The organism is Pseudomonas sp. Pmew2 (assembly GCF_058129885.1).
Genome location: NZ_CM176702.1, coordinates 230686 through 287626, shown reverse-complemented (window position 1 = coordinate 287626; position 56941 = coordinate 230686). Strand labels below are relative to the sequence as shown.

At 58.2% G+C, this 56941-nt stretch carries 50 protein-coding genes, 2 tRNA genes and 8 pseudogenes (2 of these 60 running past the window's edge); 37 read left to right on the top strand and 23 right to left on the bottom strand.

Features of this window, described 5'->3' with window-relative positions; all coding sequences use genetic code 11:
* The 4 genes from AC4ANK_RS01355 to AC4ANK_RS01340 form a co-directional block, all read left to right on the top strand.
* Positions 1-1985, top strand: partial view of an AsmA family protein gene (locus tag AC4ANK_RS01355; protein ID WP_460384000.1) — the 3' portion only. 241 nt of this gene lie to the left of the window's left edge; the window shows 1985 of its 2226 coding nt (coding positions 242-2226); its start codon lies off the left edge, out of view; its stop codon occupies positions 1983-1985.
* Positions 1986-2081: 96 nt separating this feature from the next.
* Positions 2082-3149, top strand: coding sequence for an A/G-specific adenine glycosylase (gene mutY, locus AC4ANK_RS01350; RefSeq protein ID WP_002555776.1), 1068 nt, complete (start codon positions 2082-2084; stop codon positions 3147-3149).
* The gene (locus AC4ANK_RS01345; protein ID WP_002555777.1) at positions 3146-3418 is read left to right on the top strand and encodes an oxidative damage protection protein; all 273 of its coding nucleotides are present in this window, start codon (positions 3146-3148) and stop codon (positions 3416-3418) included. The genes mutY and AC4ANK_RS01345 overlap by 4 nt, the downstream gene beginning before the upstream one ends.
* 101 nt (positions 3419-3519) lie before the next feature.
* Positions 3520-3595 (top strand) — tRNA-Phe (locus AC4ANK_RS01340).
* A 90-nt stretch (positions 3596-3685) separates the two neighbouring features.
* On the opposite strand, the pseudogene AC4ANK_RS01335 reads toward AC4ANK_RS01340, so the two are convergent.
* Both AC4ANK_RS01335 and AC4ANK_RS01330 read right to left on the bottom strand, forming a co-directional pair.
* A pseudogene (locus AC4ANK_RS01335) lies at positions 3686-3852 on the bottom strand (ribbon-helix-helix domain-containing protein); the annotation flags it as partial.
* A 120-nt stretch (positions 3853-3972) separates the two neighbouring features.
* A pseudogene (locus AC4ANK_RS01330) lies at positions 3973-5166 on the bottom strand (IS256-like element ISPsy17 family transposase); the annotation flags it as partial.
* Positions 5167-5503: 337 nt separating this feature from the next.
* Here AC4ANK_RS01330 and AC4ANK_RS01325 point away from each other — a divergent pair.
* From AC4ANK_RS01325 to AC4ANK_RS01315, 3 genes are all read left to right on the top strand, one after another.
* On the top strand, positions 5504-5782 hold the full coding sequence (locus AC4ANK_RS01325; RefSeq protein WP_002555778.1) for a hypothetical protein: 279 nt from the start codon (positions 5504-5506) through the stop codon (positions 5780-5782).
* Positions 5783-6094: 312 nt separating this feature from the next.
* Entirely contained in the window at positions 6095-7441 is a 1347-nt protein-coding gene (locus AC4ANK_RS01320) for a methyl-accepting chemotaxis protein (protein ID WP_002555779.1), read from the top strand.
* A gap of 141 nt (positions 7442-7582) precedes the next feature.
* Positions 7583-8068 (top strand): hypothetical protein, encoded by a 486-nt coding sequence (locus AC4ANK_RS01315; RefSeq protein ID WP_002555780.1) that lies wholly within the window; start codon positions 7583-7585, stop codon positions 8066-8068.
* Between the two features lie 47 nt (positions 8069-8115).
* On the opposite strand, the gene gabP is transcribed toward AC4ANK_RS01315, so the two are convergent.
* On the bottom strand, positions 8116-9507 hold the full coding sequence (gene gabP, locus AC4ANK_RS01310; RefSeq protein WP_460383996.1) for a GABA permease: 1392 nt from the start codon (positions 9505-9507) through the stop codon (positions 8116-8118).
* A gap of 525 nt (positions 9508-10032) precedes the next feature.
* On the opposite strand from gabP, the gene AC4ANK_RS01305 reads away from it, so the two are divergent.
* From AC4ANK_RS01305 to AC4ANK_RS01285, 5 genes are all read left to right on the top strand, one after another.
* Positions 10033-10806, top strand: coding sequence for an ABC transporter ATP-binding protein (locus AC4ANK_RS01305; RefSeq protein WP_002555782.1), 774 nt, complete (start codon positions 10033-10035; stop codon positions 10804-10806).
* Positions 10807-10819: 13 nt separating this feature from the next.
* Entirely contained in the window at positions 10820-11584 is a 765-nt protein-coding gene (locus tag AC4ANK_RS01300) for an ABC transporter substrate-binding protein (RefSeq protein WP_002555783.1), read from the top strand.
* 66 nt (positions 11585-11650) lie between these two features.
* Positions 11651-12346, top strand: coding sequence for an ABC transporter permease (locus AC4ANK_RS01295; protein WP_005730198.1), 696 nt, complete (start codon positions 11651-11653; stop codon positions 12344-12346).
* Entirely contained in the window at positions 12343-13032 is a 690-nt protein-coding gene (locus AC4ANK_RS01290; protein ID WP_002555785.1) for an ABC transporter permease, read from the top strand. The genes AC4ANK_RS01295 and AC4ANK_RS01290 overlap by 4 nt, the downstream gene beginning before the upstream one ends.
* A gap of 1 nt (position 13033) precedes the next feature.
* A complete protein-coding gene (locus AC4ANK_RS01285) occupies positions 13034-14305 on the top strand; it encodes a methyltransferase (RefSeq protein ID WP_460383992.1) in 1272 nt (423 codons plus the stop codon).
* 295 nt (positions 14306-14600) lie between these two features.
* Here the strand turns inward: AC4ANK_RS01285 and AC4ANK_RS01280 are convergent, their stop codons facing one another.
* From AC4ANK_RS01280 to AC4ANK_RS01270, 3 genes are all read right to left on the bottom strand, one after another.
* Positions 14601-14924, bottom strand: a complete 324-nt coding sequence (locus tag AC4ANK_RS01280) for a DUF6124 family protein (protein WP_002555787.1) — start codon at positions 14922-14924, stop codon at positions 14601-14603.
* A gap of 432 nt (positions 14925-15356) precedes the next feature.
* On the bottom strand, positions 15357-16370 hold the full coding sequence (locus AC4ANK_RS01275; RefSeq protein WP_002555788.1) for a J domain-containing protein: 1014 nt from the start codon (positions 16368-16370) through the stop codon (positions 15357-15359).
* Positions 16371-16780: 410 nt separating this feature from the next.
* Positions 16781-17020 (bottom strand): hypothetical protein, encoded by a 240-nt coding sequence (locus AC4ANK_RS01270; protein ID WP_080718878.1) that lies wholly within the window; start codon positions 17018-17020, stop codon positions 16781-16783.
* A 107-nt stretch (positions 17021-17127) separates the two neighbouring features.
* Between AC4ANK_RS01270 and AC4ANK_RS01265 the strand changes: the two genes are divergently transcribed.
* From AC4ANK_RS01265 to AC4ANK_RS01250, 4 genes are all read left to right on the top strand, one after another.
* A tRNA-Thr gene (locus AC4ANK_RS01265) sits at positions 17128-17203 on the top strand.
* A gap of 797 nt (positions 17204-18000) precedes the next feature.
* A complete protein-coding gene (istA, locus tag AC4ANK_RS01260; protein ID WP_460383989.1) occupies positions 18001-19515 on the top strand; it encodes an IS21 family transposase in 1515 nt (504 codons plus the stop codon).
* A 20-nt stretch (positions 19516-19535) separates the two neighbouring features.
* Positions 19536-20291, top strand: coding sequence for an IS21-like element ISPsy14 family helper ATPase IstB (gene istB, locus AC4ANK_RS01255; RefSeq protein WP_002552598.1), 756 nt, complete (start codon positions 19536-19538; stop codon positions 20289-20291).
* 87 nt (positions 20292-20378) lie between these two features.
* Positions 20379-20771: a hypothetical protein gene (locus AC4ANK_RS01250; protein ID WP_031599052.1), complete on the top strand. Its 393-nt coding sequence runs from the start codon at positions 20379-20381 to the stop codon at positions 20769-20771.
* A gap of 1198 nt (positions 20772-21969) precedes the next feature.
* Here the strand turns inward: AC4ANK_RS01250 and AC4ANK_RS01245 are convergent.
* On the bottom strand, positions 21970-22335 hold the full coding sequence (locus AC4ANK_RS01245) for a hypothetical protein (RefSeq protein ID WP_460383987.1): 366 nt from the start codon (positions 22333-22335) through the stop codon (positions 21970-21972).
* 63 nt (positions 22336-22398) lie between these two features.
* On the opposite strand from AC4ANK_RS01245, the gene AC4ANK_RS01240 reads away from it, so the two are divergent.
* The 3 genes and pseudogenes from AC4ANK_RS01240 to AC4ANK_RS01230 all read left to right on the top strand — a co-directional run.
* Positions 22399-23148 (top strand): IS5 family transposase, encoded by a 750-nt coding sequence (locus tag AC4ANK_RS01240; protein WP_460382697.1) that lies wholly within the window; start codon positions 22399-22401, stop codon positions 23146-23148.
* Positions 23149-23176: 28 nt separating this feature from the next.
* Positions 23177-23446 (top strand): hypothetical protein, encoded by a 270-nt coding sequence (locus AC4ANK_RS01235; RefSeq protein WP_031598389.1) that lies wholly within the window; start codon positions 23177-23179, stop codon positions 23444-23446.
* A 111-nt stretch (positions 23447-23557) separates the two neighbouring features.
* Positions 23558-24040: pseudogene (locus AC4ANK_RS01230) on the top strand (AbiV family abortive infection protein); the annotation flags it as partial.
* Between the two features lie 201 nt (positions 24041-24241).
* Here the strand turns inward: AC4ANK_RS01230 and AC4ANK_RS01225 are convergent.
* Positions 24242-24991: an IS5 family transposase gene (locus tag AC4ANK_RS01225; protein WP_460382697.1), complete on the bottom strand. Its 750-nt coding sequence runs from the start codon at positions 24989-24991 to the stop codon at positions 24242-24244.
* A gap of 90 nt (positions 24992-25081) precedes the next feature.
* Positions 25082-25237 (bottom strand): annotated as a pseudogene (locus AC4ANK_RS01220) (type III effector); the annotation flags it as partial.
* Positions 25238-25710: 473 nt separating this feature from the next.
* On the opposite strand from AC4ANK_RS01220, the gene AC4ANK_RS01215 reads away from it, so the two are divergent.
* Complete coding sequence (locus AC4ANK_RS01215; RefSeq protein ID WP_005746664.1) at positions 25711-26133, top strand: DUF1493 family protein; 423 nt, start codon at positions 25711-25713, stop codon at positions 26131-26133.
* A gap of 319 nt (positions 26134-26452) precedes the next feature.
* On the opposite strand, the gene AC4ANK_RS01210 is transcribed toward AC4ANK_RS01215, so the two are convergent.
* Positions 26453-27433: an IS5 family transposase gene (locus tag AC4ANK_RS01210; RefSeq protein WP_044424202.1), complete on the bottom strand. Its 981-nt coding sequence runs from the start codon at positions 27431-27433 to the stop codon at positions 26453-26455.
* 176 nt (positions 27434-27609) lie between these two features.
* Between AC4ANK_RS01210 and AC4ANK_RS01205 the strand changes: the two genes are divergently transcribed.
* Positions 27610-28347, top strand: a complete 738-nt coding sequence (locus AC4ANK_RS01205) for a hypothetical protein (RefSeq protein WP_002551446.1) — start codon at positions 27610-27612, stop codon at positions 28345-28347.
* 10 nt (positions 28348-28357) lie between these two features.
* Here the strand turns inward: AC4ANK_RS01205 and AC4ANK_RS01200 are convergent.
* The 5 genes and pseudogenes from AC4ANK_RS01200 to AC4ANK_RS01180 form a co-directional block, all read right to left on the bottom strand.
* Positions 28358-28467, bottom strand: a pseudogene (locus tag AC4ANK_RS01200) (GNAT family N-acetyltransferase); the annotation flags it as partial.
* A 112-nt stretch (positions 28468-28579) separates the two neighbouring features.
* On the bottom strand, positions 28580-28870 hold the full coding sequence (locus tag AC4ANK_RS01195; RefSeq protein ID WP_002551445.1) for a type II toxin-antitoxin system RelE family toxin: 291 nt from the start codon (positions 28868-28870) through the stop codon (positions 28580-28582).
* Positions 28860-29099 (bottom strand): type II toxin-antitoxin system RelB/DinJ family antitoxin, encoded by a 240-nt coding sequence (locus AC4ANK_RS01190; protein ID WP_002551444.1) that lies wholly within the window; start codon positions 29097-29099, stop codon positions 28860-28862. The genes AC4ANK_RS01195 and AC4ANK_RS01190 overlap by 11 nt, the downstream gene beginning before the upstream one ends.
* 163 nt (positions 29100-29262) lie before the next feature.
* Positions 29263-29736: a GNAT family N-acetyltransferase gene (locus AC4ANK_RS01185; protein ID WP_460383983.1), complete on the bottom strand. Its 474-nt coding sequence runs from the start codon at positions 29734-29736 to the stop codon at positions 29263-29265.
* Between the two features lie 101 nt (positions 29737-29837).
* A pseudogene (locus AC4ANK_RS01180) lies at positions 29838-30387 on the bottom strand (GNAT family N-acetyltransferase).
* 159 nt (positions 30388-30546) lie between these two features.
* Here AC4ANK_RS01180 and AC4ANK_RS01175 point away from each other — a divergent pair.
* Entirely contained in the window at positions 30547-31041 is a 495-nt protein-coding gene (locus AC4ANK_RS01175; RefSeq protein WP_004667254.1) for a hypothetical protein, read from the top strand.
* 33 nt (positions 31042-31074) lie between these two features.
* Here the strand turns inward: AC4ANK_RS01175 and AC4ANK_RS01170 are convergent, their stop codons facing one another.
* The 5 genes from AC4ANK_RS01170 to AC4ANK_RS01150 form a co-directional block, all read right to left on the bottom strand.
* Positions 31075-32349 (bottom strand): OprD family porin, encoded by a 1275-nt coding sequence (locus AC4ANK_RS01170; protein ID WP_002551441.1) that lies wholly within the window; start codon positions 32347-32349, stop codon positions 31075-31077.
* Positions 32350-32563: 214 nt separating this feature from the next.
* Entirely contained in the window at positions 32564-32797 is a 234-nt protein-coding gene (locus AC4ANK_RS01165) for a hypothetical protein (RefSeq protein WP_002551440.1), read from the bottom strand.
* A gap of 222 nt (positions 32798-33019) precedes the next feature.
* A complete protein-coding gene (gene aguA / locus AC4ANK_RS01160; protein ID WP_460383980.1) occupies positions 33020-34123 on the bottom strand; it encodes an agmatine deiminase in 1104 nt (367 codons plus the stop codon).
* Between the two features lie 5 nt (positions 34124-34128).
* Positions 34129-35007, bottom strand: a complete 879-nt coding sequence (gene aguB / locus AC4ANK_RS01155) for an N-carbamoylputrescine amidase (RefSeq protein WP_004654103.1) — start codon at positions 35005-35007, stop codon at positions 34129-34131.
* A gap of 480 nt (positions 35008-35487) precedes the next feature.
* On the bottom strand, positions 35488-38400 hold the full coding sequence (locus AC4ANK_RS01150; RefSeq protein ID WP_002551438.1) for an aminotransferase: 2913 nt from the start codon (positions 38398-38400) through the stop codon (positions 35488-35490).
* Between the two features lie 240 nt (positions 38401-38640).
* On the opposite strand from AC4ANK_RS01150, the gene rfbB reads away from it, so the two are divergent.
* The 5 genes and pseudogenes from rfbB to AC4ANK_RS01125 all read left to right on the top strand — a co-directional run bounded on the left by rfbB (position 38641) and on the right by AC4ANK_RS01125 (position 44171).
* Positions 38641-39723: a dTDP-glucose 4,6-dehydratase gene (gene rfbB, locus AC4ANK_RS01145; RefSeq protein WP_002551437.1), complete on the top strand. Its 1083-nt coding sequence runs from the start codon at positions 38641-38643 to the stop codon at positions 39721-39723.
* Between the two features lie 80 nt (positions 39724-39803).
* Positions 39804-40349 (top strand): dTDP-4-dehydrorhamnose 3,5-epimerase, encoded by a 546-nt coding sequence (rfbC, locus tag AC4ANK_RS01140; RefSeq protein ID WP_002551436.1) that lies wholly within the window; start codon positions 39804-39806, stop codon positions 40347-40349.
* A 164-nt stretch (positions 40350-40513) separates the two neighbouring features.
* A complete protein-coding gene (locus AC4ANK_RS01135; RefSeq protein ID WP_002551435.1) occupies positions 40514-42331 on the top strand; it encodes a sensor histidine kinase in 1818 nt (605 codons plus the stop codon).
* Positions 42328-43713, top strand: a complete 1386-nt coding sequence (locus AC4ANK_RS01130) for a sigma-54-dependent transcriptional regulator (protein ID WP_460383976.1) — start codon at positions 42328-42330, stop codon at positions 43711-43713. The genes AC4ANK_RS01135 and AC4ANK_RS01130 overlap by 4 nt, the downstream gene beginning before the upstream one ends.
* Positions 43700-44171: pseudogene (locus AC4ANK_RS01125) on the top strand (YiiD C-terminal domain-containing protein). The gene AC4ANK_RS01130 and the pseudogene AC4ANK_RS01125 overlap by 14 nt, the downstream one beginning before the upstream one ends.
* 613 nt (positions 44172-44784) lie before the next feature.
* Here the strand turns inward: AC4ANK_RS01125 and cysQ are convergent.
* Positions 44785-45627 carry a 3'(2'),5'-bisphosphate nucleotidase CysQ gene (gene cysQ / locus AC4ANK_RS01120; RefSeq protein WP_002551433.1) on the bottom strand — a complete coding sequence of 281 codons (843 nt, stop codon included), beginning with the start codon at positions 45625-45627 and terminating at the stop codon, positions 44785-44787.
* Entirely contained in the window at positions 45624-46190 is a 567-nt protein-coding gene (nudE, locus tag AC4ANK_RS01115) for an ADP compounds hydrolase NudE (RefSeq protein WP_002551432.1), read from the bottom strand. The genes cysQ and nudE overlap by 4 nt, the downstream gene beginning before the upstream one ends.
* A gap of 96 nt (positions 46191-46286) precedes the next feature.
* Between nudE and yrfG the strand changes: the two genes are divergently transcribed.
* The 5 genes from yrfG (at position 46287) to AC4ANK_RS01090 (ending at position 51831) form a co-directional block, all read left to right on the top strand.
* Entirely contained in the window at positions 46287-46964 is a 678-nt protein-coding gene (gene yrfG / locus AC4ANK_RS01110) for a GMP/IMP nucleotidase (protein ID WP_002551431.1), read from the top strand.
* Between the two features lie 41 nt (positions 46965-47005).
* Complete coding sequence (locus AC4ANK_RS01105) at positions 47006-47887, top strand: LysR family transcriptional regulator (protein ID WP_002551430.1); 882 nt, start codon at positions 47006-47008, stop codon at positions 47885-47887.
* Positions 47888-47990: 103 nt separating this feature from the next.
* Positions 47991-48827, top strand: a complete 837-nt coding sequence (gene fdhD, locus AC4ANK_RS01100; protein WP_002551429.1) for a formate dehydrogenase accessory sulfurtransferase FdhD — start codon at positions 47991-47993, stop codon at positions 48825-48827.
* Entirely contained in the window at positions 48824-51160 is a 2337-nt protein-coding gene (locus tag AC4ANK_RS01095) for an FdhF/YdeP family oxidoreductase (RefSeq protein ID WP_031598301.1), read from the top strand. The genes fdhD and AC4ANK_RS01095 overlap by 4 nt, the downstream gene beginning before the upstream one ends.
* A 209-nt stretch (positions 51161-51369) precedes the next feature.
* Entirely contained in the window at positions 51370-51831 is a 462-nt protein-coding gene (locus AC4ANK_RS01090; protein WP_002551428.1) for a glycine zipper domain-containing protein, read from the top strand.
* Between the two features lie 58 nt (positions 51832-51889).
* Here the strand turns inward: AC4ANK_RS01090 and AC4ANK_RS01085 are convergent.
* Positions 51890-53818 (bottom strand): annotated as a pseudogene (locus AC4ANK_RS01085) (RecQ family ATP-dependent DNA helicase).
* 175 nt (positions 53819-53993) lie between these two features.
* On the opposite strand from AC4ANK_RS01085, the gene AC4ANK_RS01080 reads away from it, so the two are divergent.
* The 5 genes from AC4ANK_RS01080 to tssB all read left to right on the top strand — a co-directional run.
* On the top strand, positions 53994-54812 hold the full coding sequence (locus AC4ANK_RS01080; RefSeq protein WP_002551427.1) for a hypothetical protein: 819 nt from the start codon (positions 53994-53996) through the stop codon (positions 54810-54812).
* Positions 54813-54976: 164 nt separating this feature from the next.
* Entirely contained in the window at positions 54977-55288 is a 312-nt protein-coding gene (locus AC4ANK_RS01075) for a hypothetical protein (protein ID WP_160329126.1), read from the top strand.
* Positions 55289-55312: 24 nt separating this feature from the next.
* Complete coding sequence (locus tag AC4ANK_RS01070) at positions 55313-55492, top strand: hypothetical protein (protein WP_135000809.1); 180 nt, start codon at positions 55313-55315, stop codon at positions 55490-55492.
* A 484-nt stretch (positions 55493-55976) separates the two neighbouring features.
* Entirely contained in the window at positions 55977-56726 is a 750-nt protein-coding gene (locus tag AC4ANK_RS01065) for a hypothetical protein (RefSeq protein WP_002551426.1), read from the top strand.
* Between the two features lie 68 nt (positions 56727-56794).
* On the top strand, positions 56795-56941 hold the beginning of the coding sequence (gene tssB, locus AC4ANK_RS01060) for a type VI secretion system contractile sheath small subunit (RefSeq protein ID WP_002551425.1). Its footprint extends 387 nt past the window's final position; 147 of the gene's 534 nt are visible here — the first part of the coding sequence; it begins with the start codon at positions 56795-56797; its stop codon lies beyond the right edge, outside the window.

The window sequence follows — 56941 nt, the reverse complement described above, 5'->3', positions numbered from 1 at the left end:
ATCAGCCGTTTGCCGATGTGCAGATGCTCGGCCTGTCCGTACGTGTCCTGCCGCTGCTTCGTCGTCAGGTGCAGATGAGTGACATCCGCGTCGAAGGCCTTAACCTGGCCCTGCACCGTGACGAAAACGGTCATGGCAACTGGGAGGACATCGGCAAGCCCGCTGTCGCAACCACCGCAGCGCCTGGCGAACCAACCCCTGCGCCTGCCCCGGACGCGCCCAAGGCCGATCGCCCTTCCCAGCCCATCCGGCTGGATATCGACAGCCTGACTGTCAACAACGCCCGCGTGGATTACAGTGATGCCCGCAAAGGCCGAACCTTCACGGCCGAGAGCATTCAACTGAGCACCGGACCAATTCGTGAAGCATCCAACATCCCGATCAAACTGACGGCGTTCCTGAGCACCAACCAGCCCGTCGTGCGCGCCAAGACCGAACTGGTCGGCGAACTGCGCATGGACCGCGTACTCAAGCGCTATCAATTCGAAGACATGCGCTTGTCCGGCGAAGTCGCAGGCGAGCCGCTGCAGGGCAAGACCGTCACTTTCTCGGCGCAGGGCCAGCTGCTGGTAGACCTTGCCGCCAATATCGCCGAATGGAACAGCCTCAAAGTGTCAGCCAACCAGTTGCGTGCACTGGGCGAACTGCGTGCCCGTGATCTGGATAAAACGCCACAGATCAGCGGCGGCCTGTCCATCGCCCAGCTCGACCTGCGCACCTTCTTCGAAAACATCGGCCAGCCATTGCCCGCCATGTCCGAGGGCGCGCTGAGCAAGGTTGAAATGGTCACACGCCTCGCCGGCACGCCCACCAGCCTTGCGCTGGAAAACCTCAATCTGAAAGTCGACGACAGCACCTTCACCGGTCGCATCGCCGTGGACGACTTCGCCAAACAGGCGCTGCGTGTCCAGCTCAAGGGCGATACCTTCGACGCCGACCGCTATCGTCCAGCTGAGAGCGAAGAAAGCAAAGGTGCCAAGGCCGCGCGCAAATCCGAGGTTCAGTCCGGTGAAGCCGCCGCTGCTGCGGGCGACTCACCGCTGCCCGAACAACCGACCAAGGCCGCCTGGAGCACTGCCAGGCTGCTGCCGCTGGAGCGCTTGCGTACGCTGGATGTCGAGGCTGACCTGAGCTTCGGCAAACTGACCCTGAACAAACTGCCCATCGACAACGCAGCGTTCAAGACCCAAGCCAACGGTGGTCTTATCAAGGTCGATACGCTGAGTGGCGACCTGTACAACGGCAACTTCGAGGTCAAGGGCAATCTGGACGCGCGTCCGGACACGCCTGTGGCCACGGTACAGACGCGCATTGCCAAAGTACCGGTCGAACGCATTCTGGAAAGCCAGGGCCAGACGCCGCCAGTGCGTGGCCTGCTGAACCTAGACAGCAGCCTGACCGGCACAGGCAACAGCGAAAAAGCCCTGATCGACAGCCTGAACGGCACCGCCAGCTTTGCACTCAATAACGGCGTACTGGTCAATGCCAACCTGGAGCAGCAGCTGTGCAAGGGTATTTCGATCCTCAACCGCAAGACGCTTAGCGGCGAACCGCGCGCCAAGGACACTCCTTTCCAGCAGCTCAACGGCAATCTGGTGATACGCAACGGCGTGGCCAGCAACCCGGACCTCAAGGTTCGTACGCCGGGCATGGCCGTCAACGGTAACGGCGACGTCGATCTGCGCGTACTGGGCATGAATTACCGCGTCGGCATCATCGTCGAAGGCGACAAGAGCGACATGCCGGACCCAGCGTGCGAGATCAATCCGCGCTTTGTCGGCATCGAGTGGCCGGTGCAGTGCCGCGGCCCGCTGGAACTGGGTGCCAAAGCCTGCCGCCTGGACAAGGAAGGCGTGGGCCAGATCGCTGCCAGGCTGGCAGGCGACCGGATCAGCGAGAAGCTTGAGGACAAGCTGAATGAAAAACTCGGTGACAAGGTCAGCCCCGAACTCAAGGACGCCCTCAAGGGATTGTTCAAACGCTAGAGCAATGTGAACAGCTCAGGAGCGCCCTCGCGGCGCTCCACTGGCGCACCTTTTCCTATCCCGACTCATATCCCGACGACGAGAGCCCTTCAGGCCATGCAACCCGAACAATTCTCCAGCGCCGTGCTGGACTGGTACGACCGTCATGGCCGACATGACCTGCCCTGGCAACAAGACATCACGCCGTATCGGGTCTGGGTATCGGAAATCATGCTGCAGCAGACCCAGGTCAGCACCGTTCTGAATTACTTCGACCGCTTCATGGAGGCCCTGCCGACCGTCCAGGCGCTGGCTGAGGCACCGGAAGACGAAGTGCTGCACCTATGGACCGGGCTGGGCTACTACACCCGCGCCCGCAACTTGCAGAAGACCGCAAAAATCGTGGTTGCCGATCACGATGGCGAGTTTCCCCGTGACGTCGAAAAACTCATCCTGCTGCCCGGTATCGGTCTATCCACCGCAGGCGCAATCGCCAGCCTGAGTATGGGTCTTCGCGCGCCGATCCTCGACGGCAACGTCAAACGCGTGCTGGCGCGCTTTACCGCGCAAGAGGGCTACCCGGGCGAACCCAAGGTGGCCAAACAGCTGTGGGCTACAGCCGAACGCTTCACACCGCACAGCCGGGTCAACAACTATACCCAGGCCATGATGGACCTCGGTGCCACGCTCTGTACCCGCAGCAAACCCAGCTGCCTGCTCTGCCCGCTGGAACGCAGTTGCGAGGCGCACATGCTCGGCCTGGAAACCCGCTACCCCATCCCCAAACCACGCAAGACCGTGCCGCAGAAACGCACGCTCATGCCGATGCTCGCCAACGAAGACGGCGCGATTCTGCTTTATCGTCGCCCTTCCAGCGGCTTGTGGGGCGGCCTGTGGAGCCTTCCGGAACTGGATGACTTCGATGACCTGCAGCACCTGGCCACGCAACATGCACTGCAATTGGGCGAGCACCATGAACTGCCGGGGCTGATCCACACTTTCAGCCACTTCCAGTTGAGCATCGAACCCTGGCTGGTCAAGGTCCAGGAGTCCGCCGATCACGTGGCCGAGGCCGACTGGCTCTGGTATAACCTCGCCACCCCGCCACGCCTGGGCCTTGCTGCCCCGGTGAAAAAGCTGCTCAAACGCGCAGCCGACGTATTGAACGCAGGAGAGTCGTCATGACCCGCACCGTAATGTGCCGCAAGTACAAAGAAGAACTACCCGGCCTGGAACGCGCCCCTTATCCGGGAGCCAAGGGCGAAGACATCTTCAACCACGTCTCGCAAAAAGCCTGGGCCGACTGGCAGAAACACCAGACCCTGCTGATCAACGAGCGCCGCCTGAATATGATGAACGCCGAAGACCGGAAATTCCTCCAGACCGAGATGGACAAGTTTCTCTCGGGCGAAGAATACGCCCAGGCCGAAGGCTACGTTCCCCCCGAAAAATAAAGCGTTTCACGCAGTGAAGGTCGTAAGCGTCGGTAATAATTCAAATTTTTTAAAAAACACGCTTGACGACCTCCTGAAAAACACGTCTAATGCGCCCCGTTGCCCAGATAGCTCAGTCGGTAGAGCAGGGGATTGAAAATCCCCGTGTCGGCGGTTCGATTCCGTCTCTGGGCACCACCTTCCGTTTTCAGGTGATGCCAAGCACACCTGAAAACACACAAGAAGCCCGCCTCGTGCGGGCTTTTTGTTGTCTGGGCGAAACGATACTCAGCCATTCGCCTTCAACATTCTCCGTTTGAATTCATCTACGCTGAATGGACGAGGCGCCCCGCTGGACTCGCCTTCATCAGCGCAAGCCGGGTGGCTTCGATGTCTGCGCTCCGGGCCTGTTCGCGACGAATCAAGTCGCGAATATGTTGGCTGTCGCGGGAGTATCAGTTTTTTTGTGTTCGGGCTGGTTAGGGCCTGCCGTCAGGCAGGCCCTTGTTTTACCAGCTCGGTCTGGTAAATCGGTCTCCGTACAGGATCGCAAATTGATTCATTGCCACTTTTCAGTCGTGTGCCGCATGACCCCAGTTGGCGGTGATGTTGCGCAACCCAAGCCATATCAGTTTCGTCGCGGCCTCATCGGTCGGGAAGTGCCCTCGAGTCTTGATGATCTTGCGTAACTGGGCATTGATGCTCTCGATGGCATTGGTCGTGTAAACCACTTTGCGGATGCCCGCCGGGAAAACAAAAAACGGTATAACCCGATCCCAGGCGCGACGCCATGCAGCAACCACAGTCGGATACTGCTTGCCCCAGGGGCCCGCTTCAAAGGCGTTAAGCTCTTGCTCAGCCACATCTGCATTGATCGCCTGGTAGATCGGCTTGAGTGCTTTGGCCAGTGCCCGACGTTTATCCCAAGCGGCATAGTCCAAGCTGTTGCGGATCAGATGCACGATGCAGGTTTGCAGCGTCGTGGCAGGAAAAACCGCCCCCAACGCCTCCGGTATTCCTTTGAGGCCATCCGTGACGGCGATCAGAACATCTTCAACGCCACGAGTCTTGAGGTCGTTGAACACCTTCATCCAAAACTTGGCACCCTCGGTGCTCTCGATCCATATACCCACAATGTCGCGCGTGCCATCAGGTAATACCCCCAGCGCCAGATAAATAGCCTTGTTGCACACTAACCCCTCGTCCCGGATTTTGACCCGTAACGCATCGAAGAAGATCACCGGATACATCGGTTCCAAGGGTCGTTGCTGCCAAGCGCTCACCTCTTCCATGACCGCATCGGTGACTGAGCTGATGAAGTCATGGGACACGTCAGTTCCATACTGCTCAGACAGAAAAGCGCGGATCTCACGCACCGTCATGCCCCGGGCGTACATGGCAATTATCTTGTCGTCGAAGCCTGTAAAACGGCGTTCGTGCTTGGGAATCAGGATCGGGGCGAAGCTACCATCGCGGTCTCTGGGGATATCCAGGCGAAGCGGCCCGTCGTCGGTCAGAACCGTCTTGCTGCTTTTGCCATTACGCTGATTGGTCGACTCCTCAGGGCGCTCCGCGCCCTGAGGGCAACCAAGGTGGTGACCCAGCTCGGCGCCTAGCGCACGCTCGATCAGAGCCTTCTTGAACGCCATGGACGCGTCTTGAATGGCTTCGGCGCTCATCGGGCCTTTAACAAACTGCTCGATCAGCTCTTGGGGAATCGAGGGCAACTCCCTCGCTGTTGCATTGGCGGACTTCTTTTTGGTCGGCATACATGCACCTCTAGCTACATGTTATGCCCGAACACAAAATTTCTGACAGTCTCGCTGTCGCTGGTGTACGTGCCCACTTCAGTCTGCGCGCTTATTAAAGCGCCCTTTTGATCGGTCATCCGTACGGTCTCCATACTTGAACTCCAAAATCGTTTATCGACTGCGAGAGGCCTTCGCCTGGAAGAGGCATGCTCACACATGCGTTACGCAGCGCGGAAGCCCAGTGCTTCGAGCAAATCAAGACCAGCCATCCAGAGCCCTGCCACCCCCATCCCGTTGAACTAATTTTCCCTCCCCACCATCGAAGCCATACATTTGCTTCCACAAGGAAAATTACGTGCTCAAGTTTACTGCCTCCGCCCTCATCATCGCCGCCACTCTGGGTCTGGCTGCCTGCGACAGCAAATCCGAACAGAAAGCACAGAACGCTCAGGCTCATCAGGAGAAATCCCAGGAGAAGATGGAGTCTGCCCAGGACAAAGTGAACGAGGCTGCCAAAGAGAACACCGAAGCGGCCAAGGACAAAGCTGCGTCCAAGGAAGCGGCTGCCGAAGAATCGAAGACCTTCGTGCCGACGTCCGAAGTGACCAACACCATCCAGCCGGAAAAAAAGTGAATACAGTGAATACTCTTCACAAAGTTTTCACAGCGGCCGCGTCATTGTAGAGCTGCTCCCAAGTGTGAATCCTTAAGCCCGCGCCCCCATCGCGGGCTTTTCTTTGTCCTGAATTTGACGGGCAGAGCGCTTTTCCAGATATCTGCGTACCTATAGTCAGCGTATTTCTTTTTGACAAAAAACTGCACTTTTTTGACGCCAGAAAATCTCTTCATTTATCCAGTCGATTGTTGCGATGACCCGTTCATGTCGCAGCTTTTCGAGCCGATACTCTAATCACAGCAAGTCCACAAACACACCAAGGGGCAGGTTATGTTCGGAAACAAGAACAAAGCTGAACTGACAGCCATGAAGGCCGAGGTAGATGGACTCAAAGGACTGACAAGCGCACTGGAAAAATCAATGGCGGTGGTCGAGCTGGGTCTCGACGGCAAGATCCTTCGTGCCAACGATAACTTCATTGCAACGATGGGCTACCGGGCCGATGAGCTGGCCAGCAAGACGCACCGCGACTTTTGCGAGCCGGAGATGCTCCGCAGCCGTGAATACGCGGACCTGTGGGCGTCTCTGAAGGCTGGCAAGTTCATCTCCGGCACCTTCAAGCGCATCGACAAGAATGGCAGTAGCGTCTGGCTGGAGGCAAGCTACAACCCGGTGACCGATACGCAGGGCAAAGTCTTCAAGGTGGTCAAATATGCTCTGGACGTCACTAAACGCGTAATGCTCGAAAACGAGACCAACAGCAAGCTGGCAGCAGTAGACCGGGCCATGGCTGTTTGCGAATTCGAGCCCAATGGCAATGTGATAACCGCCAACAGTAACTTCCTGAACGTCATGGGTTACGCACTGAACGAGATCAAAGGTAAACACCACAGATCGTTCTGCGAACCGGCACTGACCAACAGCCCGGAATATACCGAATTCTGGCGCAAGTTGAATCAGGGCGAGTTCATTGGCGATCAGTTCAAACGCCTCGGCAAACATGGCCGGGTTGTCTGGCTGGAAGCAACGTATAACCCGGTTTTTGATGTCGACGGCAAGCTCTACAAGATCGTCAAGTTTGCCAGTGACATTACCCAGCGTGTCGAAAAGCAGGAAGCCGATGCGCATGGTGCGTCGCGTGCTTACCATATCTCGGCAGAAACCGAGAAAGTGGCCGAACAGGGAACCCTGGTCATTCAGGAAACCGCTCGGGAAATGCGCCAGATTGCCGAAAACATCGGCGCGTCGGCGAAGCTGGTGAGCCAACTGGGCGATCGCTCCGAGCAGATCACCGCCATCGTCAACACCATCCGCGGCATCGCCGACCAGACCAACCTGCTGGCGCTCAACGCTGCCATCGAAGCGGCACGGGCGGGTGATCAGGGTCGTGGGTTTGCCGTGGTGGCAGACGAAGTCCGGCAACTGGCCGGACGTACCAGCGGCTCTACCACCGAGATTGCCGAAATGATCGGCAAGATTCTCGCCGAAACACGTGAAGCCGTGGCGAGCATGGATGCCACGCAGGAAGGTGCCATTCGAGGTGTGACACTGGCCGATCAGGCCGGACAGGTCATCGTGCAGATCCGCGACGGCGCAAGCGATGCGGTCGAAGCCGTGAACATGTTCGCCACGCGCATGGATGAAGCCGAAGCGTTTGCAAAGCCGGGCAAGCGATGACGATCGTGTAACACCCAGCACATCAAAACCCGCGTCCTGCGGGTTTTTTATTGTCCAGAGATTACGGCCAAGCCTTGGTTATCCAGCCCGTCTGCGCTTCAATAGCGGCCATCGCATTTCACGCCAGCCAAAGGACCGCTCATGGCCTCGCCACACAAGCAGCAAAAACGTGCCAAGCGCGCAAAAATCAAGGCCAAGCAGAACCGCTCGGGCAAGGGCACAACCAGCCTCGTCCACCCGGTGTTTGCCTCTGCGCTGGTCAATCTGCCGTTTGATGACGTCGAACTTGATCTAAGCACGTTCGACTTCAAAGACATTGTAGAGAACGGCTTCGACCCGGCCGACTATGATGATCTCTTCGTGGCCATGAAAGCCGCTGAAGCCATCAGCCAACTGGCGCTGTGCGTCGTTTTCCTGCAGTACCCGGTGCTGGCACTGGTCGTTTCCGAAGAGGACGAAGACCCTGCCACAGACTTCATGATGGGCCTGCTGATCGTGTACCGCGCCATGTACCACGATGAAGACGAAGACACGGCGATCGAATGGATCGAAAGCCCTGCCTTCCAAAAGGATTACACCCTGGCATCCGATCTGCTGATGAAGCGAGACACCAAGGCCGCACGCTGATCGAGATCGTGCCGACGCAGAGCGTCAGCACGATAGTCAGCGGCCAATCAACCCAGCGCAGCAGCGCCCACGCGGCCGGCCTTGCGGCGACGCGATACGATCAGGCCAGCGCCGATCACCAACAGGCTGAGTACGCCGGTGGCGATGATTTCGAGGCGATGCTCTTCCTGCAGCAGCATGATGGTCAGCACCGCGACGATGAACGCGATCACAGCCCAGGTCAGCCATGGGAACAGCCACATCTTGAAGTCGATGGCCTCGCCCGCAGCGATGCGCTTCTGGCGCATACGCAACTGCGACACCGCGATCACCAGGTACACCAGCAGTGCGATGGCACCGGAGCTGGCGAGCAGGAAATCGAATACGGCCGCAGGCGCGATGTAGTTGGCGAACACGGTCAGGAAAGCTGCCGCGGTCGACATGATCACTGCCCAGTGAGGCGTACCGCCCTTGCTGGTGCGCTTCGACACGGCAGGTGCATCGCCGCGCTTGCCCAGCGAGAACAGCATGCGCGAAGCGGTATACAGGGCCGAGTTCAGGCAGCTGGTCACAGCAACCAATACCACCAGATCGACAATCAGCTTGGCGTTCGGAATACCCATCGCATCGAGCACGGTCTGATACGAACCTACCTCGGCCAGGCGCGGATCGTTCCACGGCACCAGCGACACAACGATGAAGATCGAAACCAGATAGAACAGGAAGATCCGCCAGATCACCGAGTTGGTGGCCTTGGTGATCTGCTTGCCAGGGTTCTTGGACTCCGCCGCAGCGATGGTCACAATTTCGGTGCCCATAAACGAGAACATGGTGGTCAACATCGCCGCCAGCACCGCGCCCATGTCGTTTGGCAGGAAGCCACCGGTATCAAACAGATGGCTCACGCCACTGACGTTACTGGTGGGCAGCAGGCCAAAAATTGCCGCAACACCCAGCACCACGAACGCGATGATCGCCACAACCTTGATCAGCGCAAACCAGAACTCGAATTCGCCGTAATTCTTCACACTGAACAGGTTGGTCGCGGTCAGCAGCAATGTGATGACCAGCGTGAACATCCAGATCGCGATGTTCGGGAACCAGGCATGCAAAATGGTCGCGGCGGCATTGGCCTCCAGCGGGATCACCAGCACCCAGAACCACCAGTACAACCAGCCGATGGTAAAGCCGGCCCAGTGCCCGATAGCGCGGTCGGCATAGGTTGAGAACGAACCGGTGTCTGGCGAGGCAACGGCCATTTCGGCCAGCATGCGCATCACCAGCACCACCAGCGTACCCGCAGCGGCGTAGGCCAGCAGCACGGCAGGGCCTGCCTCGGCAATCGCATGGCCGGAGCCGACGAACAGACCGGCACCAATAACGCCGGCAATCGACAGCATCGTAATGTGTCGCGGTTTCAGCCCTTGTTCGAGCTCGGAAGAGTTAGCGGTACTGCTCATAAAACCACCTGTGCAAGACGAGCGAGGCACACCGAAGCGTTACGTAAAAAGAAAGCTACGGTGCCGTTCTTTATTATTGACGCAAGAATTGCGCCAAAATATTTCGAAAACGACGTCGCTTAGAGAATACGAGGCCTGTGGCTTAGCCCGTGAGGCATGCAAGACGATGGCTTTTATACGCAGTCTGTAGGATTTGTTACCAAACGCCTCAGATTCATCTACATGCACGCACCAAAAATGCCCCAAACCTTCCTCAAAGCGCAAACATGGTGCAGAAATCAGACCACCACTCAGCAAATGCTACTTCCAACACCAGGCCAAAGCTGGCAACATCGCGCCTTTTTCGCGCACGCCCCTGTTTTGCAGGGCATGGTACTTGCCTTCATGCGACCGTCCGCTGCCCGGATGAGACAACCCGTCGAGCGCCTCCACGCTCGACACAATACGTCGATGGTTGTCCTTTAAACGCTGTGCTAGCTTGGCGTTCGCTGGCAGCCAGCGCGCACACTTCAATGAGGACCCCACATGGCCGAGGCCACGCCCGCCCTGGAAATCCGCAACCTGCACAAGCGCTACGATCAGCTTGAGGTGCTCAAAGGCATCTCGCTGACCGCTCGCGACGGCGACGTCATATCGATCCTCGGCTCCTCCGGTTCCGGCAAGTCCACGTTGCTGCGCTGCATCAACCTGCTGGAAAACCCGCATCAGGGCCAGATTCTGGTGGCCGGCGAAGAATTGAAGCTCAAGGCAGCGCGCAACGGCGACCTGATTGCCACCGATAACCGGCAGATCAACCGCTTGCGCAGCCAGATCGGTTTCGTATTTCAGAACTTCAACCTGTGGCCGCACATGAGCGTGCTCGATAACATCATCGAGGCCCCGCGTCGCGTTCTGGGCCAGAGCAAGGCCGAAGCCATCGAGGTGGCTGAAGAGCTGCTGGCCAAGGTGGGTATCGCCGACAAACGCCATGCCTACCCTGCGCAGCTCTCCGGCGGGCAACAGCAGCGCGCCGCCATCGCGCGTACGCTGGCCATGCAGCCGAAGGTCATTCTGTTCGACGAGCCGACATCGGCCCTCGACCCGGAGATGGTTCAGGAAGTACTCGGCGTCATCCGCGCACTGGCTGAAGAAGGCCGGACCATGCTGCTGGTGACCCACGAAATGAATTTTGCACGTCAGGTATCAACTGAAGTGGTGTTTTTGCATCAGGGAATGGTCGAAGAACAGGGCACACCGCAGCAAGTATTCGAAAACCCGCTGTCGGCAAGGTGCAAACAATTCATGTCGAGTCACCGCTAACGGAGCAACACCCATGCAGTCGTACAAAAAGATCTTGCTGATCGCAGCGGCCACCCTTGCCTTCAGCGGCAGTGCCTTTGCTGAAACAATGAAAATGGGCATCGAAGGTGCCTACCCGCCGTTCAACAACAAGGACGCGAGTGGCCAGGTGGTGGGCTTTGACTATGAAATCGGCCAGGCCCTGTGCGCCAGGATGAAGGTCGAATGCGAAGCGGTGACGTCAGACTGGGACGGCATCATCCCGGCGTTAATGGCCAACAAGTTCGACTTCCTGATCTCGTCGCTGTCGATCACCGAAGAGCGCAAGCAGGTGGTCGATTTCACCAACCCGTATTACTCGAACAAGCTGCAATTCATCGCGCCGAAAACTTCCTCGATCGACGTATCGAGCACTGAAAAAGCCAAAGAAAGCCTTGCCGGCAAGTCAGTGGGTGCACAGCGATCGACACTGGCCGCCACCTGGCTGGAAGACAAGCTCGGGATCATGGACGCCAAGCTCTATGACACTCAGGAAAACGCCTTCCTCGACCTGTCCTCCGGTCGCGTCGACGCCATGCTGGCCGACAAATACGTCAGCTTCGAGTGGCTGAAAAGCGAAGCGGGTCAGAACTTCGAGTTCAAGGGCGAGCCTGTCGTTGAAGACGACAAGATCGGCATCGCCGTGCGCAAGGGTGATGATGCCCTGCGCGAGCGCTTGAACGCGGCCCTGAAAGAAATCATCGCTGATGGCACCTACAAGAAGATCAACGACAAGTATTTCCCTTTCAGCATCCTCTGATTCACCTGACCGCGTCGCCGCCGCTTCCTGTCGAAGCGCGGCGACCGGCCCTGACAAAGCCTGCCCATGAACATTGATCTCCACGGATTCGGCCCGGCCCTTGCGGCTGGCGCGCTGATGACGGTCCAGCTTGCACTCTCGGCCCTGTGCCTGGGGCTGATACTCGGACTGCTCGGCGCCTTGGCCAAGACCTCGCCCTACAAGCCTCTGCAATGGCTGGGCAGTACCTACTCGACCCTGGTACGCGGCATTCCCGAACTGCTTTGGGTGTTGCTGATTTACTTCGGCACCGTCAACGGCATGCGCGCTCTGGGCAAACTGTTCGACATTCCTGACCTGGCCCTGAGCGCTTTCTCTGCCGGGGTCATCGCCCTGGGCATTTGCTTTGGTGCCTACGCGACCGAAGTGTTTCGCGGCGCGATTCTGGCCATCCCCAAAGGTCATCGTGAAGCCGGGCTGGCGCTGGGGATGTCACGCTCGCGCATCCTCTTCAAACTGGTCCTGCCGCAGATGTGGCGCATCGCCCTGCCCGGCCTGGGCAATCTGTTCATGATTCTGATGAAAGACACCGCGCTGGTCTCGGTGATAGGCCTGGAAGAAATCATGCGCCACGCGCAGATCGCCGTGGGCTTCACCAAGCAAGCGTTCACCTTCTACATGGTCGCGGCCTTCATGTACCTGGGCCTGACCGTGCTGGCCATGGCCGGCATGTACTTCCTTGAGAAGCGTGCCAGTCGCGGCTTTCTGAGGAGCGCGTCATGAACTGGGAAGTCATCATCAAGTGGCTGCCACGCCTGGCACAGGGCGCGACCCTGACCCTTGAGCTGGTGGCGATTGCCGTCATCGCCGGGCTGATCCTCGCCATCCCGATGGGCATCGCCCGTGCATCGCGTCACTGGCCGGTGCGCGCCCTGCCCTACGCCTACATCTTTTTCTTCCGCGGCACACCGCTGCTGGTGCAACTGTTTCTGGTCTATTACGGCCTGGCACAGTTCGACGTGGTGCGTCAGGGGCCGCTGTGGCCATACCTGCGTGACCCTTTCTGGTGTGCGGTTGTCACCATGACCCTGCACACCGCCGCCTACATCGCAGAAATCCTGCGTGGCGCCATTCAGGCCGTGCCGGTCGGTGAAGTCGAGGCTGCGCGGGCGCTGGGCATGTCGAAATGGAAAGCATTGTTCTACATCGTCCTGCCCCGCGCGGCACGTATCGGCCTGCCTGCCTACAGCAACGAAGTCATCCTGATGCTCAAGGCCAGCGCACTGGCAAGCACCGTAACCCTGCTGGAGTTGACCGGCATGGCCCGCACGATCATCGCCCGCACTTACTTGCCGGTAGAAATTTTCTTCGCCGCCGGTATGTTCTACCTCGTGATGACGTTCGTGCTGGTACAAGGCTTCCGCCTGCTGGAAAAGCTATTGCGTGTAGACGCCAGTCAGGGGCGCTGATATGAAGGGTGCTGGCGTCGACCCAGTCAGCACCTTGCCCCGCGAGGCCGCCACTATGCCCACTGAACCTTGCTTGCAGGATGAACACCTCGGCAGCCACTTTCGTGCGCTGGACAGCTTTCTGTTCGCGCATCAGGCCTTGTGGCGGCCCAAGCCGTTCACGCACCTGCGTCTGCCGTGGGAAGACAAATACCCGGACCTCGCAAACTGGCTGCGGCAACGCACGCTGGAACAGGCCGAGGCCGCGCATAACCACCCGGAACAACTCGACGCGCCGTTTCCGTTCCCGCAACTGGCCGCCGAAGCCGTCGCCCTGAGCCACGTCGCTGAACTGCCTTCACATCCTCTGGAGCCAGTCGATGCGCGCATGAGTGTCGACGTGCCGGGGCGCAAATGGCAACAGATCGAAGCCTTCGCCAGCCATCTGGACATGCGTGATACCACCACTCACTGGCTGGACTGGTGCGCAGGCAAAGGCCACCTGGGGCGGCGCCTGACCGGGCGCGGTCAGCGTCTGACCTGCCTGGAGCACGACCCGGCGCTGATCGAAGCAGGCCTGGCACTGAGTACGCGGCAAGGCATCGACGCCAGGCATGTGCAGCAGGATGTAATGGCCGACGACGCCTGGCGCTGCCTGCAACCCGAGCACACGCCTGTGGCGCTGCATGCCTGCGGCGACCTGCACATTCAGCTGATGGAGCTGGCAAGACAGACCGGCTGTCGGCACATGGCAATCGCGCCATGCTGCTACAACCGCACCCGGCACGACCTGTATCGACCGCTGTCCAGCGACGGCAAGGCATCGGGTTTAAAGCTGTCGCGAGACGAACTCGGCCTGCCACTCAGCGAAACCGTGACGGCTGGCGCTCGCGTGCGTCGTCAACGCGACACCTCGATGGCCCGCCGTCTGGGCTTCGACCTGCTGCAGCGCAGCTTGTGCGGCATTGACGATTACTTGCCCACGCCTTCGCTGCCGACATCCTGGCTGGATGCGTCCTACGCGGACTACTGCAATCATCTGGCGCGACTGAAGAATCTGCCAGCACCGGGCCAGCAGGACTGGGCTTCTCTGGAAGCCGCTGGCTGGAAGAGACTGGCCGAAGTGCGCAACCTGGAACTGGTCCGCGACCTGTTTCGGCGTCCGCTGGAGATGTGGCTGGTGCTCGACAGGGCAATGTATGTCCACGAGCAGGGCTACAGCGTCAGCGTTGGCACTTTCTGTGACAGCCGGATTACACCACGCAACCTGCTGATTCTGGCCCGAAAATCGTGACCTAAATCGATTGAGCAACCTGTGGATAAGTCTGTTGATGAAAATGTGGATGAGTGCGTTAAAGCTTGGCGCGCCAGTTACTAAAGCCCCTTATTTTTTCCCGCAATCCTTTCCGTACCCCGCAAAAACAATGCCTTGCGGCGCATCAGGCCAATGTGCGCACATCTGGTAACGCGCGTATTTTTTTATCAAGCAATTGTGCATAAAGATTTGGTAAAGGCTCTGGAACAAGCCTTTTATCTGGCTCAATCGTGCACACGCAAGTGCCTGTGCACGACTTGTTTAGTGCGAGGTTTCAGACCTCTTCGACACACTCCAGCGAGCGCTCGACCATGACTTTGGCCATTTCCAGCATGTGCATGGAGGCAAACGCCAGGTCGCGTTGCGCACCGGACAATTCATCGCCCAGTTCGTGGGCAGTGGCCGATGCACAGCGCAGGAAATCCAGCGCATGCACCAAGGTTGCTTCCAGGCTGATGAAGTCGAACTTGCTGTCGTGGGGTTCTTTGTCAGTGCGGGGGATTGGCAGGTAACACGCCATGGCGCGCTTGACGACCGCCTTGTCGAAGATTGGCGCGGTGCTGGACTGTTTGGGTGGGTCGGGGGTTATTTTGACCATGCTTAGCTCTCTCCTCAATGGAACTGCCACTGGGGTCGCGACTAAACGAGTGAGGTGGCAGCTGTGCGAAGGTTAGTCGACCGGGAGCTAAGACCGGCGCACCCGAAGGTGCCCTCGCGCACAGCCGCCATAAAGTGCAGGAAGAAGACCTGACCAAAACAGCGACGCGATACGCCTTAACTCAAATCCGGGCGACTAAACCCGATCGCTGATATGCAGCGACGGGCGGAGATTAGAAGCACACATCGAGAGGCGCAAGCGGTCGGGGATTCTCTCGGAAATGTCCTTCAAAAGAAAGAGACCAAGCCTGCAAAAACCGGCCTGAAAGCGTTGCAAAAGATGATCTCTGCACACAATTGCCGAAGCCCGTAGGAGCGGACTTGTCCGCGAAGACTTAACAGACGACGCGGTACTCACGTCACAGCCCAACCGCTAAAACTGATCATCCTTCAACCGCGCAAACGGCACGCTACGGTTCTGCAACTTGCGCAACGTCAGCTTGTACGCACTGGACTTGATCTGACTGCCCATCGGCGTCTCTTCCAGCAAGATCCGACCCGACGCAAAGGCACAGCCCGTGCTCATCATCTTGTACTTGAGCAGATACAGCCCCGGGTCCATCTTGGCGAACGTAAACACCGCACCGGCCGGCACAAACGCATGCCGAAACGCCCTGCGCCCCACCGCATCCGTGACCTTGGCATACACCGCCGACTCGCCCGCCGAGTTATCCACCGTGATCTGCGACCAGCCGTTGTCCTTGAGCAACGGCATATCTTTCACGTAACCCGCCTTTTCCGGCCAAGGCGCGCCCATCGGATCCAGCGCCGGCACCTCACACTCCGACGTCACCGCATCAACCGGCTTGGCCGGGCTGGCCACAGGCTCTTCAACCGGCGCGGCGGGCGCTGGCTTGACCCACGTCTGCGCCACCGGCACCGGCTCGGCTGGCACAAACGCCTTGCCAGCACCCGGGTCATAACCCATCCACGCCCCGGCTGCGCAAAACACCACAAACACCAGCGCCCAACGCCACGCACTGCGGCGCCGCTTGTCACTGGAAGGCGATGAAGAGGAAGGAGAAGCCTTGGGCGCCGGGCCCGTCCGAGCGGCCCGAGAGGGCGTTGCAGTGGCAGTCGCAGAGTTTGCGGCGTATACATGCACCGCCTGCCCACCCGCCGCACGCGCCTGCTTGCGCCGCAACGCGTCCATACGAGCCTTGTGCTCATCTGCAGCAAGCTGCGCATCATAAGCCGCACGCCGCGAAGGGTCCGCCAGCACATCATGAGACGCGTTGACCACGCCCATCATGTCCGAGGCATAAGGGTCGGAATTCCTGTCCGGGTGCAGCTTCTGCGCCAGCTTGCGATAAGCCTTCTTGATCTGCTCAGGAGAGGCATCGCGAGCAACACTCAGCAGCTCGTAATGCGTGGGCGTTCTCTGCATTGCACTTGCTGTCCATGGCTAACTGCCATTTTTGATACAGATGTATCGGCCAAAAAGCCCATATCTCCAGTGCAAATGCAACGCAACAAGAACCAGCCCACAAGAAAATGCCCGAATCCAGAGGATCCGGGCATTTCTTGAAACATCAATGAAGCCTTCGTGAGCGTCCAGACGCACATTCATGCGATTCAGACAGCAATCCTCAGCCCCACCTTGCGCAAGACCCGACAGGCCAGACGCAACTACAAATATCCTTCAACAACTCCTCAGCGAATGACCAGCCTGCGGCAAAAAAACCCCAAACCCGGTTACGATCCATCGCATTACTCATCAGATAGTCCTTTATCTGCTGGCTGAAAAGCTAACGTCCCATGCTGCTGACTCAGTAGCCCGGGCCGTTGAGAACAAGCCTATGCAAAGCCCTCCCGCCCTGCAACAGCCCCAAAATGGTGGGGTCGGATGGGTGCCTGTTCATACGCCAAATCGCCATCAACGCTGGGCGCATTGGTTTGCGCGACCAGGTTAAAAATCCATTGCTTTGTCAGGCACAAGCTATATGCGTCAAAGGCGAAATCAGCGTTCAAAATCGCATTGCTCACACACATCAAACAGACCAATCCATCAAAACCAACGGAAACGTCCTGCACCATCACCCGTCCGCATCCCACCCAAAGCGCCAATGGTCGATTTTTTTCAACTGAATCAGACAGCTAGGCTTTACAAGCGCATCAGAAGCTATATACTCGCAGCCCATTACGCCGGTATAGCTCAGTTGGTAGAGCAACTGACTTGTAATCAGTAGGTCCCGGGTTCGACTCCTGGTGCCGGCACCATATAAATCAAGGGCTTGCAGCGATGCAGGCCCTTGTTTTTTGTCCCGCACGTAACAACGCACGTAATAAGCCGTCCAGAACGGTACGCACCAGGGCCAGCGGGCATCCTGAACTCGATCGGTTACGGGGAGTGATAGCCTCATAAATTGAGCCTCACGAGGATGTGTGCACACATGTCTGCCACACACCCTACACACGGGAAAAAATTTTCCGGTGCATACCTAAAAAGTGCGTCAGAAGTGTAAGTGAGATTTTTAATCTCTCTAAAATCCTTATATATCAATGCCTTAGCATGAAAATCTAACCGTAAGCGGACTGTCAGAAAGGCGTAAGCGCAGGACAGTTTGTGAGTGTAAGTGAGCATGACTGTAAGCCACTGATTTTAAAGGACATTTTTCAACGCCTTCTCTCACTTACACTTTTTGACGACTCGACTGTAAGTGAGGATCCCCAATGAATACGGGGGTTTCAGGGCTTTTTCTCGCTCACTTACGCCACTTACGCGTGAGGAGGGGGTATACCTGAAAAAGGTTTTCAGTAGCCCATCCGAAAACACCCTCTAAACTCCCCTCGCCTCATATCGCTGACCGGAGAACACCGTGCCGAAGCCCAGTACCCGTGCCCCTATTCCACAGATTGAGTGCGGATTCCACGACTATCCGGACACTCATTCCACAAGCATCTGGACACCGATTCCACGGCCATCCGGACACTTTCAGGCAGGCAGCAACGCAGGACTATTCACTACTATCGACCTCTTTTTTCGAAGCGAAGAGGTCGTCGTGGAGCGTTTATCCATGCATAAAATCCGAGAGGTACTACGCCTAAAGTTCGACGCTGGCCTGTCCGTGCGCAAGATCGCCGCCAGCTTATCCATCGGCCATTCGAGTGCAGGGGATTACCCTTGCCGGTTCGCCGCCAGTGGGCTTCAGTGGCCCATCGATATTTCTGACGCGGAGTTGAATCGACGGCTGTTTCCACCGGCAGTGCCAGTGCCGACCGACCAGCGCCCAATGCCTGACTGGGCATGGGTACACGCGGAGTTGCGCCGCCCCGGCGTCACTTTGGCCTTGCTCTGGCAGGAATATCGACTCGCTCACCCGCAAGGCTTCCAATACAGCTGGTTCTGCGAGCACTACCGCCTTTGGACCGCCAAGGTCGACGTGGTCATGCGCCAGGAGCATCGTGCTGGCGAAAAGCTGTTCGTCGATTACGCCGGGCAAACAGCGCCGGTCATCGACCGACAAACCGGCGAGATCCGTCAGGCTCAGATCTTCGTCGCCGTTCTCGGCGCGTCCAGCTACACCTTTGCCGAGGCCACCTGGTCGCAGAAACTGCCCGACTGGCTGGGCTCGCACGTCCGATGCTTTGCTTTTTTCGGCGGCACAACGCAGATCCTGGTGCCCGATAATCTGCGCAGTGGCGTGACTAAAGCGCACCGTTACGAGCCGGATATCAACCCCAGCTACCGCGATCTGGCCGAGCATTACGGCGTCGCCGTCTTGCCTGCTCGCTCGCGCAAGCCCAAGGACAAAGCCAAGGTCGAAGTCGGCGTGCAAGTGGTCGAACGCTGGATCCTGGCGGTGCTGCGCAACCGCCAGTTCTTCTCGCTTGGCGAACTCAACACAGCCATCGCGCTACTGCTGGATCGCCTCAACCACAAGCCCTTCAAAAAGCTGCCCGGCTCACGCCGGTCAGCCTTCGAGGCCATCGACCAACCGGCCCTGGAAGGCCTGCCGGAACACCCGTACGTCTATGCCGAATGGAAAAAGGTACGCGTCCATATCGACTATCACGTTGAGGTCGATGGCCACTTTTACTCGGTGCCGTACCAGCTGGTGAAGCACCAAGTCGAAGTGCGGCTCACGGCCCAGACCGTCGAGTGCTTCCACGCCAACCAGCGCGTGGCCAGCCACCTTCGCTCGCAGCACAAAGGCCGCCACACCACCCAAACCGAGCACATGCCCAAGAGCCACCGCGAGCACGCCGAATGGACACCGCAACGGCTGATCCGCTGGGCAGAGCAGACCGGGCCTAACACCGCCGGCGTCATCACCTACATCCTCGAACGCCGAATCCATCCGCAACACGGCTTCCGCGCCTGCCTGGGCATCCTGCGCCTGAGCAAACAGCACGGCGAAGCGCGGCTGGAAGCCGCGTGCCAGCGGGCGCTGGCACTGGGCGCATGCAGCTACAAAAGCCTCGAGTCGATCCTGCGCCAAGGGCTGGAGCGCCTGCCGCTGGCCCAGCAAAACCTGCCGCTGCTGCCTGACGAGCACATCAACCTGCGTGGCCCGGGCTACTACCACTGACCTGAGAAAGGAGCTTCGAAATGCTACCGAATCCAACGCTCGACAAGCTACAAACCTTGCGCCTGCACGGCATGATCAAGTCGCTGGGCGAACAACACGCAACGCCTGATATCAATGATCTGAGCTTCGACGAACGCTTCGGTCTGATGGTCGATCGCGAGCTGACCGAGCGCGAAGACGCCCGCCTGACCACCCGCCTCAAAGCCGCGCGGTTGCGCCACAACGCCTGCCTGGAAGACATCGACTACCGCAGCCCGCGTGGCCTGGATAAGGCCTTGATCCTGCAACTGGGCAGCGGCCAATGGCTGCGCGATGGCCTGAACCTGATCATCGGCGGGCCGACGGGCGTAGGTAAAACCTGGCTTGCCTGCGCGCTGGCTCACAAAGCCTGCCGCGACGGTTACAGCGTGCGCTATCTGCGTCTGCCGCGCTTGATGGAAGAACTAGGCCTGGCCCACGGCGATGGCCGCTTCGCCAAATTGATGGCCGGCTACGCCAAGACTGACCTGCTGATCCTGGACGACTGGGGCCTGGCACCGTTTACCGCCGCGCAACGGCGCGACATGCTTGAGCTGCTGGACGACCGCTACGGCAACCGCTCGACGCTGGTGACCAGCCAAATGCCAGTGGACAAATGGCATGCGTTGATCGGCGATCCGACCTTGGGCGATGCGATCCTCGACCGGCTGGTGCATAACGCTTATCGAATTGAACTGAAGGGTGAATCGATGCGCAGGCGCGCAACGAAATTGACGGCGGCAGGGGCTTCAGACTAACAATGCAAACCTGCGTCGCTGCGCTCCGACTGCCTGTCCGGATAAGCGTGGAACGAGTGTCCGGATGTTGGTGGGCTGAGTGTCCGGATGACGTGGAATTCGCAGATTGAGATGATCAAGAAGGGAGGCCAGTGGGAGGTCCATTGGGATTACCAGGAGGGACCCGCGAGCTTGGTTCTGTTCAACCGTGCCGAATATCTGCGCGGTTACATAGATGGTGTATTGGACATGCTCCGCATCGCTCCAGAGAGGGTTTGCTGTGCGAGCGGTGTGACTGGCACCGTTAAACGACTCGATCAGAAGCAAGCCGAGGCGCTGCACAGTGCCTTAAGTCAGTTGCTGATACCGATGGTAGAAGCTGAGTTCGCCCGAATAGCTCGCAACGCAGATCAGCCACACCTTCGCAGCACATATGCAATCGAATGCAACGTGGGAAACGTTGTTGATACGGCTACAGCCGCTGGCCCGCTTGCCCTGTAGAGGTCGGATCTAATCCAGCCACCGTGGCCCTGATGCACAGTTTTGGGACTAGTGTCGATTTAGAAAACTGCCCCTTTCCCCGGTTTTCCAATTTTTGGCCCAGGCTGGCCGGGCCTTCAAGGATTTGCCCCTCCGGGGCAGTCCTGTAGCTCGTTGTGCCAAGCAATGACATTTTTCTGCATAACATTGCACGTTGTGCAATTGCCGCTCCGCTGCGCGACCCCACAGCCGGCCTGGGCTGGAGTGCTGCTTTCATCGCATCCGGGTTTGCACAAAAAACGGACGTAAAGCCCGTCGGCGGGAGGGGGATAAGTGCTTTTTCGGTCAGATTTTTGTTGCGACGGATTTTTTCTGATCGGCGCTGATGTGGCCGGAAACCGGCCTACCTGACCAGTCCATGACTTTCTGGGGGGCAAAAAAAAACCGCCTTAGTAGGACGGTTTTTTCCGCAAGCTCAGTTAGTAGCTGGCTTGCTGTCCTCACAGGAAGCTTTCAACATGCTCGGAGTTTACTTTCGACAACGGACTGACGTAAACCACAGCGGTCGGACGTGGCGGGTGAGCGATCGGTCCATTGCACGCCTCTAAGATAGTGAGATAGGAGGAATACTGTTGCATGCTAGAACTAGCGGACGGCGTACTTACGTATCCGATCGAAGCACAATTAGACTTGCCTAAATAGAGCAACGTGTCCTAATGCAGATCGTGGTCATTCCAATGAAACGCAAAAAAGTAGCATTGGAGCGAATAGAGCGGGATGAGAACGAAGCTATACAGGGAAATGTGGTAGTACAGCATACTCATTCAGAGCATTTAGACAGCCCCTAAATTGTCTGCGTGAATCAGACTGCGTATGCCAAAGAAAAAGAAGTGACTCCCGGACTTGCTGGACGTCACGCTGAAAACTATGGCCCACAATTTTTTACTGCATGGGGTTTATTACATCAACAACTGTGCTTACGGCCAGCACAGAGGTTGCAAGTATCCATAAGAAATTGCAGAAGCATACCAGCACAGTTAGCGTTGCCTGTCCACTTACAAACAGGCGACCAAACGTACAGAGCTTAAGGCACGCAAAATCTTGCAGCAAAGCAAACAAAACACTATTAACAAATATGATGTATTTTCAGCTTAAAATTGCTTAGCTATCACACAGGCCGTACGCAAACTAGAATGAAGTCACGCACGGCCTGACGCTGTTACCAGTTCCTGTAAGGGCTCAGGGTCGACATTCGCATAGATCCGCTTGGGTTCATAGTTGCGGCATAACGGTCTGGAGACTCAGGCATGTCAGCGTGAATCTCCATTGCATGCTGAATTGCTTCGCGCATATCATTCCAATCACTTATAGCACTACGCATTTCACTAACATTTTGATGCGGCCGCATTCCCGGGTTTACTCCTGACTCTCCTGTCATATATCTATGCTGCATATCCGCCATATGAAACGTATGCTGCGTTTGACTATAAAGAGCGTTGTGTCGACTCCTAAGGCTTGCAGGTGCATCGTTACTGATAAAGGCATGCTGCTCTCTAGGGTCTGTTCCCGTTTCGACGTAACCCATTGATCTCTATGAGAACAGGCCCGTATTGTTGGAGTTCTCACACAACACCAATACGAGCCTGCAATGCCCCGATTAATGCTCAGTGATGAGCACTGGCCGAAGCTTCGAGAAATTTTGCTGCACGAATCGATCTACAACAAGCGAGATTTGCGCACCACGGTTGAAGGCATGCTGTACCGCATGCGTGTGGGTTGCCCTTGGCGAGACCTGCCGAAAGCGTTTGGAAACTGGAGCAAGGTCTACAAGCGGTTCAATGCCTGGTCTGCTTCAGGCAAGTGGGTCAAGGTGCTTGAGGTGCTGATGACCGATCCTGACATGGAGTGGGTTTTCATTGATGGCAGCTATGTAAAGGCTCATCAGCACAGTGCAGGTGCTGCCAGCACGCAGGACCAGGCCATCGGAAAAAGCCGAGCCGGTAACACCAGCAAGATTCACCTGGCTGTAGACGCTTGTGGGCTGCCCATTGCATTTGACGTGACCGGAGGCCAGACCAATGATTGTTCGCAGGCGGCCTCGTTGATTGCCAAGATGCCCAATGCAGAAGTGATCATTGCGGACAAGGGCTACGACACTGAAGCGATACGCGCTCAGGTCGAGCAGCAAGGCAGCAAAGTGGTGATTCCACGAAAGCGCAATTCTCTGAAAGGGAACGCAGATCTGGACAAAGGGTTATATCGCAATCGACATCTCGTAGAAAACGCCTTTGCCCGGTTGAAGCATTTCCGGGCGGCGGCTTCTCGGTTCGACAAACTCAAGAGAAACTATGAAAGCGTCATAGCAATGGCCTGCGCTTTTCTGTGGCTGCCAATGTGAAACGGGAACAGACCCTAGGAAAATCTCCATGGCAAGCAAGAAGCCGCCTCACCCTTTGCGAGCAAGTGAACTAGAGCGCTTCGAGCGGAACCTGGCTAATTGGTTGAAGCTGGACCCTGACCATGCTATGTACCACCGCTTCCAAGGTATGTTGGAAAGCCAAATCGTCACCCTCCAGATATGCGGGGTTATCACTAGCCAAGGAGCCACAAAGCTGCACGTACGTATGGGTGAAGCGAGGCGTGAGATGAACGCTTCGGATGCCGAACGAAAGAACGAAGGCTTAAAACTGGTTTGATGTAGGAAAAATCAGCAACGCCCAAGCCCCGCACCTGCGGGGCTGAGGCAGTATAGGAACGCCAATTTGGATTCTACACTCACCGCTAAAAACAAGGATGATTGAAGACCAATGAAGCCAACGAAAATGGAGTCTTACAAAGGGATTTTGGATTGCGCTCAGGTCGCAGAAGGAATCAACGCGGCGAACGCCAACGCACGCCGTTTGGCGACCGATGCCCAAACCCTGTTGGACGCGGGAAGCTTTGCTACCGCTGCATCCCTTGCCGCTCTTGCCATCGAGGAATCGGGAAAAGTCTCCATCCTCAGAGCTATCGTCTTAACAGAAGATGAGAAGGCATTGAGGTCTGAGTGGAAGAGGTACCGGTCCCACACGAGCAAGAACTGTCACTGGATTTTTGCTGACCTAGTAGCAAAGGGCGCGAATCACATCTATGACTTAAGTCCAATTTACGATGATGCTTCGGATCATTCGAGTATTTTGGATCAGTTAAAGCAACTGGGCTTTTACACGGATTGCTTGAACGAGCATGCTCATTGGTCAAAACCCACTGATGTCATCCATGTAGAACTGGCGACTGCCCTAGTGAACTCAGCCAAGCTATTCAGTCAGCGGTCACTGGTAACGGAGCGCGAAATCCAAATATGGGTTGAGCACATGAAACCATTTTGGAACAAAGATTTGCAGGGAATGAAGCAAGCCCTGGTCAACTGCTACAGCGCCATGCAGCTAGAAGGCTTCCAAGTTGAGGGTCCCAACAAAATGGCGGAATTCGTCCTAGGGTCTGTTCCCGTTTCACATTGGCAGCCACAGAAAAGCGCAGGCCATTGCTATGACGCTTTCATAGTTTCTCTTGAGTTTGTCGAACCGAGAAGCCGCCGCCCGGAAATGCTTCAACCGGGCAAAGGCGTTTTCTACGAGATGTCGATTGCGATATAACCCTTTGTCCAGATCTGCGTTCCCTTTCAGAGAATTGCGCTTTCGTGGAATCACCACTTTGCTGCCTTGCTGCTCGACCTGAGCGCGTATCGCTTCAGTGTCGTAGCCCTTGTCCGCAATGATCACTTCTGCATTGGGCATCTTGGCAATCAACGAGGCCGCCTGCGAACAATCATTGGTCTGGCCTCCGGTCACGTCAAATGCAATGGGCAGCCCACAAGCGTCTACAGCCAGGTGAATCTTGCTGGTGTTACCGGCTCGGCTTTTTCCGATGGCCTGGTCCTGCGTGCTGGCAGCACCTGCACTGTGCTGATGAGCCTTTACATAGCTGCCATCAATGAAAACCCACTCCATGTCAGGATCGGTCATCAGCACCTCAAGCACCTTGACCCACTTGCCTGAAGCAGACCAGGCATTGAACCGCTTGTAGACCTTGCTCCAGTTTCCAAACGCTTTCGGCAGGTCTCGCCAAGGGCAACCCACACGCATGCGGTACAGCATGCCTTCAACCGTGGTGCGCAAATCTCGCTTGTTGTAGATCGATTCGTGCAGCAAAATTTCTCGAAGCTTCGGCCAGTGCTCATCACTGAGCATTAATCGGGGCATTGCAGGCTCGTATTGGTGTTGTGTGAGAACTCCAACAATACGGGCCTGTTCTCATAGAGATCAATGGGTTACGTCGAAACGGGAACAGACCCTAGTTAACCCGGCAGCATCTGCCAAAGCGTGCCTGACGTTGAGCAGCTGACCTGATGACACATCATTATTATCGTCGTTCGAGTTGTTACTGGCCCGATCTGGGGAGTTTACCTGATGGGCCATGCTGGATCCGCCGACACATATATTTCCCATTTGTACATACCCTCTTCAATTCAGTAGTTATAGCGACCGCTGAGTGGTCATCGGGGGCAGGTCGGTTCCACACCGATGGTAGATAAATGTGAAGCCCCTAAAAAATATTGCGAGCACCCCGGGAGACTGTCAGAAATTTTGTGTTCGGGCATAACATGTAGCTAGAGGTGCATGTATGCCGACCAAAAAGAAGTCCGCCAATGCAACAGCGAGAGAGTTGCCCTCGATTCCCCAAGAGCTGATCGAGCAGTGTGTTTGGCCATGGTTTCATTGGTCAACTGCATGGGTATCCCTCGTCGATGTACAGTGGGCGCTCAGTGAGTCCAATTGAGGTGACAATCTGAGATGCATTACAAGATTATTGCCCACTCTGCGGGCTGGGCGTATACGGCGGCGGAGCCAGGGCTGATAGCCTACAAGACAGTGGTCACTTATAACTCCGTTGTGAGCAGCGAAGATCAGGTTTTTTAGCCATGCACGAACCCCTTGATTACAAAATAATGGATAGCATCGTCGTCTGTATCCACGATACCGCAGGCTTTGGAAGGAAGGCATTTGAAAGCTTCAGCTTGGCGACCGATGTCGCGAGGGACATGGGTGTAGATGGCGACGATTCAAATGATCTGATGGTCGAGTTCTTCGAAAGGTTCTCTATCGATCTTAACGATTACGACCCTTATCGGTACTTTTTGGAAGAAGGTTTCAACTTCTTTTCCTTCAGACGCGCCAAAGACAGACGCGGAAACATACCGCTGAGAGTGGGCATGTTGTATTTAGCCTTGAAAGCGAGACGTTGGGATACACAAGCATTTGAACAAGCCACATTCAGCGATGCCCCACTATATGAGCGCACAGAAGATATTCCGATTGATGGCTACAAGATAAAGAGCCGTTGATCTTGCCTATGTGATCCGCGTGGCATGCCTGCCAAATCCCAAGCGCCTTACGAAAAGTGCATACTCCCGGTGATGATGTCAGGTTGCAGCAATCCACATAATTCAAACCTCCTTTCAGCGTGACGGAGGTTTCCTGTAAGCATGGCCTTGAGCAGGTCACGATCCATTAAGGGCTATCGGGAAAGAAAAGCTAAGGATGCTCCGATCAACTTGCCGCGCAGCGGTGGCAAGCCGTAATTTGCCAGGCACATAGCGCTATTTTTCTGAAAACGGTCTGATGCAGTGTGAGTCGAGCGCGTTTTTCGCTCGGTTTTCCGTGTTAAGCGCGCAACTCACCCAAACCCATTAGTCGCTTTCGAGCCATCCACAGGTTCGACAGGGCGAACAGCGTGGTCAGTTGGGCCGTGTTTTTCATCAGCCCACGAAAGCGTACTTTCACGTAACCAAACTGGCGCTTGATGACCCGAAACGGATGCTCGACCTTGGCGCGTGTCTGCGCTTTGCAGTACTCGATCTTGCGCTTGGCTTTGTACAACAGGCTGCGTTTGTTCAGCTTGGAATACGTGCTGCGCCGCGCCGCGATTTGCCAGATCACGTTACGATTTTCGTGCTCTTCACGCTTCTCGACACCGGTGTAGCCAGCGTCCGCATAGACCGCGTTTTCTTCCCCGTGGAGCAGTTCGGCGACTTGAGTGACATCGGCCACATTGGCCGCAGTGCCATGGACGTGATGAACCAGTCCAGACTCAACGTCAGCGCCGATGTGGGCCTTCATACCGAAGAAATACTGGTTACCCTTCTTTGTCTGATGCATCTCGGGATCACGCTCGCCGTCTTTGTTCTTGGTCGAGCTTGGGGCATGAATAATGGTGGCATCGACGATGGTGCCCTGGCGTAGCGACAGGCCTTTTTCCTGCAAATAACCGTTGATGACCGCGAGGATTGCAGGAGCCAGTTGATGTTTCTCCAGCAGGTGCCGGAAGTTCATGATCGTGGTGTCTTCCGGTATCGGCGCACTCAACGTCAGGCGTGCAAACTGGCGCATGGGGGTGATTTCGTAGAGCGCTTCTTCCATGGCCGGATCACTCAGGGAGAACCAGTTCTGCAGCAGGTGAATGCGCAGCATGGTTTCCAGCGGATAAGGTTTTCTGCCACCGCCGGCCTTGGGGTAGAACGGTTCGATCAGGCCCAGCAGACCTGTCCAGGGGACGACCTGATCCATCTCGGCGAGGAAGCGTTCGCGGCGTGTCTGCTTGCGTTTGCTGGCATATTCGAAATCGGAAAAGCTCATCTGGCTCATGGGAGGCTCGGATCAGGTGGTCAGGCGATTTTCGCATAACCGGGACTTGTTCGGAGATTCCCTAACGAGGCAAAGCTCACTGTAACAACCTGAACACATTACCCCAGCCATACCCCTCAAGCTCCCCCCCACTCCGTCGATACCCTCCTTACACCCCGCAATCATGGATCGATGAAATGGTTATCTCACTACCCCCCGGCAACAACACCTCTCCAACCATCACCCTGCCCAATTCAGGCATCACGCTCACGCCGCAGCCGCTCACCGATGCGCAGAAAGAAGCGCTGAAGAACGCTGCCGCCAACACGCCTGCCGTTGTTTACCACCCGAGTACCGAAGTGCCTGCAACCACTGAGCCGATGGAAGCAGTCGATACCTGGATAGGCCGTTCGCAGTCGCCTGACTTCCCGCAGAAGGCGGCGCAGCACAGTAACTCTACAGAGGCGTTGAAGACTTCGTATGAAGCGTTCAAGTCGACGCTGGCGTCTGTCTATCCGGATCTGGCCAGCAAGAAGTTTGGCTTCACGATTGAGGCAAACGGCAATCTGAAGGCGACCAACAGTTCCGGTGAGTTGAGCGATGCGGACACTCAGCAATTAAACACGCTGCTGAATGCGTCCAGTGGGCTGAAAGCTGCAGCCGCCACCTACCGGGAGACGGCTATCGATATGGTCGATGCCGATTCACCGTGGAGCGGCAGTTATCTGGGACGGTACAACCTGACCAAGGAGAACTTCGCCAGCTCGCTGGATCTGGGCGCGTTGTTTATTCCCAAGACGTCGACGCCATCGAAAGATCAGATCGACGGCATGTTCTTCAATCAACTGGCGTACAAAGGTGAGCTGCACACCCAGGAAACGGAAGCGGCGATGCTCGCTGCACGTGCGGCCAAAAAGGCCGCCACGGAGGGTTGATCAACACCAGTCAGCGACTCGTCAGCCGTTGCGGGCGGACATAGTAGTTATCCAACTCGCCGCTCTCAACGAGCTGAAAACCGTGCCGATGTAGAAGCGGTTGGAGTCGCTTTCTTCAAGGCGTCGGTGCGGAATCTTGATTCGGTTGCAACTGGCGAAGCATCAAAATGATGTAGGGACTATCCAGCGACAGGCGGCATGCTCAGTCAGGACGCAATAACGCGGCCCTGATTTACCTACCCAGCCGGTCCGTCGCCTTGCGATAAACCTCTTCCCGTTCACGCTTGTCTACCGCAACCACGAAGACCACAACCTCTTGGTCAATAACCTGATAAACCAGCCGATAGCCGCTACTGCGCAGTTTGATTTTGTAGCAGTCAGGCAATGCATGCAGACGATTGGCTTCAACACGCGGAGCAACCAGAATCGTAGCCAGCTTTTTCTTGAGCTGCTGACGCACGGTATCTCCTAATTTGTGCCATTCCTTTAGAGCCCGCGCATCGAATTCGAGGTTATAGGTCATCCAGTGAAACCTTGACCCGCTGCGGAGCTGCAAGGCGCTCGCGCACAGTTGCCAACAGCGCTTCGTCTTCCTCTGTCATCAGAACCGTCTTGAAGGGTAGCTGACCACGCTCAGCTACGTACTGCAGGGTTTGGCGCAGCAACTCCGAGGGGGTGACGCCAAGCTTTTCCAGCTCGAGGTAAGCACGCGCTTTGAGATCGTCGTCGATACGAACGTTGATAGACGCCATGTGGGCATCCTCCAGTGTAATGACATTTGTATTTACAGTGAGGCAAAGTGGCCATTTTTGCAAGCAGCTGTAAAGATCATTTAGATCCCTACGCTCTCGCTGATCAGCTCGAGCTGCGCGTACAGCCAAAAACGTGACAACTGCGGATTAATATTCCAACCCGTCAGCACATCGGCAGACGTTGCGGGCGGAGGTAGTAGTTGTCGAACTCGCCGCTCTCAACGAGCTGAAAACCGTGGCGGATGTAGAAGCGGTTTGAGTCGCTGTCTTTCAAGGCGCCTACCCGTACTGTCGAGGCGGTTGCGTCTGCTTGCGCGAACACCTGCCGAAGCACTGCAGAACCAATGCCCTGCCCTTGAAAGGCGGGCTTGATGTATAGGTGATCCAGCAACAGGCCATCGCTGGTCGGTTTCACGACCATAAAGCCGACCTTACTGCCGTCTACCTGGATGTAGTGTGTGCATGGCGCAGAAAACCCTTCACGAAAACGCTCTCGGGCGCGCACCGGGTCGAACCGACCAACGCGCTCGAGGCTTTCGCGCATGGCTTCGATACGTATGGCCACCAAGGTTTCGAAGTCTTCGGGGTGGACCATTACCAGGGTAATGTCGGGCTCGGTCTTGCGGGTCAACGGCATTCGGGTCGCCCTCTGTTTATCGGGAATATCACTGGGCTCATGGTTTTGGGCAACAGATTAGTGCCCGGTCGGCCTCTACGTCAGATGTTCGAAGTGACTGTTTACAGCCCCCGCGCCGACCACTCCTCCCGCGTCATCTCCCAGACTTCCACTTCGAACCGCCCGCTGACGAACTCACCCTCGTGCGTGCTCACTATGCGCATGCCTTCGTTGATCGAAATACGCCGCGAGGCTTCATTCGGGGCGGCTTTGGGTACCTGCATCACGGGCATACCCATTACTTCGAACCACTGTCGATTGACCACACGGCAGGCCTCTTTCATGTAGCCGTTACCTTGCCAGTCCGGGTGTAGCCAGAAGCCGCGGTTGTTGCCGCGGTGGGTCATGAGGGTAATGCTGCCGATGATCTCCCGGGGCGCGCTGTGCAGACGGATCATCCAGTGCCACTCGGTGCCAAGCGCAATGGCTGGCAGCGCAACATCCTGAATGTAGTGCAGCGCACCGTCCTCAGGGTAAGGCCAAGGAACGCGGTTGTTCAGGTACTGCACGATTTCCCATAGCGGGAAACGCTGCTGGACAGCTGGCGCATCCTCTAGCTTCAGGGGCGTCAGCAGTAGGCGGTCTGTGTAACAGCGTGGGGGTGTTAGTCATGACTATGTCCCTCTCCGTTGAACAGTGCTCACAGGATGAACGGTCCCGTATGCCGGGGATTAAGTCGAACTGCTTGATGCACAAGGGAGTCTATCCAGCATCTTTTACAAATCGGTAACGCCAGTGCCCAGAATCATTACGGATCAGACACCCCAAAGCGTGGTGGATGAGCAGCAGGTCAAATTGTTTGGCTCGCCCAAGGAACGGCTGGATTTCTATCGACGCGAAATTCATTACGAAACCACCAATCTGTCCAACCGCACCAACGCCTATTTATCAGCACAGTCGTTTCTGGTGATTGCTTACGCGTCGTCCATGGCGAACATGAACACTGAATGGGGCGCGATGTTCACGCTGGTGGTGCCGCCGATGCTGGCCTTGCTGGGGCTGCTCAGCACGCTGTTCGCCTGGCCGGGTATTCGGGCGGCTTGCGACATCATTCAACACTGGCATCACAAACAGTCTCAGTTGCTGCTCAGCGAGCCCGTCATCGGGCTGACCTATGACGACTCACCGCTGTTCAGCGACTGGGAATCCAGCGAAACAGGGCCGAAAAAGTCCTTGCTGTTCTCCAAGCGCAGCCCTTGGCTGTTCAGCTTTTTCTGGATATTCCTCGGCGGCTTCGCGGTGTTTGTGCAGTTGATTGCGGATTGAGGCGGCCTTTTTTGCCAGGCCGCCTCCCTCACATCAAAAAACGTTGATCGGGTAGTCGACGAAGATACGCGTCTCGTTGCCTTCGCTGTTGTACGCCAACGCATCATCCGAGACACGCAGGAACGAGTTGCGCAGGCGGATCGAGAGGTCCTTGGCCGGGCCGCTCTGAACCACGTAGGTCAGCTGACTGAAGATCTCGCGTTCGGTGCCATCGCCGCTTCCAGGCGTGCCGTCGTCGATATTGTCGCCGCGTACATAAGCCGCTTTGTAGCTCAGACCGGGCATGACCAGGCCGGACAGGTCGACGCCGTAGGCAGCCTGCCAGGAGCGCTCGTCCTTGCCGTTGAAGTCGGACCAGTAGGAGTTGGCGAGGTAGATGGTGTTGCCGCCATCACCAAAGCCGCCATCATTGCGATAGCCACCGTAGGCGTAGCCCATGTCGCCGGTGCTGCGCTGGTGTGCGAGGGTGAAGGAGTGGATGCCCACAGCCCAGGTCGCGGCCAGGCTCCAGATTTTGTTGTCACGCGCATCGCTGGTGGTGAAGTCCTTGTCCAGCTTGGTCTTGTAGCCGTTGAAGTCGAAGGTCAGCGACTGATCTTGCGGCAGAGCAAAGACGTAGTTCAGGTTGACGTACTGCTTCTTGAGCACGTCTTCGTTGTCGGAGGCGTAGAAAGCTGCACTGAATGCATCTGTGAACTTGTAGCTGGCACCGTAGACGTTGATGCTTTTCAGATCACCGCTGTCGCGACCCTCAGCACTTTTACGCGCCTCCTGGGTGAAACGTCCGGCAACCACTTCAAGCCCGTCGATCTCTTTGGAGGTGATCATGGTGCCGGTGTAGCTTTCCGGCAGCAGACGGGAATTGTCGTAACTGAGCACTGGCAACTGAGGCATCTGGTCGCCGTACTTGATGACGGTATTGGAGATACGGGCCTTTACCGCCGCACCTGCACGGGACAGGTCATCGGCAGCAGCGCCGCTGTCACCTTGCTTGAAAAAGTCGATGCCGCCATTGCCGCTGCGACCCTTGCCGCCATCCAGACGGATGCCGTACAGGGCAAAGGCATCAACGCCGACGCCCACAGTGCCCTGAGTGAAACCGGACGCGAAGTTGCCCATGAAAGCCTGGCCCCATTCGGACTTGTCTTCACGGTCGTTCTTGTAGTCGCGATTGATGTAGGCGTTACGCAGGTTGACGATCAGCCTGCTGTCTTCGACGAAACCCTTCGAGTCTGCCTGCCCTTCGGCCATGGCCTGACTGGCGCTGATGATGCCCAAAGCGAGCATGCCCATACGTTTGTTAAGCATCTTGTCTTCCTTTTCTGCGAATTGACACGCGCTGCAGCGACCGCCAATGGCTATCGGGGCCTCCAGCCTCTGAACAAGCAGTATAGAAGGCGACACGAATTCATCGCAGTGGACTGCTGATGCACGTACAGGATTGAGCCGCAGACGGTGGGACGCGAATCCTAGTCCCGACGCATGGGGGTGTCAAACACGCAGATGGCCGGCCTAGAGCGGCTCAGCCAAGTTTGCCGGAGCAATCAACACGCTCGGTCAACACGCGGAGCAACGCTTCGAGCTCGGCCTCGTTGAACAGGCCTGCCGGGTAACGCTGTAACAACATTGCGCGAACATCCGGTCTGGATTTCGCGGGCCTGGTCGTCCTTAACCAATCCGCCACTAGCTGGCGGGCCTCGTTACTGAGAGAAGCAGAAAAACCACGAGCACGCTGCTGGTTCATACCTGCGTTCATAACGAAAACCTCTTGATTTCATGAGGGGCTAAATCTACTCACGCCATATGACAGTCAAGCTAAGAAAACGAAGGTTTACCAACCTGCTTCAGGGGTAGCGCTCTGCGCATCTGTTACAGGATGTTACTCGACAGGTAAAAACAAAAAGCCCATCGGGTGATGGGCTTGATACAGCAAGAACGGGACCAGTTGCGCCCATCCGATGTTACTAGTTATTTCTAACTAGGCCTTGTGAGGGGCCGGTTGCTGCTGCGTCAGGCAGTGAATATTGCCGCCACCGAGCAGTAATTCGCGGCCAGGTGCCATCACCACTTCGTGCTCTGGAAACAGTGTTTGCAGGAGCTCACGGGCCTTTTCGTCCATCGGATCGTCGAAACTCGGCGCAATGATGCCGCCATTGACGATCAGGAAGTTCACATAGGACCCGGCCAAACGCACTGAAGGGTTGCGTTCCTGACTGCCGTGCACCTGATCGACGCCTGCACATTCTTCTTCTGTGGCGAACAATGGTCCGGGAATCGGCATTTTATGAACGATAAACGCGCGCCCTTTTGCATCCAGTGTGTTTTCCAAAATACCCAGCGCCGCATGGCAACGTGAATAGTTGGGGTCTTCGGGATCATCGGTCCAGGCCAGTAACACCTCACCCGGACGAATGTAGCAACAGAAGTTATCCACATGCCCATCGGTTTCATCGTTGAACAGGCCATCTGGCAGCCAGACAACTTTATCCACAGCCAGATAATCACCGAGGATTGCTTCGATCTGTTCGCGGGTGAGGTGCGGGTTGCGGTTGCGATTGAGCAGGCACTCTTCGGTGGTAATCAGCGTGCCTTCGCCGTCGACGTGAATCGAGCCGCCTTCCAGCACGAAGCCTTCGGTGACGTAACGCGGGCAGCGCTCGATTTCCAGTACCTTGCTGCCCAGCTGAGAGTCCAGGTTCCACGGCGCATACAACCCGCCGTCGAAGCCCCCCCAGGCATTGAATTCCCAGTTCACACCGCGCACTTCGCCACGGTCGTTGATGACGAACGTCGGGCCGCTATCGCGCACCCAGGCGTCGTTGCTGCTCATTTCCACAACCCGGATCGGCATGTCCAACCGCGCACGAGCGTTGTCGTACTGCGCGGCAGACACGGCCACGGTAACCGGCTCAAAGCGGGCGATGGCCTTGGCGATCGCAACGTGGGCGGCCTGGGCGGGCTTGCCGCCCAGGCGCCAGTTGTCCGGGCGCTCGGGCCAGACCATCCAGACCTGGGTTTGCGGTGCCCATTCGGCCGGCATGTGGAAACCGTCGGCGCGTGGCGTGCTATTGAGCGTGGTCATGGCGATCAGGACTCCAGCGAACCGTCGAGGGTCTTCACCGCGCCGTACAGGTTAGGGCGGCGATCACGGAACGTACCCCACGCGCTACGGATGTGCTCCAGCTCGTCCAGGTCGAAGCTATGAACCAGCACGCCTTCTTCGGTTTCGTTGAGCTCGGCGACTTTCTCACCGAACTGGTTGGCAATGAACGACGAGCCGTAGAAGGTGATGTCGTAGCCATCCTGCTCTTCGTTGCCGATACGGTTGCTGGCGATCAGCGGCATCAGGTTCGCGCCGGCATGGCCTTGCTGCACGCGCTGCCAATGATCGCGCGAACTGATGGTTTTGTCGTGTGGCTCACTGCCGATGGCGGTCGGGTAGAACAGAATTTCTGCGCCCTGCAACGCCATGCTGCGTGCGCACTCCGGGAACCACTGGTCCCAGCAGATGCCAACGCCGATTTTCGCGTAGCGGGTCTGCCAGACCTTGAAGCCGGTGTCGCCCGGGTTGAAGTAGTACTTTTCGTGGTAGCCGGGGCCGTCCGGGATGTGGCTCTTGCGGTAGATGCCCAGGTTGGTACCGTCTGCGTCGATGATCGCAATGGTATTGAAACGTGCACGCCCTGCCAGCTCGAAGAAGCTGATCGGCAGTACAACTTGCAGCTCTTTGGCGAGCTTCTGGAAATGCTTGATTGCGACGTTGGATTCGATAGTAGTCGCCAACTGCAGATAGTCCGGGTTCGGCTTCTGGCAGAAGTACGGGGTTTCAAACAGCTCCTGAATCAGGATGATCTGTGCGCCCTTGGCGGCAGCTTCACGCACCAGCTTTTCAGCGGTCTCGATGTTGGCTTCCAGATCCCAGGAACAGGCCATCTGGGTAGCAGCGACAGAAACGATACGGCTCATGAAAATATCTCCAGGGGCGGATGCAAGGACTTATCACCATAGCAGACAGGCGATGACGATTATGAACGCCTTTATAGCGGATATAAATCGGCATTAAAAGCTAAAATTTTGTTACACTCACTATATTTTGTTATTTTTGCCGATATTAATCGACTTAAAATCCATCACAGTGCCCATTCCCCAAGCTGGGTGTGACGCGGAGCGTCACGAACGGCATTCCCACGCTGGAGCGTGCGGAACGATGGGTGTCCGGGCACCACCTATCGTACCCATTCCCTCGCTGGTGCATGCGGAACGATGGGTGTCCGGGCACCACCTATCGTGGCCATTCCCCCGCTGGTGCGTGCGGAACGATGGGCCCCCAGGCGCCACCTATCGTGCCCATTCCCCCACTGGTGCGTGCGGAACGATGGGGGCCCAGGCGCCACCTATCGTGCCCATGCTCCGCGTGGGTATGCCGTTCTGGACGCTCTGCGTCCTCTATTCCAGTTCGTGGAGCACCTTCGATACGTTATCGACGAAAAAATCCACGCTTTGCCGGGTGGTGCACATTGGGGGTTTGATTTTGAGGATGTTCAAGTGGTCGCCAGTCGGCTGCATGAAGATGCCCAGTTCACGCAGGCGCTCGCAAAGCTGCGCGGTTTCTTCTGTGGCAGGTTCCAGGGTCTGGCGGTCGCGGACCAACTCCATGCCCAGATAAAAACCCATGCCATGCACCGCGCCTACCAGCGGATGTTTATCGGCCAGAGCCTGCAGGCGCGCCTTGAAGTGATCGCCCACGAGCCGGGCATTGTCCCAGAGCCTTTCTTCCTCCATGACGTCCAGCACTGCCATGCCGATCCGGCAACTGACCGGGCTGCCACCGGATGAGGAGAAGAAATAGCCCTCGGCCTCCAGCGCCTCGGCGATCTCACGACGGGTGATGACCGCGCCCAACGGATGGCCGTTGCCCATGCCCTTGGCCATGCTGATGATATCCGGCACCACGCCCTGCTCTTCGAAGCCCCAAAAGTAATGACCCAGACGGCCATAACCCACCTGCACCTCATCGGCAATGCATACACCACCCGCAGTGCGAATCTTCTGATACACCTGTTGCAGATAGCCGGCAGGCAAGGAAATCCCGCCCGCATTGCCATACACCGGCTCGCAGATGAAGCCCGCCACCTGCTGTTGCTGCTTTGCCAGCGTGACGAGTACCTGATCGATACTGCGCACATACTCCGGCGCACTGTCAGCGCCACGAAACGGCCCGCGATAGGTATTGGGTGCGGTGACCGGATGCACCCAGTCCGGGCGGGTGCTGAGTGCCTGCGGGTTGTCGGCAATCGAGGTGGAAATGGCGTCGGTCGCCACCGACCAGCCGTGATATGCCTCCAGCACACTCAGCATGTCGCGTCCGCCGCTATAGGCCCAGGCCAGCCTGATTGCCAGATCGTTGGCCTCGGTGCCGCTGTTGACCAGAAACACGCGGTCCATGCCCTCGGGTGCAAGCTCGAGCAAGCGCTCGGAGAACTCGGCAATTGCCGCGTAGTGAAAGCGCGAGTTGGTGTTGAGCAGCGACCACTGACGAGCCGCTTCATGGGCCATGCGCGGGTGGCCGTGGCCGAGGACCGCGACGTTATTGAGCATGTCCAGATAGGAACGGCCCTGCATGTCGATCAGGTGATTGCGCCAGCCACGCTCGATCTGCGGCGGAGCCTGATAGTAGTGTTTTTGCAATCGGGCGAAGCTGGCATCACGCCGCGCCAGCAATTGCGCGGCGTCTGCGAGCGCTGGAGCGTCACAATCAAAACCGAGCAAGGTCGACGGCGACGGGCACACGGTGCGCCAGGCTGCCGCCCAGGCAGGTGTGGTGAACAGCGGCGGGCTGAGGTCTGCCGTGGTGCACAGTTGCAGCAACAGCGAACCACCGCCCTGCCCGATCAGCGCGCCTGCTGACACTTGATCAGCCAGTGAAGCATCCGGCAGCACGCCCCACAGCTTCAAACTTATGCCCTCGCCGACCAGCAGCAATGCAGCATCCGCGGTCAACCGCAGAGTGCCGTTGAACGGTGCATGCAGCGCCGTTTCGGCGGGCACATGCAATTCAACGTGCAGGGCGAAAGTTTCGGGCTCCTTAGCGCTGTAAGGCAAGGTGCGCGACAACCGGTATTCCCCAAAGCGGCTGGCCGCCAGGCCATCGTCACCCGCAGCCTGGGAGAGCAGGTATTCATCAATGCCACTTTGCTCCCAGTTGCCTGCCACAAAGTGCTCACTGAGCACACCCAAATCCACCACTGTCGGCTTGAGCCCTTGTAGAGCGGGCAGCATCGGCTGGTAAGCGGGCTGTCCGGCAGGCGGAAATTCCACACCCACGGCCTGCAGAATCGCCGCTTCCATCAGCGCCATCGGCACCGAAGTGGCGACGTCGAAGATGTTCCATTCCCCGGCAAGGTTGGCCTGGATGTACGCGTTGTCCGGCTCGATGCTGGCCTGCTGTTCGCCGCTGAGTACCAGCACTGCGGATCGAGCGACAATCAGCGGCCAGAGCGCCTGCAATTCTTCGGTCTTCAGCGGATTGAGGGCGTGGTAGGCGCGAATGGCTGGCAGGATGTACAGCGGGTCGCCGTCGGCATGGTGCAGCAGCGCCGCGCAGGTCACCGACAGGTCGGCCACTCGCCAGGTGCTGACCAGATCGCCGAAGTCGATCAACCCCTGCAATTGCCATTGGCGCTGTGCATCACGCAGCCAGACCACGTTGTGCTCGGTGATGTCCAGATGCACCGCCTGTATCGGCAGCGCTGCTATCAATGGCAACAAACGACGATGAGCCTGTTCACCAGCCTCGATGACACAGGCGCGAGCGTCGGCGTCCTTGATCACCGGCAGCAGGTGCTTGATCAGCGCATGAGCGTGGCGCGGATCCCATTGCAGAATGCGCTCCAGGCCAGGATGCTCGAAGCCTGCCAGTGCCAGGTCTACACGGGCACACAGTTCGCCCAACCCGACCACCACCTCATGGCCCAGATGCCCGGCGTGCCCCAGTGACTGCCCATCAATGAATTCAAGCAAGCGCACGTGAACCGCCTGCCCGTCGATCCTGATGGATAACAATTGCCCGCCGTCATTGGCGCCAACCACGCCGGGCACGCCAACGGCGCTGTGGTTGCTCAGGTGTTGCAGCGCCGCGTGCTGGGCGTTCAGTTCAGTGCTCGAATAGGCCCCGTGGCAGATTTTCAGCACATAACGCCGCGTGTCGGTTTCAAGCAGAAAGTTGCGATCCTGTTGGCTGCCCAGCGCTTTCAGCGTGCCGCTCAAGCCGTAATGCTGCGCGAGCAATTGCAGCGCCTGATCCACGCTCACCTCGGGACAAGGCAGACTGGACCGGCGGATGAGCGTGGCAAGCGGCATGGAGAACCTCGATCTTGTTGGAAGGCCCGGGCTCGACGAGCAAGGCGTCATGGGCAGTCGCGCAACTATAAGGGCATTGACGGGGGATTGCTCTGCACTCCCCATCAGCACAAGTACTTCAGTGTTGGAAGCCCGCCAGAGTTTTATTCAACCGCCTGCTCGGGTTTAATGACCTTATCTCGCCATATGCGCTCAAGCGCTATGCTGCTATTACGTCAAAACACACAAGAAGGTCAGTTCATGCGAATACTCGTTACCGGGGGCGCAGGTTTCATCGGCTCTGCACTGATCCGCCACCTGATAAACAACACCGAACACGAAGTGCTGAACTTCGACAAATTGACCTACGCGGGCAACCTTGAATCGTTGCAGTCCATTGCGACCGACACGCGCTATGAGTTCGTGCAGGCGGATATCTGCGATCAGGCCCGCGTCAGTGCGGTGCTCGAACGCTTTGCGCCGCAGGCGATCATGCACCTGGCGGCTGAGTCCCACGTCGACCGCTCCATCGATGGCCCGGCCGAGTTCATCCAGACCAACATCGTCGGCACCTATAGCCTGCTGGAAGCCACGCGCGCCTGGTGGCTGAAATTGCCGGAAGCGCAGCGCCAGGCGTTCCGCTTCCACCATATCTCCACTGATGAGGTGTATGGCGACCTGCACGGTGTCGATGATCTGTTCACCGAAACCACGCCGTATGCGCCCAGCTCACCTTACTCGGCAAGCAAGGCTGCGTCCGACCACCTGGTGCGCGCCTGGCACCGCACCTATGGCCTGCCGGTGGTGGTGACCAACTGCTCCAACAACTACGGGCCGTTCCACTTCCCGGAAAAGCTCATCCCGCTGGTGATTCTCAATGCCCTGGCGGGCAAGCCCCTGCCGGTGTACGGCAATGGCCTGCAAGTGCGCGACTGGCTGTATGTCGAGGATCACGCACGAGCACTGCTCAAGGTCGTGACCGAAGGCAAAGTCGGCGAGACCTACAACATCGGCGGTCATAACGAGCAGAAAAACATCGACGTCGTCCGCGGTATCTGTGCGCTGCTCGATGAGCTGGCCCCGCAGCACCCGACGGGCGTCGCGCAATACAGAGACCTGATCACCTACGTGGTTGACCGTCCGGGCCACGACCAGCGCTATGCCATCGATGCCAGCAAAATCGACAACGACCTGGGCTGGACGCCCGAAGAGACCTTCGAGTCCGGGCTGCGCAAGACGGTGCAGTGGTATCTGGACAACCTGGACTGGTGCCGCAGGGTTCAGGACGGCAGTTATCAGGGCGAACGACTGGGTTTCACCGACCCAAAGGACCTGATTGCCTGATCACCCTACTTTTCGGCAGACGCGCGTGAGTGCAGACTGTCGAGCTGCCACCATTTATTGAAGATTGCAGGGGAAGCCACGTGAACGTAGTAGCGACAAAATTGCCGGAAGTCCTGATTCTGGAACCCAAGGTATTCGGTGATGAACGAGGCTTCTTCTATGAAAGCTTCAACGCCAGGGCTTTTCAGGCTGCTACTGGCCTGACCCGTGAGTTCGTGCAGGACAACCACTCGCGTTCGCAGCAAGGCGTGCTGCGCGGCCTGCATTACCAGATCGAAAACGCCCAGGGCAAACTGGTGCGCGTCACCGTTGGCAAGGTGCTGGATGTGGCCGTAGACATTCGCCGCAGTTCGCCGAACTTCGGTCAGTGGGTCGGCGTCGAGCTGTCCGCTGAAAACGCCAGGCAGCTGTGGGTGCCGGAAGGTTTTGCGCATGGCTTCGTAGTACTCAGCGAGAATGCCGAGTTTCTCTACAAGACCACCGACTACTACACGCCGTCAGCTGAGCGTTGCATCGCCTGGAACGACCCGGACCTGGCCATCGACTGGCAATTCGACGGCCAGCCCAATCTGTCGGCCAAAGACCAGCAAGGCAAACGCCTGGAAGAAGCCGATCTGTTTCCCTGAACACATGATCACAGGCCACCCGGCGCAATGTCCGGGTGCCTGACGAGTCGGCGGCGGGCATAATACGCGCCTGATGCCCACGTCAGGATCGACCGGGTGTTTCTGTTGCCTGTACCGGCCTTGTCGCCGGCAGGCATCGCCAACCCTTCGGCGACGGCCAATCGATGACCATGACTTCTGCTGCTCTGCCGCCCCGCCCTCGCTGGCGCAGCCTTGCCCTTCTGGCACTGTGCCTGGCACCGTTGCTGTGGCCGCTGGAGCATCTGGCCGAACGTTATTACCGCAGCGTGCTGGCCAACCAGAACCGCCAGACCCTGGACCTGTACGTCGCCAACCTGCTCGGCACCCTGCACCGTTATGAAGCCCTGCCGCAGATTCTCGGCGACCTGCCCGCCTTGCGCGGCGCACTGGCCGCACCGAGCGACGTCACCACCCTGAAAAACGCCAATCGTCTGCTCAGCGAGATAACGCGCCAGACCGGTGCCGACGTCATGTACCTGATGGACGCCAACGGCTTGACCCTGGCCGCCTCGAACTCGGAACAGAAGGACAGCTTCATCGGCCGAAACTTTTCCTTCAGGCCCTATTTCATTGATGCGCTGGCGGGCAGAACCGGGCGCTTCTTCGGCCTTGGCACTACGTCGGCCAAACGTGGCTACTTCTTTGCAGGCCCGGTGCGCGATGGTGATCGGGTGATCGGCGTGCTGGTGATCAAGGTCGACCTGGACCACACCGAAACCCTGTGGGGCAAGACGCCCGAGCAACTGCTGCTGACCGATCAGAACGGCGTGGTAATCCTGACCTCCAACCCGGAGTGGCGCTTTCGGGCGACCCGCGACCTGACCGATGACGAGAAAAAGGCCATTGTCGCGATCCAGTCCTACCCGACCCGCGATCCGCGACCTCTGAGGATTGATGAGCACGCCTGGCTGACCCAGACCCAGGCCATCGAAGAAACCGGCTGGAACGTGAACATTCTCGCGCCTCGCGCCCTTGTTGACCGTCAGGTACGCACGGTGGTGGCGATTGGCGGCGCGGCGCTTCTGGTGCTGATGTTGTTGCTGGGCCTGATGATGCAGCGTCGTCGTCATTATCTGGACCGCATCGCTTTCGAGGCCAAGGCGCGCCGCGAACTGGAGATGCGGGTTATCGAGCGGACCAGCGATCTGGAGGGGCTCAACAGCCGGCTGCGTCAGGAAGTGCTGGAGCGCGAACAGGCGCAGCAGGAGCTGGTGCAGGCCCAGGACGAACTGGTGCAGACCAGCAAATTGACGGCGCTGGGCACCATGTCGGCGAGTATCAGCCATGAGCTGAATCAGCCGTTGGCCGCCATCCGCAGTTACGCCGAAAACGCCGAAGTGCTGCTCGATCATCAGCGCACCGAGGACGCACGCGGCAACCTCAAGCTGATCAGCGAACTGACCGGGCGCATGGCCTCGATCATCGCGCACTTGCGCGCCTTCGCCCGTCGCGACCGCCACGCCCCTGAAAGCGTGGCACTGCAACCGGCGCTGGAAGATGCGCTGGCGCTGCTGGCCAAGCGGCGGCGCGCCATGGAAGTCGAACTGATCCGTGACCTGCCGGACGCCACGATCTGGGTGCAGGCCGGTGAAACCCGCCTGCGTCAGGTGCTCGGCAATCTGCTCGCCAACGCGCTGGACGCCCTCACCGAGAAAGGCCCGCCGCGCAGGCTGTGGATAAGTGTCGAGCAAACCGCTGAGGGCGTTAACCTGTACATTCGTGACAACGGCCCCGGTTTTTCCCAGGAAGCGCTGGCACGGGCTCGCGAGCCCTTCTTTACGACCAAGACCCGCACCCAGGGGCTTGGCCTTGGTCTGGCCATCTGCGATACGCTGATGCGCGCGCTGGGCGGCGAATTGCTGTTCGCCAACCATCCCAGCGGCGGTGCGCTGCTGACCCTGCGCCTGCGGGCCGGTGCTTCCGGAGCCAATCTTCAACCGCCAGAGGACCTTTCTGCATGAGTTCGGACACAGCCATCGACAGCCAGATTCAGGTGGTGCTGATCGACGACGATTCGCACCTGCGTCAGGCACTGCGTCAGACGCTGGACCTGGCTGGCCTGAACGTTCTGTCGCTGCCCGAGGCAACCGGGCTGGCCGAACGCATTGGCCGCGACTGGCCGGGCGTGGTGGTCAGCGATATTCGCATGCAGGGCATGGATGGCCTGGAGCTGCTCGACCAGCTTCACGCGCAGGACCCCGACCTGCCGGTGCTGCTGATCACCGGGCATGGCGATGTACCGTTGGCGGTGAAAGCCATGCGCGCCGGGGCCTACGACTTTCTGGAAAAGCCCTTCGCCAGCGACGCCATGCTCGACAGCGTGCGCCGTGCCCTGGCGCTGCGCCGTCTGGTGCTGGATAACCGCAGCCTGCGCCTGGCCCTGAGTGATCGCCAACAACTGAGCACACGCCTGATCGGTCAGTCGCCGCCGATCCTGCGTCTGCGCGAACAAATCGGCGCACTGGCCGGGACGCGAGCCGACGTGCTGATCCTCGGTGAAACCGGCGCAGGCAAAGAAGTGGTCGCCCGCGCGCTGCACGACCTGTCCAACCGCCGCAGCGGCCCGTTCGTAGCGATCAACGTCGGCGCGCTGGCTGAATCGGTGGTGGAAAGCGAGCTGTTCGGTCACGAGCCCGGGGCCTTCACCGGCGCGCAGAAGCGGCGTATCGGCAAGTTCGAGTTTGCCAACGGCGGCACGCTGTTCCTCGATGAAATTGAAAGCATGAGCCTGGATGTCCAGGTCAAACTGCTGCGCCTGTTGCAGGAACGCGTGGTCGAGCGAATGGGCAGCAATCAGCAGATCCCGCTGGATATCCGCATCATTGCGGCGACCAAGGAGGACCTGCGGCAGGCGGCTGATCAGGGCCGCTTCCGGGCGGACTTGTATTACCGGTTGAACGTGGCCTCGCTGCGTATCCCGCCGTTGCGCGAACGTGGCGAAGACGCGCTGATGCTGTTCGAGCATTATGCCGATGCCGCGAGCATGCGCCACGGCATTCCCAAGCACGAACTCAAGCCCGGCCAGCGCGCGCTGTTGCTGCGTCATAACTGGCCGGGCAACGTCCGGGAACTGCAAAACGCCGCCGAACGCTTTGCGCTGGGTCTCGAGCTGGAGCTGGAGGGCGGCGATGCAGAGCAGGCGCCACCGCCGGGCGGCGGCTTGAGTGATCAGGTGGAAAGCTTCGAACGGGCCTTGATCGCCGCCGAGCTGGCTCGCCCGCACAGCTCGGTTCGCAGCCTGGCGGAAGCGCTGGGTGTGCCGCGCAAAACCCTGCACGACAAACTGCGTAAACACGGCCTGACGTTTGGCGACAGCAGCGGAGCTTCCGATGACAACGATTGAGCCTGAACATGACGCAGCCCGCGAACTTGAGCAGGTGCTGCACCACGACATTCCGCTGACCCCGAAATGGGCATGCGCGTGATTGACTGGCACAACCAGACACTGCGCCTGCACCTGCCACTGGCACCCAACGTCAATCACAAGAACACGCTGTTCGGCGGCAGCCTGTATTGCGGCGCAGTGCTGGCGGGCTGGGGCTGGCTGCACCTGCGGCTACGCGAGGCCGGATCAGCGATGGGCATATTGTGATTCAGGACGGGCAGATCAGTTATCCACTGCCGGTACGCACCGACGCCATCGCCCGCTGTGATGCGCCAGAGCTGGCGCTGTGGGACAAGTTCATCACCACCTACCAACGCCGAGGCCGCGCCCGCATGACCCTGCACACCAGCATTACCGCGCAGGACAGCGAAGAACAGGCTGTTCGTTTTGTCGGGCAGTTTGTATTGCACCGGTGAAGCTGCGCGAAGTTGATGCACTGAACGCAGACCTGTGGGAGCGAACTTGCTCGCGAAGAGGCCGGTGCAATCCGCAAAAACTCATCGTTTGAACCATCGCCTTCGCGAGCAAGCGAAGCGTCGCCCGGCTCGCTCCCACAAAAGCGCGCTTGACCCTTCATACCTGTATCAAGCGAAGAAAAGGCCGTGCGCTTTGTCGGGCAGTTCGTGTTGCGCCAGTGAGGCTGCACGCATTGGATGCACTGTACGCAGACCTGTGGGAGCGAGCTTGCTCGCGAAGAGGCCGGTGCAATCTATGAAAATTCATCGTCTGAACCATCGCCTTCGCGAGCACGCGAAGCGTCGCCCGGCTCGCTCCCACAAGAGCGCGCTCGCCCCTGCATACCTGTATCAAGCGAAGAACAGGCCGTGCGCTTTGTCGGGCAGTTCGTGTTGCGCCAGTGAGGCTGCACGCATTGGATGCACTGTACGCAGACCTGTGGGAGCGAGCTTGCTCGCGAAGAGGCCAGTGCAATCCGCAAAAATTCATCGCTTGAACAATCGCCTTCGCGAGCAAGCGAAGCGTCGCCCGGCTCGCTCCTACGCTCGCCGGGCAGAGGCCTTGAAGCTGGCTTCAGGACTGCGCAAGCACCAGCAGTTTGTCGCGCCATTCGGCGTTGGCAGGCAACGCCAGGAAGAACGGGTTGAGCAGCGATTCGCGTGCCGGGTAGCTGAACGGTTTGCCGTCCAGTTGCAGCACTTCGCCACCAGCGCCTTCAAGCACGCCTTGCGCCGCAGCGGTGTCCCATTGCGAAGTCGGGGCCAGTCGCGGGTAGCAATCGGCAGCACCTTCGGCCAGCAGGCAGAATTTCAATGAACTGCCGATATTGGTCAGCTGCAAATGCCAAAGCCCGCTCGACAGGCCAGCCAGCAAATGCTCCTGCTCCGGACTGGAATGGCGGCGGCTGGCGACTACGGTAAAGGTCTGCCCTTCGCCCGGCTGAGTGCGCACGGCAATCGGCTGGAGGTGGTCGATGTCATCGCTGCGCCAGGCACCCAGCCCGGCACCGCCGAAGTAGGAGCGGTTATTGGTGGGCATCGAGACCACGCCGAATACCACGCGGCCACGCTCAATCAGCGCGACGTTGACGGTGAACTCCTCACTGCCGGAGATAAACTCCTTGGTACCATCCAGCGGATCGACCAGCCACCAGCGCTCCCATTTCGCTCGCTCGCTGAACGGGATATCGGCGTCTTCTTCAGAGAGCACATGAATGCTCGGATCAAGCGCCTGCAAGCCCTCGACCAAAACCTGGTGGGCTGCCAGGTCGGCGGCGGTCACTGGCGAGTCGTCGGTCTTGGTGGTGACGGTGACATTGGCTCGCCAGAACGGCAGGATCACCTCGCCCGCCAGGCGGACCAGTTCAATCACCGGGGCGAGCAGCGGATGTGGCAGGTTTTGTAACGAATCGGTCATGGCTGGAACAATCCACGCTGGGTTAGCAGGTCACGGGTCAGGTACAGCGCCGCAAGCGCCCTGCCTTCACTGAACTGGGCATTCTGCGCAAGGCTCGACAGCTCGCGCAGGTTGATCCGGTCGACCCGGATTGGCTCGGGCTCGTCGCCTTCCAGCCGCTCTTCATAAAGGTCTGTGGCGAGGACCACCTGAATTTTCTGGCTCATGTAACCGGGGGACAGCGACAGTTCAGTCAACAATTCCAGTTGCCGGGCACCGAAACCGGCTTCTTCCTTGAGTTCGCGGTTGGCGGCCGCCAGCACGTCTTCGCCGGGCTCGATCAGCCCCTTGGGCAGGGACAGCTCGTAGGCATCGGTGCCGCCGCAATATTCTTCGATCAACACCGCGTGGTCGGCATCGAGCATGGCCACGATCATCACCGCCCCGGGGCCCGTACCTTTGCTGGCCAGACGCTCATAGGTCCGCTCGACGCCATTGGCAAAGCGCAATTGCAGCTCTTCAACGCGGAACAGACGACTACTGGCGACGATTGCGCGGGCAAGTACGGTAGGTTTCTGACGCATGACAGGCTCCTTTACATGAACGAGGTACTATACCGAGCTTTTCCCGATGTCTGTGTCGGATATGCTTACCCGCTCTCAACCCCTGACGAGGCCTTAATGCTTTCCATGCCCTGGAGCGAAATAGATACCGTCCTGCTGGATATGGACGGCACGTTGCTCGACCTGCATTACGACGAACACTTCTGGATGCAGCACCTGCCGCAGCGCTACGCCGAACTGCACGGCGTCAGTTTCGCCATGGCCTGGCTGGAGTTAAAGCCGCTGTTCGAAAACAACGCGGGCACGCTCAATTGGTACTGCCTGGATTTCTGGAGCGCCGAGCTTAAACTGTCGGTTCGCGACCTGAAACGCGAAATTGCGCACATGATTGCACTGCGCCCGGACGCCGAGACCTTTCTCGCCGCCATCAAGCAAGCGGGCAAACGGGTGATCATGATCACCAACGCGCACCGCGATTCGTTGTCGCTGAAGATGGAGCGAATCGAGCTGGCGCCTTATTTCGAGCGCCTGATCAGCTCTCACGATTACGGCTTCCCCAAAGAGAGCCAGCATTTCTGGGACGCCTTGAAGGCCGACACCGCGTTTGACCCGGCACGCAGCCTGTTTATCGACGACACCTTGCCGATCCTGCGCAGCGCCCGCCACTTTGGTGTAGCCCATTTGCTGGCCGTCAGCCAGCCCAACAGCCAGAAAGGCCCGAAAGACACCGAAGAGTTCGCTGCGGTGGACGATTATCGGGAGCTGATCAAGGGCGTGCTCCATCCTTCAGCCTGAACGCGTAGAATCGGCTGTCTGGACGGCCCAGCGGAGTGAATATGGACATCAAGCAACTTAAGTTTCTGATCGCCCTTGATGAAACGAGGCACTTCGGCCATGCGGCTGCGCGTTGCAATATCACCCAGCCCACCTTGTCGATGCGTCTGCGCAATCTGGAAGAAGAGCTCGGTTTGCCCCTGGTCAATCGGGGCCAGCGTTTTGAAGGCTTCACTGCGCCAGGCGAACGCGTGTTGGCCTGGGCACGCACGGTACTGGCAGCCTACGACGGCCTGCAGGCTGAAGCGGCTGCCTGCCGGGGGCACTTGGTCGGCACACTGCGCTTGGGTGTAGTGCCGCTGTCGAGCTTCGATCCGCTGCCATTGCTGCACCGGCTGCACCAGATGCACCCCAACCTGCGCTTCGAGCTGTCGTCACTGAGTTCCGAGCAGGTGCTGGAACAACTGGCGAGCAATCGTATCGATCTGGGCGTTTCATACCTGGAACGGCTGGACACCGAACGCTTCGACTCGCTGACCCTGGACGACACGCGCATGGGGCTGCTGTATGACCGTCGGCACTTTACCTTTGGTGACGAACCGTTGAGCTGGGCCGATCTGGTCGAATTGCCGCTGGGCACTCTGACCAGCGGCATGCATTTTCGCCAATCGATCGATCACAACTTCCACAGCCGTGGCCTTCAGCCCAATCCATTGATCCAGACCGATGCCGTTCATCAGTTGCTGCAGGCCGTCCATGGCGGTTTTTGCTGCGCGATCATGCCGCTGGATGGCGGCCTGGAAACGCTCACCGAGCATTTGCGCCTGCACCCGATCGCCGACGCCCGTACGCTGGCCCGGCTGGGGTTGATCATGCGCCGCAGTGCACCGCGCTCGGCACTGGCTGAAGCCTGCTTTGCACTGGTAGCAGAAATGCCGCGCTAGAGCGTTGATCGACGTCATCTATCGGCACATCAGCACTAGCGATTAGACGATTTACCAGAACGGGCCTAGTCTTGCAGATGTCATTCTGCCGGTATTTCAGCCCATGCCCGTTACGCGCAAGGTCAGCTCGGCGTCCTTTGCTACGCCAGCCCCCGAAGCAAGCCAGTCTTACAGCTACTCGAACCTCGAGGGCACTGACTCTGCACGTAACGAACTTGCCGAAGAAGTGGCACTGGCGATTGCCTACAACGGCATCAGCCAGGCAGTCATGCTGGTCAGCCCCACCGATCTGGAAGACTTTATCGTCGGTTTCAGCCTGGGCAGCGGCATCATTGCCTCGCACGACGAAATCTACGACTTCAAAATCAGCGGTTGCGGCTCGGCGATGCAGGCCGAAGTCGAAATCGCCAGCCGTGCCTTCTGGGAACTCAAGCAACAGCGTCGGCAACTGGCAGGCACCAGCGGTTGCGGGCTCTGTGGCGTTGAAGCGGTAGAGCAGGCTCTGCCAGAACTGAACGTGCTGCCCGGCGCACCCTTGCCGCCGATTGAGTGGCTGGAAGGCCTGCGTCAGCGCATCGGTGAGTTCCAGCCGCTTGGCCGCCATTGTGGCGCTGTGCATGCTGCGGTGTTCATGGACGGTAACGGCCAGCTGTTGCTGGGACGTGAAGACATTGGCCGCCACAACGCGCTGGACAAGCTGATCGGCGCATTGATCCGTCAGGACATCCCCTTGGCAGGCGGCGTCGCCATCGTGACCAGCCGCTGCAGCCTGGAACTGATTCAGAAAGTATTGCGCGCAGGCATCCAGACCCTGGTCAGCCTGTCGTCGCCCACCGGCCTGGCCCTGCAATGGGCCCGCCGCCACAACCTCAATTTAATTCACCTGCCGCAGCACAGTGCGCCGCGGGTCTATAGCCCTGCGATGGAGATTCAAGCGTGAGCACTCATCATCAAGCCGACAAGACACCTATCCCCCGCTACAAGCCATACAAAGGTGCGGCAGGCGGCTGGGGCGCACTGATCAGCGTGACGCAACACTGGCTGGGCAGTGACAACGCTCTGAAGAACCTGCGCATGATGCTCAAGACCAACCAGAATGGCGGCTTCGACTGCCCTGGCTGCGCGTGGGGCGATTCGCCGGAAAGCGGCCTGGTCAAGTTCTGCGAGAACGGCGCCAAGGCGGTCAACTGGGAAGCCACCAAACGCCGTGTCGATCCGGCCTTCTTCGCCCGCTACAGCGTCAGTGCATTGCTGGAGCAGAGCGACTACTGGCTTGAGTATCAGGGCCGCCTGACCGAGCCTCTGGCCTACGATGCCGAAACCGACCGTTACAAGCCGATCAGCTGGGACAACGCATTCGCGCTGATCGCCAAGCACCTGAAGAACCTGCCCAGCCCGAACATGGCCGAGTTCTACACCTCGGGTCGCGCCAGCAACGAAGCGGCGTACCTGTATCAGTTGTTCGTGCGCGCCTATGGCACCAACAACTTCCCGGACTGCTCGAACATGTGCCACGAAGCCAGTGGTGTAGCGCTGTCGCAAAGCGTCGGCGTGGGCAAGGGCACCGTGACGTTCGAAGACTTCGAACACGCCGACGCCATCTTCGTCCTCGGCCAGAACCCCGGCACCAACCACCCGCGCATGCTGGAACCCCTGCGTGAAGCGGTACAACGCGGCGCGCAGGTGGTGTGCGTCAACCCGTTGAAAGAGCGTGGTCTGGAGCGTTTCCAGCACCCTCAGCACCCGGTCGAAATGCTCACCAACGGTGACCGTCCGACCAACACCGCCTACTTCCGCCCTGCCCTGGGCGGCGACATGGCGCTGTTGCGCGGCATGGCCAAGTTCCTGCTGCAATGGGAGCGTGATGCACAGCTGGCAAATGAGCCGTCGGTCTTTGATCACGCGTTCCTCAACGAACACACCGAAGGCGTGCTTGAATACCTGGCCGCCATCGATGACACGTCCTGGGACGAGATTGTCGAGCAGTCCGGCCTGCCGCTTACTGACATCGAACAGTCGGCACGCATGTACGCCAAGGGCAAGAACGTCATCATGTGCTGGGCAATGGGTATCACCCAGCACCGCCATTCGGTTGCGACCATTCAGGAAATCGCCAACCTGATGCTGCTGCGCGGCAACATTGGCCGTCCAGGCGCAGGCCTGTGCCCGGTGCGCGGTCACAGTAACGTGCAGGGTGACCGCACCATGGGCATCAACGAGCGCCCACCGGTGTTCCTGCTCGATGCTCTGGAAAAACGCTTCCAGTTCAAAGTGCCCCGCGAAAATGGCCACAACGTGGTCGAAGCCATTCACGCCATGGCCGAAGGTCGCGCCAAGGTGTTCATCGCGCTGGGCGGCAACTTCGCCCAGGCAACACCGGACAGCCATCGCACTGCAGAAGCCCTCAGCAACTGCGACCTGACCGTGCAGATCAGCACCAAACTGAACCGCAGCCACCTGTTCCACGGCAAGGACGCGCTGATCCTGCCGTGCTTCGGCCGTACCGACATCGACATCCAGGCCAACGGCCCACAAGCCGTGACCGTGGAAGATTCGTTCAGCATGGTCCACGCATCCAACGGACAGTTGAAGCCGTCGTCGAAGCAGATGCGTTCCGAGCCTGCGATCATCGCCGGTATCGCCAACGCAACACTGGGCAAGGCACCTGTGGACTGGTTGTGGCTGGTCGAAGACTACGACCGCATTCGCGACCTGATCGCCGACACCATCCCCGGCTTCAAAGACTTCAACGAGCGCGTAAAACATCCGGGTGGCTTCTACTTGGGCAACGCCGCCGGTGCACGCCGCTGGAACACAGCCTCGACGCGCGCCAACTTCAAATCCAACGCGTTGCCGCTGAGCCTGATCCATGAAGACATCAGCTCGACCGGGCAGATTCCGGACCTGATCATGCAATCGATGCGCTCGCACGATCAGTACAACACCACTATCTATGGCCTGGACGACCGTTATCGCGGTGTCAAAGGCCAGCGTGATGTGCTGTTCGTCAACGAAGCCGACATCATTCGTCTGGGCTTTCAGCCGGGTCAGAAAGCTGACGTGATCTCAATCTGGAGCGACAACCGCGAGCGCCGCGTCAAAGGCTTCACCCTGCTGGCGTTCGACATTCCGGCCGGTCAGGCTGCGGCCTACTACCCAGAGGTCAACCCGCTGGTACCGCTGGAAAGCGTTGGCGATGGCAGCAGCACGCCGACGTCGAAGTTCGTGGCCATTCGTCTCGAGCGATCGGCAGAGTCGGCCCGCATCATCTGACGCTCATAAAAGACGCCCACAAAAAAGGCCCGTTTCGCTGGAAACGGGCCTTTCACAAGTAACCTCAGACTCTCTTTTCCGACTTAAGTTCCTTAGCCAAAACAATAACTTAGCAGTTTGTGTGGCAATCGTGTTACTCGTCGGAATTGCATTGCTACATTCTTCACTTGACACCAAGATCGCGCCGTCATCCCTATGAGATTCCATACATGAAGTATTCCTCGATACTGTTGTTGTCTCTTGCCTTGATCAGCGGTGCAGCCTCTGCAGGCAACCTCGAATCAGGCGCAGGCGGAGCATTGGGTGGGGTACTCGGCTCGGTCGTCGGTCAACAGCTCGGCGGCAGCACCGGTTCAGCGATTGGCGCTGGCCTGGGTGGCGCAGCCGGCGGTGCGGTCGGTGCAGACCGTCGCAACCGTACAGAAGCAGCCATTGGCGGCGGTCTGGGCGCAGCAGGCGGTAACGTTGTAGGCCGCAGCGTTGGCGGCAGCACCGGCAGCCTGATCGGCTCGGCGGTAGGCGGCGGCGGTGGTGCCGCACTCGGCAACTACATGGGCAACGAAAGCCGCAGCGATGATCGTCGTTATCGCGGTGGCCGTGATGATCGCCGCTACTATCGCGATCATGACCGTCGTCCGAAGCACCACGGCCATCGTCGTCATCGCGACTGATACAGCCGTTATTTACTGATGAATCAAAACCGGCCGCTCTTGAGCGGCCGGTTTTGTTTTAGAGCATCGCCTGCACCCATGCCCTCACCTGAGCATACGGATAATCCTCCAGCAAGGCAAAACCGCTGGTGGCGCGAGCCTTGAGTTTGGTGAACAAAGGCACGCTGATGCCGCACAAAAAGCGCGTCAGGCATTCGGCGCTGGGTGGCTGGCCAGTGAAGTCCAGGTGCTTGTGGATAAAATCACCGCACACCTGCTGAAAGTCCCGGTTATCCAGAGGTTCCAGCGCAGGTGGCTGTGGAAGATGGGCGATCTGGCCGTGGCAGACCGAGCAATGGCCGCATTGCTCGGGCGCGTTGTAATCGCCGAAGTAGCGTGCCAACCGATGAGTCAGGCACTGATCACTGGAGAACACCTCAAGCATTGCATGAATGCGCGCAACTTCAGTGGCCTCGTGGTGGGCGAAATAATCGTGCAGCTCGACGCTCAGCGCCTGCGGGTCAAAGTCACTGCGCAACACGCTGTAGACCTCGGTCATCTGCTTGCTTTCCAGCTCGATCCAGCCCTTTTCCTGAAAGTAATCCAGCGCCTTGACCACCCGCCCACGCTCGGCACCGTATTGCTGGTACATCGCGTCGAAGTTGACCGTGGCCCAGGTACGCGCCCGGCTGGACGTATCGATCAACGCTTGAACGAATTCGCGCCGCTCACCCTCGAAACGCGCCATCAGGTCGTGCGGCTGAAGCAGAAACTTGAAGCGGTACTCGGCGAAGTAAGCGTAGCGCGGTGCGATGATCCCGCGCAGTTCCAGCTGCACCAGCAGGGTCTTCAACGGCAATTGACGGATATTGCTGAGATCAGCCAGCGGCCCGAGCAGAAACTCCCACTGCCCGTCATGGCGTGCATCGAGCAAATCCTCCAGCACACGGGCAATCCCCTCGCGCTCCGGCGTGTCGCCATACACAAAATTTTCCAGCACATTGAGGCTGTCGCGGTTGGCCAGCACCAGACAATCCGAGGCACCACCATCGCGCCCTGCCCGGCCGATTTCCTGGCTGTAGTTCTCGATGGATTTGGGCAGGTCGAAATGCACCACATTACGGATGTCGCTTTTGTCGATGCCCATTCCGAACGCAATGGTCGCCACGATGCAGTTCAGGCTGCCGCCCATGAAACGCTTCTGAATCGACTCGCGCTGATCATTAGGCAGCCCGGCATGGTAAGCACTGGCAGGCAGACCATTCTGCTCAAGGTGCACCGCGACATGCTCGGCGGTCTTTTGCAGCGTTACGTAAACGATTGTCGGTTGGCCGCGCCGCTCATTGAGCCACTCGACCAGCAGGCGCCTTTTGTCACGCCCGCTGACCGGCTTGACCCACAGGTGCAGGTTGGCGCGATAGAAGCCGGTGGTGATGACGTCCTACGGGGCAATGGCGAATTTTTCCTGCATGTCAGTAATGACCTGCGGTGTCGCGGTCGCGGTCAGCAGCAGTGCCTGAGGGATGTTGAATTCGCGCTGGTAGTCCGGCAGCTTCAGATAATCAGGCCGAAAGTTATGCCCCCACTCCGAAATACAGTGCGCTTCGTCGACCACCAACAAGGAAATCGGCACCTGGGCGATGAAGTTGCGGAAACGTTCGTTCTTGAGGCGTTCGACCGAGATCATCAGGATCTTCAGCTCTCCGGAGCGTGCGCGTGCCATGACGTCGGCAACGTCATCGCGGCTTTGCGCCGAATCAATACTTGCCGCCGCAATGCCGTGGCGGTGCAAAAAGGCAAGCTGATCCTGGATCAGCGCCAGCAACGGCGAGACCACCAGCGTCAAATTGGGCAGCAGTAGCGCAGGCAATTGGTAACATAGCGACTTGCCTGAGCCCGTCGGGAAAATTGCCGCAGCCGAGCGTCCGGCCAGCACGGCGCTGATCGCTGCCTCCTGGCCTGGCCGGAACTGCGTGTAACCAAAAACCTGCTCAAGACGCTGGTGCATTCGCGGTTCATCCATCAGTCAAACAACACGGTCCCAACCTTAACGCGACAGGCCAAATGCATACACCACCAAAGCGTTACAGAAACACGGCGCGTGGCCGATAACGTTGAGATTTCATGCCTGCTGCGTCAGCAGGCGCGGCGCTCACCTTCATACCGCTTGATCTGGAGCAGGAATGGATTCCACACAGCAACCCGAAGACGACGGGATCATCCGCATTCAGCGCCTTGTGCCGGGCCAGGTCGATGTCGTTCTGGGCGCGCATCCAAGCCGTAAACTTAGCGCTCGACCGGGCAAGTCGCGGCCCTACTGGCTATGGCTGGCAGGCCTTATCGTTGCGGGTTGCCTGGCCGGGCTGGTCGTGTCTCATGGGCGAGGCCCAAAGGTGGCACTGGCACCTGTCGAGCGACCTGCACCTGAACCAGAGACCACCGTGATCGACAGCGAACCGACAATGGTGGCAAGCCCCGCACCCGCGCCGTCGATCCATGCGCCTGAGCTGTTACCTGTCGCCGCAACCCGGGAACAGCCAGCCGCCGTGCAGCCGCTGGATAACTGCATGAAAAGCGGCAATGTCATCGATGAGAGCGTATTGAACTGTCGCTTTGGCCAGGTTCCTCGACCCGCTCAGGCAGAACCGGCGAAAGGCATGGTGTCCGCAGACTACATGGCTGACTTCAAAGCCAACGCTGCTCGCAACCCTGCTCGCTCGGCCCGGCCCTACAGCGTTGCGACGGCCTCCATTCGTGAATGGGACGGCAGAAACCGCTATCGGGCGCAGTGGCGGGTTTACGGCAACAGCATCGACGGCGACAGCGTCTGCGAAAACTTCGCCGTTCGCTCATTCGAACGGCGCGAGTGTCGCAAGGCTGCGCAGGTCAACTTCAAGGAGGAATGCCGGGAGTGGACCAAACGTGCTGCCCGAAATCGCGACGAGGACAGTAAAAATGCCGAGCAGCGTTATTGTGAAGTGGCGGCGACTTTCTCGCCTTAGCAACACATTGACCCCCTCTGGAGCAACTGTTTCGCCGCTAAAACCGGTTTTTTGATGCGTACGTTCACGGCCATCCACATACAAAACCTTACACATGTATAGCCAAAGGCTTACACGCAATAGGGAAGGTTGGCTATTTTTCACCTGCTATCAGCGCCGTAAGATTGGATCCAACAACTGGCGAACAAGGAGTTCGCCAGGATCAGGGACGATCGACCATCGCCGGGAAGGCAGCCGACAGGGAGTTGGAATGGTCTTGGTACAAACCCGCTTCGGCGGGTTTTTTATTGTCGGCGATTTTTGCTGTCGGCGAACCTGCAGATGCAAAATCTTTCCTGACGCCAGAATTCCTGCCCCTCACCCCGCTGTTCGAGCATGAACACGTGAGGTATAGCGAAAGGCTTACACGCGGCGGGGGAACTTGGCTATTTCCGAACCTGCACGCGGCGCATAAGATTGGATCCATCAAGTGGTGAACAGGGAGTTCACCAGGATCAAGGATGATCGACCATCGCCTGGGAGGCGTCCGACAGGAAGTCGGGATGGTCTTGGAAAAACCCGCTTCGGCGGGTTTTTTGTTTGCTGCAAGAAAATCCGGGGACGTTTATCAGCAAGCACCTTCCTTCTTGCGCTCGGCAAGAATCGGTGTGCGTTTCACTCACTCTCCTGTTGCCACCTGAACCACTCGTGGTGCCATCATCCCTCATCCGAGAAATATCCGCTCACAAGACGGCATCGTGATTTTATCGTCCTTAAGACGCAAACAGCGGGCAAATAAGTTCATCTTTTTAAGCTTAATTGCGTTCGAAATCGGATCCAGATAACGCTCCAAAGCCCTTATAAATCAAGGCTTACGGCTATATTACTGCTGTAATATTAACCAGTAGTGGCTCATAGCAATCATTGCTTACTGTAACAAAACCGAGAAAATATCCACCGCCTGTAGGAACTTTCCTACTGAAAATAGTGCCATAGACCACACTGCTGGCTAGACGACATCTATATGCCAGCACCAAATCCTTCCTCATAGTGGCGGTGCGTTTTGCTTTACGCACATGGCAAAACCACTTCATGAGCAGGTGTGCAGTCGAGAAATTCGCAACTCTTCCCCGTCCCCGGTCTGATCCGGGAAGCGGTCGTGAAGGGTTCAAGGACGATGTACCGATGACTCAGACGTTCGATATAGAAGCATTGATCAAGCTGCGCAAGCAGACGCGCGCTATTTCCGACGCGCTCAAGGTGCAGGCGTCCGACTACCTGTCGACCCTCGCGTTGCTGATACGCCCGCAGACATTCTTCGGTGAATACCTGCAGGGCGCGCAACGCAGCAGCGGTCGAGAGACTCAGCACCATTTCAAGGAGCTTAAAGAGCTCTATGACCGCATTGCATCGGCAGAGCCGTTCAAGCTGGTCAATGAACTGGAAGTGCCGCTGAACCTGATCAGTACGACGCCCGAGCTGTTCCCGCTCGAATACGACATGGTGCTGTCACAAAGCGGGCAGACCATACGCATCACCAGCCCGGTGCGCTGGGTGGTGGGCTTCAACTCCTTCGATCTGGCGCAGTTTCGCAAGGTCATCAAGGACCCTAATCGCAGTAGCGCCGAGCTGTATCGCTACGTTGTGCATTATCTGGTCCTGTTCTATTGCCTGAGCAAGTCACCGGGCATGAGCCGCCTGTTCGAAGGGTTGCGCTTCCCGGTCAGTTTCGAGCGCTTGAAAGACTTCGGCGATCTGCCGTTCTGCGTGATCAGCTCACCGGTGCGCTCCGAGCTGCCGGATGAGTCGGTCATTCGCAACAGCACGCAGATCGCAGGCAATACAAGCTTTGAAGAGTTGGTCGGGCACGAAAACATTCTGGAAATGAACGATGAAATCCGTCAGCGCCTTTTGCTGACGATTGAAGGACTCTAATCGCGCCCGGCCTGTCCAGGCCCGGTACGCAAACGACTTGCAGCGAGTTGCTCGCACAGGAGATGACGATGGCGAAGAAGGAAAGTACCCAGCACAAACTTGACCGCGTTCGCGCGCCTCGGGTCCATATCACTTACGACGTTGATATCGGCGACGCTCAGGAAAAGAAAGAGCTGCCATTCGTTGTAGGCGTTCTCGGCGATTTCTCCGGCAAC

Bases quoted from the DNA above. Each gene is read 5' to 3' on its own strand.
- AC4ANK_RS01185 (WP_460383983.1), bottom strand. From the start codon at position 29,736: ATGCCGTTGACCCGCAAGACCGAGCCCGACATTACCCTGGTAATGGTC.
- AC4ANK_RS01205 (WP_002551446.1), top strand. From the start codon at position 27,610: ATGGTTATCTCACTACCCCCCGGCAACAACACCTCTCCAACCATCACC.
- AC4ANK_RS01135 (WP_002551435.1), top strand. From the start codon at position 40,514: ATGACCATGACTTCTGCTGCTCTGCCGCCCCGCCCTCGCTGGCGCAGC.
- AC4ANK_RS01280 (WP_002555787.1), bottom strand. From the start codon at position 14,924: ATGGTCAAAATAACCCCCGACCCACCCAAACAGTCCAGCACCGCGCCA.
- AC4ANK_RS01225 (WP_460382697.1), bottom strand. From the start codon at position 24,991: ATGCCCCGATTAATGCTCAGTGATGAGCACTGGCCGAAGCTTCGAGAA.
- AC4ANK_RS01150 (WP_002551438.1), bottom strand. From the start codon at position 38,400: ATGCCGCTTGCCACGCTCATCCGCCGGTCCAGTCTGCCTTGTCCCGAG.
- aguA (WP_460383980.1), bottom strand. From the start codon at position 34,123: ATGACCACGCTCAATAGCACGCCACGCGCCGACGGTTTCCACATGCCG.
- AC4ANK_RS01215 (WP_005746664.1), top strand. From the start codon at position 25,711: ATGCACGAACCCCTTGATTACAAAATAATGGATAGCATCGTCGTCTGT.
- AC4ANK_RS01090 (WP_002551428.1), top strand. From the start codon at position 51,370: ATGAAGTATTCCTCGATACTGTTGTTGTCTCTTGCCTTGATCAGCGGT.
- AC4ANK_RS01275 (WP_002555788.1), bottom strand. From the start codon at position 16,370: ATGCAGAGAACGCCCACGCATTACGAGCTGCTGAGTGTTGCTCGCGAT.
- AC4ANK_RS01345 (WP_002555777.1), top strand. From the start codon at position 3,146: ATGACCCGCACCGTAATGTGCCGCAAGTACAAAGAAGAACTACCCGGC.
- aguB (WP_004654103.1), bottom strand. From the start codon at position 35,007: ATGAGCCGTATCGTTTCTGTCGCTGCTACCCAGATGGCCTGTTCCTGG.
- AC4ANK_RS01245 (WP_460383987.1), bottom strand. From the start codon at position 22,335: ATGGGTTACGTCGAAACGGGAACAGACCCTAGAGAGCAGCATGCCTTT.
- AC4ANK_RS01170 (WP_002551441.1), bottom strand. From the start codon at position 32,349: ATGCTTAACAAACGTATGGGCATGCTCGCTTTGGGCATCATCAGCGCC.
- AC4ANK_RS01295 (WP_005730198.1), top strand. From the start codon at position 11,651: ATGAACATTGATCTCCACGGATTCGGCCCGGCCCTTGCGGCTGGCGCG.
- AC4ANK_RS01070 (WP_135000809.1), top strand. From the start codon at position 55,313: ATGATCGACCATCGCCTGGGAGGCGTCCGACAGGAAGTCGGGATGGTC.
- AC4ANK_RS01290 (WP_002555785.1), top strand. From the start codon at position 12,343: ATGAACTGGGAAGTCATCATCAAGTGGCTGCCACGCCTGGCACAGGGC.
- AC4ANK_RS01130 (WP_460383976.1), top strand. From the start codon at position 42,328: ATGAGTTCGGACACAGCCATCGACAGCCAGATTCAGGTGGTGCTGATC.
- nudE (WP_002551432.1), bottom strand. From the start codon at position 46,190: ATGCGTCAGAAACCTACCGTACTTGCCCGCGCAATCGTCGCCAGTAGT.
- fdhD (WP_002551429.1), top strand. From the start codon at position 47,991: ATGCCCGTTACGCGCAAGGTCAGCTCGGCGTCCTTTGCTACGCCAGCC.
- AC4ANK_RS01065 (WP_002551426.1), top strand. From the start codon at position 55,977: ATGACTCAGACGTTCGATATAGAAGCATTGATCAAGCTGCGCAAGCAG.
- istB (WP_002552598.1), top strand. From the start codon at position 19,536: ATGCTACCGAATCCAACGCTCGACAAGCTACAAACCTTGCGCCTGCAC.
- gabP (WP_460383996.1), bottom strand. From the start codon at position 9,507: ATGAGCAGTACCGCTAACTCTTCCGAGCTCGAACAAGGGCTGAAACCG.
- yrfG (WP_002551431.1), top strand. From the start codon at position 46,287: ATGCTTTCCATGCCCTGGAGCGAAATAGATACCGTCCTGCTGGATATG.
- cysQ (WP_002551433.1), bottom strand. From the start codon at position 45,627: ATGACCGATTCGTTACAAAACCTGCCACATCCGCTGCTCGCCCCGGTG.
- AC4ANK_RS01195 (WP_002551445.1), bottom strand. From the start codon at position 28,870: ATGACCTATAACCTCGAATTCGATGCGCGGGCTCTAAAGGAATGGCAC.
- AC4ANK_RS01080 (WP_002551427.1), top strand. From the start codon at position 53,994: ATGGATTCCACACAGCAACCCGAAGACGACGGGATCATCCGCATTCAG.
- AC4ANK_RS01300 (WP_002555783.1), top strand. From the start codon at position 10,820: ATGCAGTCGTACAAAAAGATCTTGCTGATCGCAGCGGCCACCCTTGCC.
- AC4ANK_RS01315 (WP_002555780.1), top strand. From the start codon at position 7,583: ATGGCCTCGCCACACAAGCAGCAAAAACGTGCCAAGCGCGCAAAAATC.
- AC4ANK_RS01250 (WP_031599052.1), top strand. From the start codon at position 20,379: ATGACGTGGAATTCGCAGATTGAGATGATCAAGAAGGGAGGCCAGTGG.
- rfbB (WP_002551437.1), top strand. From the start codon at position 38,641: ATGCGAATACTCGTTACCGGGGGCGCAGGTTTCATCGGCTCTGCACTG.
- AC4ANK_RS01240 (WP_460382697.1), top strand. From the start codon at position 22,399: ATGCCCCGATTAATGCTCAGTGATGAGCACTGGCCGAAGCTTCGAGAA.
- AC4ANK_RS01190 (WP_002551444.1), bottom strand. From the start codon at position 29,099: ATGGCGTCTATCAACGTTCGTATCGACGACGATCTCAAAGCGCGTGCT.
- AC4ANK_RS01165 (WP_002551440.1), bottom strand. From the start codon at position 32,797: ATGAACGCAGGTATGAACCAGCAGCGTGCTCGTGGTTTTTCTGCTTCT.
- AC4ANK_RS01305 (WP_002555782.1), top strand. From the start codon at position 10,033: ATGGCCGAGGCCACGCCCGCCCTGGAAATCCGCAACCTGCACAAGCGC.
- istA (WP_460383989.1), top strand. From the start codon at position 18,001: ATGCATAAAATCCGAGAGGTACTACGCCTAAAGTTCGACGCTGGCCTG.
- AC4ANK_RS01320 (WP_002555779.1), top strand. From the start codon at position 6,095: ATGTTCGGAAACAAGAACAAAGCTGAACTGACAGCCATGAAGGCCGAG.
- AC4ANK_RS01105 (WP_002551430.1), top strand. From the start codon at position 47,006: ATGGACATCAAGCAACTTAAGTTTCTGATCGCCCTTGATGAAACGAGG.
- AC4ANK_RS01285 (WP_460383992.1), top strand. From the start codon at position 13,034: ATGAAGGGTGCTGGCGTCGACCCAGTCAGCACCTTGCCCCGCGAGGCC.
- AC4ANK_RS01270 (WP_080718878.1), bottom strand. From the start codon at position 17,020: ATGGTGCAGGACGTTTCCGTTGGTTTTGATGGATTGGTCTGTTTGATG.
- mutY (WP_002555776.1), top strand. From the start codon at position 2,082: ATGCAACCCGAACAATTCTCCAGCGCCGTGCTGGACTGGTACGACCGT.
- AC4ANK_RS01210 (WP_044424202.1), bottom strand. From the start codon at position 27,433: ATGAGCCAGATGAGCTTTTCCGATTTCGAATATGCCAGCAAACGCAAG.
- AC4ANK_RS01235 (WP_031598389.1), top strand. From the start codon at position 23,177: ATGGCAAGCAAGAAGCCGCCTCACCCTTTGCGAGCAAGTGAACTAGAG.